Source organism: Stenotrophomonas sp. 1337 (genome assembly GCF_031455455.1).
In the GTDB taxonomy this organism is placed as follows: Bacteria; Pseudomonadota; Gammaproteobacteria; order Xanthomonadales; family Xanthomonadaceae; genus Stenotrophomonas; species Stenotrophomonas indicatrix.
Genome location: NZ_JAVDSR010000008.1, coordinates 1 through 54114, shown reverse-complemented (window position 1 = coordinate 54114; position 54114 = coordinate 1). Strand labels below are relative to the sequence as shown.

Sequence of the window (54114 nt, the reverse complement as noted above, 5' to 3'; positions counted from 1 at the left end):
GGCCAAGCTCAAGCGCAAGGAATACGACGAACTGCTGCAGCCGCTGCAGCTGGAACTGACGGCGATGGCACGCTGGGTGCAGCACAGCGGGCAACGCCTGCTGGTGCTGTTCGAAGGACGCGATACCGCCGGCAAGGGCGGTGCGATCCAGGCCATCAGCCAGCACCTCAACCCACGCCAATGCAGGGTGGTGGCGTTGCCCAAGCCCACCGACCGCGAAGCCACGCAATGGTATTTCCAGCGCTACGCCACGCATCTGCCGGCCGCCGGCGAGATCGTGCTGATGGACCGCAGCTGGTACAACCGCGCGGGCGTGGAACGGGTGATGGGCTACTGCAGCGAGACCGAGTACCAGCAGTTCCTGCATCAGGCACCGGTGTTCGAACAGCTGCTGGTGGATGACGGCATCCTGCTGTTCAAGTACTGGCTGTGCGTGGACCAGGAGCAGCAGGAGAAGCGTTTCGCCGAACGCCATCTTGATCCGTTGAAGGGGTGGAAGCTGTCGCCGGTGGACCTGAAGTCGCGCAGCAAGTACAGCGCATACACCGAAGCGCGCGAGGCGATGCTGCGCGCGACCCATCGCGACGGTGCGCCGTGGACGCTGGTGGATTTCAACGACCAGCGGCTGGGTCGCCTGACTCTGGTCCGCAATCTGCTGGACCGGCTGCCGGACACACGGGTGGATGCGCCCTTGCCGGAGCTGCCGAAACTGAAGGGCAAGCTGCATCGCGAGCACTACGACGTGCTGAAGCCGATCGAGGATTTTCCGGTCGAAGAATAGGGTGGGTCGGCAGGGCTGCGCCCTGCACCTGCAGAGGCTTCAAGCAACGGCCGAAGCAACAGCAAAAGCGGCATTGCGTGGGATGGCGGGGCGGTGTCGGAGTGCGGGGACGCCGCAAGTACGTCCTTGTAGGCTTGGCAGCCGCATCCATGCGGCTGACACCCCGCAATCCGACACCGCCCCACCTTCGACAGATTTCCGGTGGCTGATGGATTCACGCCATGCGTGAATGTATGTCCATCGAAATCGAATATTTCGACAATTGAACGAAGAGCATCCACGCATGGCGTGGATCTACGTGTCGACCAAGGTCGACACCCACCAAGAGCAGGCCATGTCATTCCGGCAGGTCGCCAGAAACTGTCGAAGGCGGGGTGGGTCCGGTTGCGGGGGCGTGAGCCGCATGGATGCGGCGACCGAGCCTACAGGGACGTATTTACGGCGTCCCCCGCAACCGGACCCACCCCGCCTCCCCACAGGAAACCCGCTTTGGCCTTGGCTGTTGCTGTCGAGGTTGCCGGCCAGCGGCCGGCACTACCGCTTCGGTGGGTGCAGGGCGCAGCCCTGCCCCTCCCCTTATTTGGCAGCAGCAATCTGCTTTTCGATGTCCGCCGCGGTGACCGGGCCCAGGAAGCTGTGGGCCAGCTTGCCCTGCGGGTCGATCAGATGGGTCAGCGGCAGGCCACGCGGGGTGGCGAAGTCGACCGGCGGGTCGAACGGATCGACGACCACGATCGGGTAGGTCACCGGATGCTTGGTCAGGAACGCCTGCATCTCCGGCGTCTCGATGTCCTCGTAGGCCAGGCCAACCACTTCGATGTTGCTGCGCATGGCATGCAACGCCGACAGCTCGGGCATTTCCTTGCGGCAGGGCGCGCACCAGGTCGCCCAGAAATTCACCACCACCCACTTGCCACGATGCGCGGCCAGGTCGTAATCGCTGCCATCGACCGCCTTCATCTTCAGCGTCGGGAACTCGGCAGTAACGCGCTCGGCGGGCGTGTCCTCCACCGGCGCCGGCGCGGCCGGGGTCGGTGCCTGTGCCGGCGGCTGGCTGCTGGCCGGGGTCGGCTCCTGCGCGGGTTTGCAGGCGGCCAGGGCCAGCAGCGCAGCCAGCAGCAACGGGGTCTTGCAGGTCATGGGGTGTCTCCAGAATCAGGGTAGATGTCGCTGACGCGACGCTTGAGGCGTTCACGCAGCGGCAGGCGCAGTTCATCCAGTGCGGCCAAGGCGGCCCGGCCGAGGCTGTCATCGCGGTAAGGCAGGTGTTGTTCGGCCACCGGAATGCGCAGCTGCGTGCATTCGTACAGATCGCCCAGGCTGACCTGGTCCAGGTCGCGGGCCAGCAGCCACTCGCCGCGCTCATCGCGGCGCAGCAGGCCGATGCCCTCCAGGTGGCAGGCCAGGTCCTGCAGCAGCGAGTCGGTCAGCATCGGTTCCAGCCGCAGGATCTCGTCGTCGGCCAGGCCCCTGCCCTTGGCGCGTGCGTGCTGGAAGCGCCCGAGCAGGCGCAGCAGGCCATAGAACTCGTAGCCCTGCGGCAGGCGCAGTTCCACCGGCTGGTAGCGGAAAGCCGCCATCGACGACGCCAACGACGCGCCCAGCAGCACGGCCACCCAGCAGAGGTAGATCCACAGCAGCAGGATCGGCACGAAGGCCACCGTGCCATACAGCTTCTGGTAGGACTGGAAGCTGCCCAGGTAGGCGCCGATGCCCCACTTCACCAGCTCCAGGATCACTGCGGCGAGAATCGCGCCCGGAACCGCATGGCGCCACTTCACGGTGTGGTGTGGCACCACCCGGAACATCAGGGTGATGCAGACGAATTCGATCAGGATCGGCGCCAGCCGCAAGGCGAGATCGGCCAGCCAGCGCCCCTCCTGCGTGCCGAACAACGGCATCGCGAACACCCGCGCCGACACCGCCAGCGATGCAGCGGCGAGCATCGCGCCCAGGGTCAGCACCGTCCAGTAGACCAGGAAGCGGGTCAGCCGCGGCCGACTGCTGCCGACGCGCCAGATCTGGTTGAAGGTCTCTTCAACACTGTTGAGGGTGATCAGCAGCGAGATGACCAGGGCGATGAAACCGGCGGCAGTGAGCTGGCCGGCGCTGGCCGAGAACTGCCGCAGGTAGCCTTCGGCAGCGCGCGCGGCATTGGGCACGAAGTTGGAGAAGACGTAGTCGCTGAGCTGGTCGCTCCAGCGATCGAACACCGGGAAGGCCGAGAGCACGCCAAATACCACGATCGCCAACGGCACCAGCGCGAACACCGTGGTGTAGGCCAGCGCGGCGGCGGCCTGGAACAGGCGGTCGTCGAGGAAGCGGCGCCACAGGAAGCGGCCGAAGCTGGCGGCGCGTGCGCGATCCCGCGCGCGTTCCATCCACAAATTGAGCGTATCCAAAGGTTCCATCGGCGCAAGGGTACCCGATGCGGAATCGGTGCAGGATAGCCATACTGGCGTCCACACGATGAGGAGAGCTGGGCGCGATGGGCGAAATCCTGGTGCTGTACTACAGCCGCGGCGGTTCGGTGGCACGGCTGGCGCGCCAGATCGCGCGGGGCATCGGCGAGGTTCCGGGCATGGCAGCGCGGCTGCGCACGGTGCCGCCGGTGGCTGCCGTTACCCAGACCGCGCAGCCGCCGGTACCCGACGATGGCGCGCCCTATGTAAGCGTGCAGGACCTGGCGGAGTGCCAGGGACTGCTGCTGGGCAGCCCTACCCGTTTCGGCAACATGGCCGCGCCGGTCAAGCATTTCCTTGACGGCCTCGGCGCCGAATGGGTGAACGGCACGCTGGCCGGCAAGCCGGCCGGGGTGTTCACGTCCACCGCGTCGATGCATGGCGGCCAGGAGTCGACCCTGCTGTCGATGCAGGTACCTCTGCTGCACCACGGCTGCCTGATCGTCGGCATTCCGTTCACCGAGCCGGCGCTGAGCCACACCACCAGTGGCGGCACGCCGTATGGCGCCAGCCACGTGGCCGGCGCCGCCGACGACCCGCAACCCACCGACGATGAGGCGGTACTGGCGCGGGCGCTGGGCCGGCGCGTGGCCGACATCGCGCAGCGGCTGGCGCGATGAGCACCGCGCCGCGCACCGTGCTGCTGCTGGCCCTGATGGGGCTGGCGGCGCTGTTTGCCGGCTGGTTCATCAACGACAGGCACTGGCTGGCCACCCAGCTGGTGTTCACTGCGCCGCCGCTGGCGCTGGCCATCGCCCTGCGGCTGGGCTGGCGCAAGGCCGGGTTCTGGGCGGCGGTGCTGGCCCTGGGCTGGTTCAGCCACGGCGTGATGAGCGCCTGGAGCCATCCCGAGACCCGCTGGCTGGCACTGATCGAAATCGTGCTGGCGCTGCTGGTGATCTTTTCGGCCAGCCTGCCCGGCCTGCGCGCCCGTTTCGGGCGGCGGCGCTGACGCTGCGCCCGGTGGGCCGTATCATCTGCGTTCCCGGCCCCGCGCCGCTGTACCTGCCTTGGTTTCGCGCATGCACATGATGGAAGAGCTCCTGGTCGTCACCACCGGTGGCACGATCGACAAGATCTATTTCGACGACAAGTCGGACTACCAGATCGGCGACCCGCAGATCGGCATGATCCTGCGCGAACTGGGGGTCACGTTCCGTTTCAACGTGATTCCGATCCTGCGCAAGGATTCGCTGCACATCAACGACGACGATCGTGAGCTGATCCGCGCGACGATCGCCGCGCAGCCCACCCGCCACGTGCTGGTGACCCACGGCACCGATTCGATGGTGCAGACCGGCAAGGTGCTGGCGACGATCCCGGACAAGACCATCGTGATGACCGGTGCGCTGAGCCCAGCACGGTTCCGTGGTTCGGATGCGGAGTTCAACATCGGCTGTGCGATCGGTGCGGTGCAGTCGCTGCCGGCGGGGGTGTTCATCGCGATGAACGGCCGGATCTTCGACCCGCAGCATGTGCGCAAGAACGTGGCGGCGAACCGGTTCGAGTCGGTTTGAGGGATTAAGGCGCGCTGTCGCGCGGATGGGTTCAGCGTTTTGGTTGCTGCTGGGTTGAGGGGGTGATCCCCCCCTCCTGACAGATCATCGCGCGGCCAGCAAGGTCAAGGGCAGAGCAAGGGCAAATGCAAATGCACTGCTGCACATTGCTTTCTCCGCTTCGCCGCCCCTAAAAAAAACACCCCGGCCGAGGCCGGGGCGTGCCCATGGAGAGGGGCTTGGGCTCAGTACTGGGCGTTGACGGTCACGCCCGAGAAGGTGCTGTAGGCCTTCACCCGCACGTACCAGGTACCGGCGGTGGGGCTGTTGACGGTGCAGGTCTCGTTGTTGCCGCTCAGGTACGGGCGGCAGGTGTAGACGGTGTCGGTCGGGGCACTGCCCTGGCGCAGGTACAGGTCGGCATCACCGCTGCCGCCGCTGATCGCCACGCGCAGCTGCGTGCTGCCAGCCGGGACGTTGACGGTATAGCTGAGCGATGCGCCGCTGGCTGCGCCGAGGCCGGTAACCGGCACGTTGTTCTGCAGCACGGTGCCACCCGGGTTGGGCGTGGTGCCGTTGATCGCGGCAGTCACCGCGGCATCGGCGTCGATGATACCGGCGCCGCAACCACCCGAGCACGCACCCGGCAGCGGACGCGCGGTGCTCTTGATGATGCTTTCCACCTGCGCCGGGCTGAGCGGGCTCGGTGCCACCGACTGCATCAGTGCAACCACGCCCGCCACGTGCGGTGCCGCCATCGAGGTGCCGTTGTAGGACGCATAGCTGGCGCTGCCCGGGGTGGTGGTGCCGCTGTTGAGGGTGGACAGGATGCTCTGGCCCGGTGCGGAGATGTCGATGCCGGTGCCGTAGTTGGAGAAGCTGGCACGCGCACCCGCCGAGGTGGTGGCCGCCACGGCGATCACGTTCGGGCAGTTCGCCGGTACCGCGCTGGAGACGTTGGTGTTGCTGTTGCCGGCAGCGACCACCACGGTGGTGCCGCGGCCGACCGCGCCGTTGATCGCGTTCTGGTAAGTGGTCGAGCAGCTGCCGCCGCCGCCCAGCGACATGTTGATGACCTCGGCCGGATTGGCATTGGCCGGCACACCGCTGACCGTGCCACCGGAGGCCCAGACGATCGCGTCGGCGATGTCGGAGGTGTAGCCGCCGCACTTGCCGAGCACGCGCACCGGCACGACCTTGGCGTTGAAGGCGGTACCGGCCACGCCGGTACTGTTGTTGGTCACTGCGGCGACCGTGCCGGCCACGTGGGTGCCGTGCCAGCTGGAGTTGGAGGCCGGAATGCCCGAGCCACACTCGTTGGCGCCGTACCAGTCGCCCTCGTCGTTGGGATTGCTGTCACGGCCACCGCCATCGCGCGCCATCGCCGCGTCGCTGATGAAGTCATAGCCGGGCAGGATGTTGGCGTTGAGGTCGGCATGGTTGGTGATGCCGGTATCGATCACGGCCACGACCACACCGGTGCCGGTGGCCTTGTCCCAGGCCGGGCGCACGTTGATCGAGGCGTTGGACGTACCGAAGCCCCATTGCTCGCTGAAGCGGGTGTCGTTGGGGGTCAGCGTCGCGCGCATGATCTGGTCGACTTCGACGTATTCCACGTTCGGGTCGGCGGCGAGCTTGCGCATCAGCAGCTCGGATTCGGCCTGGTCCAGCGCACGGTCGGTCCTGACCACGGTGGAGCCGACGGCAAGCCTGCGGACCTGCTGCAGGCCCAGCGCGCGGCCCTGGCTGCTGGCGATGCCGGCAGCGGCCGTCTTCAGCGAAGAGGCCAGCGCGGTGGTGTTGGCCACCGGCGCACTGCCGTCGCGGTACTTCACGATGAAGCGCTGGTGGGTCGGCGCGGACTGCAGGCCGCTGAGCTGGACATCACCGGCCAGCGCAGGCGTGGCCAGCAGCAGCGATGACAGGACGGACGCACCAAGGACCACCCACACACGACGCACACGCGGTTGCGTTACCTGGGACATCGGATTTCCCTTCTAATGGTAGGAATGCCGGAATCGGCAGAAGCACCGGCCTGAACCGTGGGCTGGCTTGCGATGGCGAGGTTCGGGTCCGGCGAGCCAGCGGATTCCCCTGACCATCCGCTGTGTTGATGACGCTAGTGGCTCAAACCGGACACCACAAGATTTTCAGCGTCTTTTCAGCAAGATGAAATGTTGGATCTGAGACTTTCCGGGTCGAGGGTTTGTGAAGGTGAAGGAACTTTCGCGTCAGCTGCACGTACCTGACTGCGGAATGTCCTGTCCCACCATGTCTTTGCCGACATCGGCGAACAGCCGCCGGGCATGGCCCGGCGCTACCGTCGTACGCGTACATTCGCCGGGCATCGCCGCGCGCAGGGGGAGCCGTTGATCCTGGTAGCGCCGGGCCATGCCCGGCGGACGTACGCCTGAAACGCAGAAAGCCCGTCGCGGGGACGGGCTTTCCGGGGATGCGGCCGGGCGTAACCCGGCGCCAGCGTTCAGCGCAGGCGATCAGCCCAGCTTGACCAGCCAGCCGTGGCGGTCCGGCAGGCGACCGTACTGGATGTCGGTCAGTTCCTTGCGCAGTGACATGGTCACTTCGCCAGCCGGCGCATTGATGTCGCCCACCGAGAAGCCTTCGCCCTTGAGCTGGCCGATCGGGGTGACCACCGCAGCGGTACCGCAGGCGAACACTTCGGCGATCTCGCCGGAGGTCACGCCCTGCTTCCACTCATCGATGGTGACCTTGCGCTCTTCGACCTTCATGCCGCGGTCGCGGGCCAGCTGCAGGATGCTCTCGCGGGTGATGCCCTCGAGGATGCTGCCGGACAGTTCCGGCGTGACCAGGGTGCCGTCCTTGTAGATCAGGAACACGTTCATGCCGCCCAGTTCTTCCAGGTACTTGCCTTCGACCGGGTCCAGGAACAGCACCTGCGAGCAGCCCTGTGCCTGCGCCTTCTGCTGCGGCAACAGCGACGCGGCGTAGTTGCCACCGCACTTGGCCGCACCGGTACCGCCCTTGGCCGCACGCGCGTACTCGGTGGACAGCCAGATCGACACCGGGGCGACGCCCTTGGCGAAGTACGGGCCAGCCGGGCTGGCGATGACGTAGTAGCCAGCCTTGTGCGCGCCGCGCACGCCAAGGAACGCTTCATCGCCGATCATGAACGGACGGAAATACAGGCTCGACTCATCGGCCGACGGCACCCAGGCGCTGTCGACGGCGATCATCTGCTTCAGCGATTCGACGAAGATCTCCACCGGCAGTTCCGGCAGCGCCAGGCGCTGCGCCGAACGCTGCAGGCGACGGCCGTTGGCATCGGGGCGGAAGGTCCAGATCGAACCATCGGCATGGCGGTAGGCCTTGATGCCTTCGAAGATCTCCTGGCCGTAGTGCAGCACGGCCGCGGCCGGGTCCAGCTGCAGCGGACCATAAGCGCGCACGTTGGCGTTGTGCCAGCCGGCATCCTTGTCCCAGCGCACTTCCACCATGTGGTCGGTGAAGTGCAGGCCGAAGCCCGGCTTCTCCAGGATCTGGGCGCGCTCTTCAGCGCTGCGCGGGTGGTCCGAACGGGTGACGGCGAAGCTGGGAATGGACTGGGACACCGGAGATTTCCTGTTCTGGTTGCGGGTAATGCCGGGCCCGCGTCACTGCGGGCCGTGGGTCAAAGCATGCCGGTTTCGAGACGTGCGGCCTCGGACATCATGTGCTGGTTCCACGGCGGGTCGAAGACCAGCTCGACGTCGGCCTCGGCCACCGTCGGGATCATTTCAAGCTTGCTGCGCACGTCGTCGACCAGGATGTCGCCCATGCCGCACGCTGGCGCGGTCAGGGTCATCTTCACGTCGATCTCGCGCTGCCCTTCGTCGAGGTGCTTGATCTCCACCTCGTAGACCAGGCCCAGTTCGACGATGTTGACCGGAATTTCCGGGTCGAAACAGGTGCGCAGCTGCTGCCAGACCAGTTGTTCGACCTGCTCGTCGCTGGCATCGTCGGGCAGTTCCAGCGGTGCCGGCGCTTCCTTGCCGATGGCATCGCCATCCTTGCCGGCGATTCGGAACAGATTGCCCTCGACGAACACCGAATAGCTGCCGCCCAGCGCCTGGGTGATGTACCCATAGCTGCCGGCGGGCAGGGTCACGGTGTCGCCCTGCGGGACCATCACGGCCTCGCAATCGCGTTCGAAGTGGACAGGTTCGCTGCTACGGGAATACATGGGGACCGATATGGGGCTGCGGCATAAGCCACGCAAGCGGTCATTCTAGCGTAGGCGCCCCGCCCTCGCCGGTGCACTGCGGCAAACCACAGTATCCTGTGGGCGACCTTCAGGAGCTTCGATGTCCTCCAATGCCGCACGCGCCAGGACCGTTACCTGGCTCTGGCCCTTCATGTTGTTGCTGGCGCTGGCCACCGCCCCCCTCGCCTGGATGCTGATCGCCCTGTTCACCGGCCGTCCGGTCGGCTGGATGGCGGTACTGACCGCCCTGGAACTGGTGTTCATGCTGCGTCTGGGCACGCTCGGTCCCGGCAAGCTGCGCATCGCCCTGGTCGTGCTGGGCACGCTGCTGGTGGCCGCGATCTCGAACTGGGCGATCGCCAGTGCCTGGATGGGCGGTTCGATGGGCCTGAACCCCTGGGACGCCTCGCTGCGGATGGGCCCGCACCTGGCCTGGACGCTGATCACCCTGGCCAATGGCGTGGTCGAGTGGCTGTGGCTGGCGGTGGGCGTCGCCGTAGGCGCCTGGCTGGCGCGTTGATCGCGCCGGTGATGCCCTGGTAGATCCACGCCATGCGTGGATGGGGTGGTTGGATCCGGGGTCAGAGTCCTTTCCTGCGGAAAGGGATCCGACCCCAACCCTCAATGCCCGCCGTCGAGCGCCTTCAGCTCGCTGACCAGCGACGCCGCTGCCTCGGCACCATCGCCGTACAGCATGCGGGTGTTGTCGGCATAGAACAGCGCATTCTCGATACCGGCAAAGCCGGTACCCTTGCCGCGCTTGATCACCACCACGTTGCGGGCATTGACCACGTCCAGTACCGGCATGCCGTAGATCGGACTGGCCGGATCGGTGCGCGCCACCGGGTTGACCACGTCGTTGGCGCCGATCACCAGCACCACGTCGGTAGTGGCGAACTCGGGATTGATGTCGTCCATGTCCGCGATCAGGTCGTACGGCACCCCCGCTTCGGCCAGCAGCACGTTCATGTGCCCGGGCATGCGCCCGGCCACCGGGTGGATGGCGAACTTGACCTTCACCCCGCGCGTGATCAGCCGCTGCGCCAGCTCCCAGATCTTGTGCTGGGCCTGGGCCACGGCCATGCCATAGCCGGGCACGATCACCACGCGTTCGGCAAAGCCCATCATCGCCGCCACGTCGGCCGCCTCGATGGGCTTCTGCGAACCGGAAATCGCCTGCGCCTCACCACCGGCGCCACCACCGAAGTTGGAGAACAGCACGTTGCGGATCGGCCGGTTCATCGCCTTGGCCATCAACCGGGTCAGCAGGATGCCGGCCGCACCGACCATCATGCCGGCGATGATCAGCGCCTCGTTGCCCAGCACGTAGCCTTCGAACGACACCGCCAGGCCGGTGAACGCGTTGTACAGCGAAATCACCACCGGCATGTCGGCGCCACCGATCGGCAGCGTCATCAACACGCCCAGCGCCAGGGCCAGCACGAAGAAGGCAACGATGGCCCAGGTGCTGAGCGTGCTGGCGGCGATGATGCCCAGCACCACCACGGCCAGCGCCACCAGCAGGTTCATCACCTGCTGGCCCGGCCAGGTCACGCGCTTGTCGAGGCGGCCATCGAGTTTGGCCCAGGCGATCACCGAGCCGGACAGCGACACCGCACCGATCGCCGCGCCCACCACCGCCAGCACCAGCACCGTGCCGGACGGCTGCCGCGCGGCCAGATCGGCCAGCGCCTGCGCACTCCAGTGGGTGGTATCGCGATTGGCCAGGAAGGCATAGCGCAGCAGTTCCACCGCACCGATGGCGGCCGCCGAGCCGCCGCCCATGCCGTTGTACAGCGCGACCATCTGCGGCATGTCGGTGACGGCGACCTTGCCCGCCGACCACCAGGCCAGGCCGGCCCCCAGCAGCAGTGCCACCAGGATCAGCGGCACGTTGTGCAGTTCGGGCAGGAAGAAGGTCGCCACCGTGGCCAGCAGCATGCCCAGCCCCGCCCAGCGGATACCGCTGCTTGCGGTCATCGGCGAGGCCATGCGCTGCAGGCCGAGCAGGAACAGGGTGGCGGCGACCAGGTAGCTGGCCTTGACCAGCCAATCGAGCAGTTCGACGGTGCTGATGTTCAAGCCTGCGGCTCCTTCGGTTCATCGTTGCCGGCCTTGCGCACGCTCGGCTTGAACATTTCCAGCATGCGCGCGGTGACCACATAGCCGCCGGCGGCGTTGCCGGCGCCGAGCACCACGGCGAGGAACCCCAGCACCTTCTCCAACGGCGTCTGTGCGTGCCCCAGCACCACCATCGCGCCGATCAGCACGATGCCATGGATGAAGTTGGAGCCCGACATCAACGGGGTATGCAGGATCACCGGGACCCGGGAAATGATCACGTGGCCGGCAATGGCGGCCAGCATGAAGATGTACAGCGCCACGAACCCGTCACTCACCGGCAACGCTCCTGCTCTGTCTTCGTCGCCCCATCATAACCATGGGCTGAACCCTGCGCGCGTCCCGGTCAACCACGGCCGCGCTCACGCGTTGTCGATGGTGACCCCTGCCGAGGAACCGTACCCTGTGCTGGTGAGCAGCCCTGTCCCCTCAACCACCGATGCCGACGCCGTTCCGGCCTCGCTGGAAGCGTTCCTGGCCAGCGTCGGGCCGCGCGCCTTCCGCTTCGCCGAGGCCGGCCTGCGCCAGCGTGATGACGCGCTGGATGCGGTGCAGGACGCGCTGCTGCGCATGCTGGACTATGCCGACAAGCCGGCCGCCGAGTGGGCGCCGTTGTTCTGGAGCATCCTGCGCCGGCGCGTGATCGACCTGCAGCGCCGCCGCCGTTTCCGCCTGCCGTTCTGGCGCGACAACCAGGATGCCGATGGCGGCGAGATCGACTGGGCCGACCCCGCACCGGACCCTTCGCAGGCGCACGAGCAGCGCCAGCAGTACCAGCAGCTGGTGCAGGCACTGCGCGACCTGCCCGCCCGCCAGCGCGAGGCATTCACCCTGCGCGTGCTGCAGGACCTGGACGGGGCCACCACCGCCCGCGCCATGGGCTGCAGCGAAGGCGCGGTAAAGACCCATCTGGCGCGCGCCCGACAGGCGCTGCAGAATCAACTGGAGATGCACCCGTGAACCGCCCCCTGCCTTCCGATGACGCCCTGCGCAGCCTGCACACGCAGTCGCTGCAGGCGCTGTCGCCGGCCACCCTGGCACGCCTGCGCAGTGCCCGTCACAGCGCCGGTGCGGCGCACGCCGGTCGCTGGCGCTGGTGGCTGGCCAGCGCCTGTTCGCTGGTGATCGCGCTGGGCATCGGCGTCCAGTTCGTCGGCCCGGGCGATCACCAGGGCCCGATCAGCACGCCGATCGTCGCTGCGGAAGAAGACAATGGCGTGCTGTACGACGAGAATCCCGATCTGTACCTGTGGCTGGGCGACAACGACCTGGCGATGGAGTGAACCATGCTGCGATACCCCTCCCTGCCCCTGCTGATCGCCCTGACCCTGCTGCCCGCTGCATCGGCACTGGCGCAGGCCACCGCGCCGGTGCCTGCCGCGCGGCCGGCACCGGCTGCCGCGCCGCTGCCGAACTGGGAACAGCTGAGCCCGGCCCAGCGCGAAGCGCTGTTGGCCCCACTGCGTGACCGCTGGAACGGCGCCGATTCCGCGCAGCGCCAGCGCATGCTGTCGCACGGCCAGCGCTGGCAGTCGATGAGCCCGGAAGAACGCGACAAGGCCCGCCGCGGCCTGCGCCGCTTCGAGCACATGAGCCCGGAACAGCGCGAGCAGGCCCGGGCGTTGTTCGGCCAGATGCGTGACCTCAGTCCGGCCCAGCGCGATGCCATGCGCGAGCGCTGGTCGCAGATGACCGCAGACGAACGCAGGGAATGGGTGCGGGACAACCCGCCGCCGGCGAAGCCGCGGTAACCCGCCATCGAAGGCGGACCGCCGGGCCATGCCCGCGGGTTCACCGGATGTCGCTGCACCCGCCGGGCATGGCCCGGCGCTACCGGCTTACGCCTGCCAGCGCGTTTTCGCCAGCAGTTCGTCTTCCCAGTCGAAGCCCAGCTGGCCGTCGCGCACGAACAGGGCGACGAAGTTCATCAGGTTGCGCGCATACATCTCGCTGGCCTGGGTGGCACCCCGGCTGGCCAGGCCCAGCGGGCCATCGATGGTCACGCCCTGGTGCTCGATGCATTGGCCGGGCTCGGTCAACGCGCAGTTGCCACCGCTCTCGGCGGCCAGATCGACGATCACGCTGCCGGCGGCCATGCCTTCTACCATCGCGGCGGTGACGATCGTCGGCGCCTGACGTCCCGGCACCGCGGCAGTGCAGATCACCACGTCCACGCTGCGCAGGTGGTCGCCAAGACGGCGCTGCTGTTCACCACGCTCTTCCTCGGTCAGCGCCCGCGCATAACCGCCCTCGCCTACCGCGCTCACCCCCAGGTCGAGGAAGCGCGCACCGAGCGACTGGATCTGTTCGCGGGTTTCCGGGCGCACGTCGAAGCCCTCCACCTGCGCACCCAGGCGGCGTGAGGTGGCAATGGCCTGCAGGCCGGCGACACCGGCGCCGATCACCAGCACCTTGGCTGGACGCACGGTACCGGCCGCCGTGGTCAGCATCGGGAAGAAGCGCGGCGCGCGTTCGGCAGCAATCAATGCCGCCTTGTAGCCGGCCATGCCGGCCTGCGAACTGAGTACGTCCATCGCCTGTGCGCGCGTGGTGCGCGGCAACTGCTGCAGCGGGAACAGGTGCAGGCGGTCATCCGAGGCCAATGCGGCCAACGCAGGGTCGGCCGCCGGGGTCAGCAGGCCGACCACACTGGCGCCCGGCTTGAGCTGGGCCAGTACCTCGGCCGGTGGCGCCTGCACGCACAGCAGGATGTCGATCTCGGCCCAACGGGCGGCGTCGAAGGCGCGGGCACCTGCGTCGTCGTAGGCGGCATCGGTAAAGCCGGCGGCCTGGCCCGCACCGGGCTGGTACCACACGGTGATGCCCAGCGCACCGAGCTTGCGCGCCGTTTCCGGCGTGAGCGCAACGCGTCGTTCGCCCGGCGCGGTCTCCTTGATCCCCAGCAACGCCACGGCCATGCAGATTCCCGCTGATCGGTGAGTGGGTCCGATCCTAGCAGGCGTACGTGGCTCAGTGCAGCGTCGCACCACCCGGGTCGAGGCGGTCGAGCACGCCCTGCATGGCGCTGTCGAAGGCGCCATCGTCGATGTGGGGACGCAGGCGACCCAGCCGCACCATCACCGCCAGTTCTTCGGGTGAGGCCACGCAGAAGCGCACGCCACGCCGGTTGACGAACAGCAGGCGCGAGGAAATCGGGCTGATCCAGGACAGTTTGCCCGCCTGCACCTTGCCATCCTTGTCGACGAAGTCCAGCCAGTTGCCGATCTCCATCCGGCGGAAGCGGTCGGCATCGGCATTGTCGAAATCGTCGGTATTGAAGGTACCGCCCAGTTCCACTGCCGGCGTTTCCGGTGCCGGCGGCGCGGGCAATACCACCTGCGGCAGCTCCGGCAACGCGCGCTGCAGCTCCGGTCGCGATTCGGCGATGCCCTGCAATGTGTCGTGCAGCGCATCGATGGCTGCGGTGGCTGCGTCGCCATGCACGCCGACGCTGGCAAACACCTTGGCCAGCATCGGTTGCCAGGCCTGCAGCCACGGCTTGCCGACGATCTGCCGGCGGGCCTCGGCCACTTCCTCAAGCAGTCCATCAGCCAGGGTCAGCGCCTCGGCCACCGAGGCACCCTCCTCGCCCTCGCGCAGCAGCGCCAGGGTCAGGTGGTGCTGCCAGGGCTGGCGCAGGAACTCGGCGATGGCCGGCGGCAGGGTGGCATCGCCGATGCGGCGATCCAGTTCGGCGCCGGCACGGGTGCGGGCCATTTCCAGCTTTTCCTGGCCGCGCTGGGTCTCGGCGGCCCGGCGCTCGGCGATTTCCACGCGACGGCGGTGCTGCACCAGGAAATCGCGGAATTCTTCTTCCAAGGTCAGGAAGATCGCCAGGTTCTCGTTGAACTCGGCGACCAGCCGCTCGATGATCTCCTCCACCTTGGCCATCAGCATGCGTTCGGCCTGGCTTTCGCCGGTGTTGCCCTCGCAGGCTTCGGCCAGCGAGTTGAGCAGCTTGCGCGCCGGATGGGTCTTCTGCACGAACATGCGGCGGTCCAGCATCGCCACCTTCACGAACGGAACCACCAAGCGGCCGATCAGCTCACGCGAGCGGCCTTCCAGTTCGCGCTCATCGAGCATCACGTCGAACAGCATGCCGACCAGGTCGATCGCATCCTCGTCCTGCGCGTCCAGCCGGGTCTGGCCCGGGTCGACGCCCAGCCGGGTAGCGCTGGACAGCACTTCGCTCTTCAGCCGCTGCGCCAACGATTCGCCGTCCTCGCCGATCGCCGCACGCAGGGTCGCACTGGGCGTCGCCTGCAGCAGCGACAGCACCGACATCATTTCGCGCTGGCTCAACGGGCGATGCTGGCCGACCGCGACCTGCGCCGCAGAGGTTGCGTCGTCGCGCACGTGGCGGGTCTGCTGCAGCAGTTCGTGCAGGGCTTCCAGCAGCATGCCCTGCTGGCCGGAATAGGCTTCACCGGACGGGTTCTCCTCGCCACCAGCATGTTGCTGCATGTGGCCACGACGCTCCGACCAGCGCGCGGCAAATCGCTGCGCCCAGGCCGGTGCGGCCTGTTCGTCGTCATTGAATTCGTTGTCAACGCCCGGCGCCGTGCGCTGCTCGACCAGATCATCCAGGCCATGCGGAACGTGCTGCGCCGGGGCCGGCGACAGTGGTCGGCGCGGGGCACCCATCTGCGACATCACCCCGGCCGCGGCCAGGTGCTCGTCCAGCTTCTCGTAGATGCGGCCCACCGGCGCGCGCAGGTCGCGCTCGCACAGCTTGATCAGCACCAGGTGTACTTCCGGGGCCAGCTCGCAGCCGGCGAAGGCTTCGTGGATGGCCACGCCCAGATGCTCGGGGCTGATCGGGTTGCGGTCGGCGTCGAGTTCGATACCACCGCCCAGCCAGCCCAGGCGGCGGTCGAGCCGCGCCAGCACCGGCTTGAAGTCGCGCAGCAGCACGGTGGCGAAGTTGCGCACCGCCAACCGCGATTCCAGTACATGTTCCGGCACCAGGCTCAGGCCATCCTGGGCCTGCCCGGCCAGGGTCAGCTCGGCAGAGACGGGCTCGCCCGCCGCCAGGCCGGCCCAGGCATGGCCGAGATGGGCGGCAAAAGCACCGGCGATCTCTTCACGGCGGCGGCGGAGCTCGCGCATCGCGTCCAGGAACAGCAACTGCGACGAGCCGGCATTGCCGGCACGGTCGAACAGGGCATCGTCGAAGCGGGCCAGTGCCGCGCCAAAGGCCTGGCACAACGCCGGCAGGACGATGTCCCGGGCAAGCTGGAGCTGGGCCGGGTCACGGCCCGGCGATCCCATCGGAGTGGGCGCGCTCATCATTCGGGAAGGCTCCCCACCTTCTCTGGTGCGACAGACATCATGGACATCGCGACGGCCGGTACACCCCATGCACCGGTCCCTCGATGGTAGGCCGCCCAGCCCATCGCGGACAGTGAAACAGTCCTCACTTCAAACCTCATGAACGGCGGCCCGGCAATATTACGTATCGTAAGCCGTGCGGGGCCTGCGAGGCGAGGGGAAGCGGGGCTCCGTGATCCGCCAGTGGCATGATGTTCATCACAGTTTGCTATTCAGGGGTCTGACGCGACACAAACGGCGTCATCTACCTCCCCGACTATAATCAGCGACCCGTGATGACCGGTTCAGACTCCATGCCCGACCCTGCTGCCCTGCTCGCCCTGGATGCCCGCCGCTCGGTGCCCTCGCGGCAATTGGGCGAGCCCGGACCGGACCCGGCCACCCTGCAGCGGATGCTGACCTCGGCGGTCCGCGTGCCCGACCACGGCAAGCGCGTACCGTTCCGCTTCCTGAAGATCGCCGGCGATGCGCGTCACACTCTGGGCGACTTCCTGGCCGCGCGCAGCCGTGAGCGCGACCCGCATGCCGGCGACGCCGTGTTCGAGAAGGACCGCCAGCGCTTCAGCCATGCACCGCTGGTGATCGTGGTGGTGGCCAGCCCCCGCCCGGACCCGAAGGTACCGGCACAGGAACAGCTGATGACCGCCGGCTGTGTGTGCTTTGCTCTGTTGCAGGCGGCACAGGCGCTGGGCTTCGGCGCGCAGTGGCTGACCGCATGGATGGCCTTCGATCCTGCCGTGCACGCCCACCTGGGGCTGGCCGAGGGCGAAGGCATTGCCGGCTTCATCCACATCGGCACGCCCAAGGCCGAAGTCCCCGAGCGCGAGCGCCCCGATGCCGCGGCCCTGCTGCAGGACTGGACCGGCCAGTGAACGCCGTGATTCCCGTGGCGATACCGCCGCCGCTGTACCTGGTCGACGCCAGCATCTACGTGTTCCGCGCTTGGCATTCGCTGCCGGACGAATTCCAGGACAGCCAGGGCTGGCCGACCAACGCCGTGCACGGCTTCGCCCGTTTCCTGCTGGACCTGCTGGAGCGCGAACGCCCCCGGCACATCGCCATCGCCTTCGACGAAGCACTGGACAGCGGCTTCCGCCACCGCCTGTACCCGGCCTACAAGGCCAATCGGGACCCGGCGCCGGAAGCGCTCAAGCGCCAGTTCGTGCACTGCAAGGCGTTGTGCGCAGCGCTCGGCCTGGCGGTGCTTGCCCACCATGATTACGAAGCCGACGACCTGATCGGCAGCGCCCTGCATGGCCACCGCAGCAGCCATCGCGGCGTGATCATTTCCGCCGACAAGGACCTGTCTCAGCTGCTGCTCGACCATGACGAGCAATGGGATTACGCACGCAACCAGCGCTGGGACGTGGCCGGGGTCAAGGCCCGGCACGGCGTACACGCGCACCAGATCGCCGATTACCTGGCGCTGTGTGGCGATGCGGTCGACAACATTCCGGGCATCAGCGGTGTCGGTGCCAAGTCGGCGGCCGTGCTGCTGGCCCATTTCGGCAGCATGGACGTGCTGTTCGAACGCCTGGACGAAGTGCCGTTCCTGCGCCTGCGCGGCGCGGCCCAGATGGCCGTGCGCCTGCGCGAGCAGCGCGAGCACGCCCAGCTCTGGCGCCAGCTGACCACCATCGCACTGGACGCACCGTTGGAAGGTTGCCAGCCCGGCATGCCGCGCCAGGCGGCCGATCCAGAGCTGCTCGGCGGCCTGTGCCAGACCCTGCGCTTCGGCCCCATGACCCGCCGCCGGCTGTTCAGTGCCGCCGGCATTTCCGACCCCGTCCCTACTTCCAGCGAGCCCGCATGAGCCAGCGCAACACCGAAGCACCGCGTGTCGTCTACGAAGGCAAGTACCAGCGCATGGTCGTGCGTGGCAGCTGGGAATACAGCGAACGCACCCACGCCGGCGGCCTGGCCGCGATCATCATTGCCGTCACCCCCGAGGACAAGGTGCTGTTCGTCGAACAGTTCCGCGTGCCGCTGCAGGCGTCGACCATCGAGATGCCGGCCGGGCTGGTCGGCGACATCGATGCGGGCGAGTCCATCGAAGTTTCCGCTGTACGCGAGCTGGAAGAGGAAACCGGCTGGACCGCCGAGCACGCCGAAGTGCTGATGATCGGCCCCACCTCCTCCGGTGCCAGCAGCGAGAAGATCGCCTTCGTGCGTGCCACCGGCCTGCGTCGCATCGGCGAAGGCGGCGGCGACGAGAGCGAGGACATCACCGTGCATGAAGTGCCGCGCACGCAGGCGGCCGCCTGGCTGGTGCAGAAAATGGCCGAAGGCTATGAAGCCGATGCCAAGCTGTGGGCCGGCCTGTGGATGATCGAGCACCACCTGGACGGCCGGCCCCGTGGCTGACGCCGACCTGCGCGCGCTGCCGGCACTGCTGGGCGCCGACGATCCGGCGATCTTCAGCGTGCACCGTGCGCAGGGCGCCTCACCGTTCCTGCTGCTGGCCGACCATGCCGGCCAACAGGTGCCGCGTGCACTGGCCGACCTTGGATTGCCGCAGGCCGAACTGGACCGGCATATCGGCTGGGACATCGGCATCGGCGGCACCACCCGTGCATTGGCCGAGCGGCTGGATGCGTGGGCGATCGAGCAGACCTATTCGCGGCTGCTGATCGACTGCAACCGGCCGTTGGTTTCGCCCACGCTGATTCCCGAGGTCAGCGACCACACCCTGGTGCCGGGCAATGCCGGGCTGTCGCCCGCACAGCGGCAGCAGCGCATCGATGCGATCCACGCGCCCTACCATGCACGCATCGATGCCGAACTGGAGGCGCGCCGCGTTGCGGGACGGCCGACGCTGCTGGTGATGATGCACAGCTTCACCCCGGTGATGAACGGCATGCAGCGCCCCTGGCACGCCGGCGTGCTGTACCACCAGGACACACGCTTTGCCCACGCGTTGCTGCAGGCACTGCGCGATGAAGGCGACCTGGTGGTGGGCGACAACGAACCGTATTCGGTCAACAGCAGCAGCGACTACGCGGTGCCGGTGCATGGCGAAGGTCGCGGCCTGGTGCATGTGGAACTGGAAATCCGCCAGGACCTGATCGCCGATGCCGCCGGGCAGCAGGCATGGGCGGAGCGGCTGGCGCGTATTTTCAGCGCCTTGCAGCCGCAGTTGTTGGCGTTCGGATGACCGCATCCACGCATGGCGTGGATCTACCCGGAATCGGTACATCCACGCATGATGTAGATCTGCCCGGGATCGGTAGTGCCGGCCGCTGGCCGGCAACCTCAGGATAGCTGGATCATTGCAGTTGCCGGCCAGCGGCCGGCACTACCGCAGCATCAGCGCATCCATCGACCGGAACGGTTGCACGGCCTCGGGCACTTCACCGTCATCATCGAACGCGGCGTCTTCATCTGCCGGCAACCAGAAACGCGCAGCCAGCAGATCGCCCTCGCTGGCATGCACCCAGCCGAACGACGCCCATACGTCGTGGTCGTCATTGCAGGCGGCAAACGCGTCCAGCGTCTGGCGAAGATCAAGCAGTGCAATCATGCGTCGTTGGGCAGCGCGTCGGGAGAGCTGCAGTCTACCCGTGCCGGACGCAGGCCCAGCGCGATGAGCACGCCGAGCGCGGCGAACAGCGCTGCGCCGTACTGTGCATTGATCATGCCCTGCAGGGCATCAGGACTGGTTGCCGCCTGCGTGCCGCGTGCGGCGTTGGCCACCATTACCAGTACTGCCAGTCCCAACGCGCCGCCGATCTGCTGTGCGGTAGCGGCCATGCCCGACGCTACACCCTGCTGCGGCCCCGGAACGCCCTGCCCGGCCACGATCCACATCGCCGTCCAGCTCATGCCCTGGCCCACGCTGAGCACCACGATGCCCGGCAGCAGCGGCCAGTAGCTGGCGCCGTGCGGCATCGCCAGCGCCACCGCGGTGATGCCGATGGCACCGGCAGCAAAGCCCCAGGCCAGCACCTGCCGTGGCGAACGGCGCTGCAGCATGCGCTCGGCAATGCGGATGCCGAAGGTGCACACCAGCGTCGGCAGCAGGAAGGCCATGCCGGCCTGCAGCGGACTCCAGCCATAGCCATCCTGGAAGTACAGCGCCAGGAAGTAGTACTGCACGCCATAGCTGCTCATGAACGCGAAGGTCAGGCCGAGTGCTGCACGCAGGCCGGGCAGGCGCAGCAGCGCGAACTGCATCAGCGGGTCGCGGCTGCGCTTTTCGATCTGTACGAACACCGTCAGCAGCACGGCTGACAGCAACAGGCAGATGAGCGTGGCCGGCGCGGTCCAGCCCCATTCCGGCCCCTGCACCAGGGTGGTGACCAGCAGGCTGCCGCCGGCGGTGACGGTGAGGCAACCAGCCAGATCGAAGGAACGGCCGCGCACGCGCGGGCCATCGGCCGGCAGCCACGCGCCCGCGGCGACCGCACAGGCCGTGGCCAACGGCACGATCACCGCCAGCACCGCCGGCCAGCCGAACGCCTGGGTCAGCACGCCGCCCAGCAGCGTCCCCAGCGCGAGGCCCGCCGCACTGGCCATGCTCCAGATTGCCAGCGCGCGGTTGCGCACCGGGCCTTCTGCATACAGCGTATTGATCAGGGCCAGGGTGGCCGGAAACAGCAGCGCCGCACCGATGCCCTGCGCCGCACGTGCCACGATCAGCAGCGTGGCATTGGGCGCCAGCGCACCCAGCAGCGAGGCCAGCGCGAACAGCAGCATGCCCAGCCGGTAGAAGCGGCGGCGGCCCAGCAGATCGGCCGCACGCCCGCCCAGCAGCAGGCTGCCGCCAAAGGCCACCGTATAGGCGCTGACCACCCACTGCAGCTGCTGCGCATTGATCTGCAGCGCGCGGCCCATGTCGTGCAGGGCGACGAAGATGATGGTGGCGTCCAGAGCGATGATCAGCTGCGCGGTGGCCAGCAGGGTCAGCGCCCAGCGCGGGTATTTCAGGGGAGGCATGCGGCGCCCGGTTCGGAGGGGGGACGGCAGTCTCATTGATGCAGCTGAATCAATAAACCCCCTCAGCGCGATTTCTGTCATGATTTTCCGCATGAATGGATCCTCGATGGACCTCAACGCGGTGCGCATGCTGGTGCAGGTGGCTGAGGCGCGCAGCTTCACCGTCGCCGCCGGCCAGCTCGGCTTGAGCCAGTCCGGGCTGTCACGCGCGATCGGCCGGCTGGAAGCCTCGCTGGGGGTAAAGCTGCTGCAGCGGAATACGCGCAATGTCGCGCTGACCCCGGATGGCCAGCAGTTCGTCGAGCAGGTGGGACCGTTGCTGTGCGGGATGGAAGACGCCGAGCGGCTGCTGGCCGACCGCCCCTGCACGCCCTCGGGCACGTTGAAGATCAGCGCTCCGTCGATGTTCGGGCGCAAGGTGTTGGTGCCGTTGCTGGGACCGTTGCTGCAGCAGCATCCGCAGCTTCAGGTCGAGGCGGTGCTCAGCGACCGTCTGGTGGATCTGGTGGAGGAAGGCTTCGACGCCGCCCTGCGCACCGGCACCATCGCCGACCAGCGCATGGTGGCGCGTCCGTTGAAGCCACTGCGCTGGGTGACCGTGGCCAGCCCGGCCTACCTGGCCGCGCAGGGTGAGCCGGCCGATGTGGCGGCATTGCAGAACCATGCCTGCCTGGCGGTGCGCAACCTGCGCAGCGGCCGGCTGGTGGACTGGCAGTTCCTGCAGGACGGGCAGCTGCGCGAGGTCACGCCGCCGACGCGGATGGTGTTCGACTGCGGCGACCCGTTGGTGGAGGCAGCGATTACGGGCATCGGCATCGTGCAGGTGATGGATTTCGCGGTGGCCGACGCGTTGGCCGATGGCCGCCTGCAGCGCGTGCTGCAGCCGTTTGAAGGCCGCAGCCGCGCGCTGTCGTTGATCTACCCGCCCTCGCGCCAGCACTCACCCAAACTGCAGGTGCTGGCCGAAGCGTTGTTGGCCGGGGATTGGTAGATCCACGCCATGCGTGGATGAGCGTTTCAACGCAAAAGCCGCCGGGCATGGCCCGGCGCTACCGGGCCGTAGTAGATCCACGCCATGCGTGGATGAACGTTTCAACGCAAAAGCCGCCGGGCATGGCCTGGCTCTACTGGGCCGTAGTAGATCCACGCCTTGCGTGGATGAACGTTTCAACGCAAAAGCAGCCAGGCATGGCCTGGCTCTACTGGGCCGTGGTAGATCCACGCCGCGCGTGGATGAGCGTTTCAACGCAAAAGCCGCCGGGCATGGCCCGGCGCTACCGGGCCGTGGTAGATCCACGCTATGCGTGGATGAACGTTTCAACGCAAAAGCCGCCGGGCATGGCCCGGCGCTACCGGGCCGTGGTAGATCCACGCCATGCGTGGATGAACGTTTCAACGCAAAAGCCGCCGGGCATGGCCCGGCGCTACCGGGCCGTGGTAGATCCACGCCATGCGTGGATGAACGTTTCAACGCAAAAGCCGCCGGGCATGGCCCGGCGCTACCGGTAAGGCGTTGCCGGCCAGCGGCCGGCACCACCACCACCCGATCAGGCGAAACTATCGGTGGCACGCACCAGCGCGTCGACGTTCTCTGCTTCGAACGCCGAATGCCCCGAGGCCGGGGTGATCTCCAGCTTCGCCTTCGGCCACACCTTGGTCAGGTCCCAGGCATTGGCCAGCGGGCAGACCACGTCGTAGCGGCCGTGCACGATCACGCCGGGGATATCGGCGATGCGGTGCGCGTCGCGCAGCAGCTGGTCTTCCACCTCGAAGAAACCGCCGTTGACGAAGTAGTGGTTCTCGATGCGGGCGAACGCCAGCGCGAAGTGCGGGTCTTCATGGCTGTTGATGAAGTCGTCGTCCACGTGCAGGAAGCTGGTCGCGCCTTCCCACACCGCCCAGGCCTTGGCCGCGTCCAGGCGCGTTGCTTCGTCTTCGCTGGTCAGGCGGCGATGGAAGGCCGAAATCAGGTCGTGGCGTTCCACCGCCGGAATCGGCTTGAGGTAGTGCTCCCACGCATCCGGGAACAGGCGGTTGGCGCCTTCCTGGTAGAACCATTCCAGCTCCCAGCGGCGCAGCATGAAGATGCCGCGCAGCACCAGTTCGGTCACGCGCTGCGGATGGGTCTGCGCATAGGCCAACGCCAGGGTCGAGCCCCAGCTGCCACCGAACACCTGCCAGCGATCGACCTTGAGGTGCTCGCGCAGCTTCTCGATGTCGGCCACCAGGTCCCAGGTGGTGTTGTCCACCAGATCGGCGTGCGGGGTGGAACGACCGGCACCGCGCTGGTCGAACAGGATGATGCGGTACTTGGCCGGGTCGTGGAACTGGCGCATCTTGTCGCTGCAGCCGCCGCCGGGCCCACCATGCAGCATCACCACCGGCTTGCCGTCCGGGTTGCCGCACTGTTCGAAGTACAGCGTGTGGCGGTCGTCGACCTTCAGGGTGCCGACGTCGTAAGGGGTGATGGCGGGGTACAGCGTACGCATGCTCGCAGCTCCGTGGTGGTGCCCTGCCCTTGGCAGGAGAACCCCCATTCTAGGCCGGTCGCCGGCCCAGGGTGACCCGGTCGCGCTGCTCCAGGTCCTGCACGGTCTGCACGTCGATGTAGCCGGCCTGCTCGAACAGCGCGCCGATGGCATCGCCCTGGTCCCAGCCGTGCTCGATCAGCAGCCAGCCGCCGGGCTGCAGGTGGTCGCCGCCGCCGACGATGATGCGACGGATGTCGTCCAGCCCATCGACGCCCGAGGCCAGCGCCGTGGCCGGCTCGAAGCGCAGGTCGCCCTGCTGCAGGTGCGGGTCGTCGCTGGCGATATAGGGAGGATTGCTGGCGATCAGGTCGAAGCGTTCACCGTGCAGCGGCGCGTACCAGTCGTGACCACCTTCAGCAAAACGCACGTTGCCCAGCTCATGGCGCGCGGCGTTGCGGGCCGCCACCGCCAGCGCAGCGGAACTGGCGTCGGTGGCCAGCACCTGCGCCTGCGGTCGTTCGCTGGCCAGGGCCAAGGCAATCGCGCCGCTGCCGGTGCCAAGATCGGCCAACCGCAGTGCACGGTCCGGCGGCAGGCGATCCAGCGCCAGTTCCACCAGCAGTTCGGTTTCCGGGCGCGGAATCAGGGTGGCGGGGTCGACCTCCAGATCGAGGGTCCAGAAACCACGGCGGCCGGTCAGGTAGGCCACCGGTTCGCCAGCCAGGCGCCGGCCCAGCAAGGCCTCGAACGCGGCCTGCTCGGCGGCGGGCAGTGGATCGGTGGCGTGCGCGAACAACCAGCTGCGCGGTCGCTGCAGCACATGCAGCAGCAGCAGCTCCGCTTCATGACGGGCCTCTACGCCCCCCAGGCGGCCGCTGGCGTCGGCCACGACCTGGCGCAGGGACGGTTCGGAATCGGCGGGCATGGCAGGCACTGGCGCGGGCGGTGGGCCCGCAATTGTAGAGTCTGGATACCGTTCAGGTTCGCTGGAGCGCGATTCGCTGCGGTGGGATATGAGAGACCTATCGACCGGTTTCCGCAGCCGCTGATGATTTCCCTTGTCATACAGCGGGTTGCAGGATGCAGGTGCCTTGATTCATTGCCGGCTCAGCGCACATCAATAGACTGTATCTATCAAATAGATGTAATCAATGCATTGTCCTTATCGAAATGGAACCAGTAACCTAGGTCCTGTCGATTCACCCACTCCCCTTCACCCAGAGGAAAAACGATGTCCCTGATCAACACCCAGATCCAGCCGTTCGAAGCCAACGCTTACCTGAATGGCGAGTTCATCAAGGTCTCCGACAGCACCCTGAAGGGCCAGTGGTCGGTCCTGATCTTCATGCCGGCAGCCTTCACCTTCAACTGCCCGACCGAGATCGAAGACGCCGCTGACCATTACGCCGAGTTCAAGAAGGCCGGCGCCGAGGTCTACATCGTCACCACCGACACCCACTTCTCGCACAAGGTCTGGCACGAAACCTCGCCGGCCGTGGGCAAGGCCCAGTTCCCGCTGGTTGGCGACCCGACCCACCAGCTGACCCGCGCCTTCGGCGTGCACATCGAAGAAGAAGGCCTGGCCCTGCGCGGCACCTTCATCATCAACCCGGAAGGCGTGATCAAGACCCTGGAGATCCACTCGAACGAGATCGCCCGTGACGTCTCCGAGACCCTGCGCAAGCTGAAGGCTGCCCAGTTCACCGCCGCCAACCCGAACCAGGTCTGCCCGGCCAAGTGGAAGGAAGGCGAGAAGACCCTGACCCCGTCGCTGGACCTGGTCGGCAAGATCTAAAGCAGCACCGGCCTGCCGCAGCCCCACGCTGCGGCGCGCCCATCCCCGTGCCGGCCACATCGCCGGCGTGGGGGTGAACCCAAGACGGCCGCGCCCGCATCGCCCCTTCCACAGGTCCGCGCTGCCCTCTTGGGTTCACCCCTACCCCCTCGCTGGTCCGCTACCTTCTACAGCGGTGCCACGCCCCCGTTTTGCCTGAAGCCAGGAGAAGACCATGTTGGACGCCAACCTGCAGTCGCAGCTGAAGACCTATCTGGAGCGCGTGACCCGCCCGATCCAGATCACCGCGCATGCCGACGACGGTGCCAAGTCGCAGGAGATGCTGGAACTGCTGCAGACCCTGGAAAGCCTGTCGGACAAGATCTCGCTGCAGGTGCTGCGCGACGGCCAGGGCCGCGTGCCGTCCTTCGACCTGGGCACGCCGGGCCAGGACATCCACCTGACCTTCGCCGGCCTGCCGATGGGCCACGAGTTCACTTCGCTGGTGCTGGCCCTGCTGCAGGTCGGCGGGCATCCGTCCAAGGCCACTGCCGAGCTGATCGAGCAGGTGCAGAACCTGGAAGGCGACTACCGCTTTGAAACCTATTTCTCGCTGTCCTGCCAGAACTGCCCGGACGTGGTGCAGGCACTGAACCTGGCCGCGGTGCTCAACCCGCGCATCCAGCACGTGGCCATCGACGGCGCGCTGTTCCAGGAGGAAGTCGAGCAGCGCGAGATCATGTCGGTGCCGACCGTCTACCTCAACGGCGCGGTGTTCGACCAGGGCCGCATGACCCTGGAGCAGATCGTGGCCAAGCTGGACACCAACGCCAGCAAGCGCGATGCCGAGAAGATCGCCGCCAAGGACGCCTTCGACGTGCTGGTGGTCGGTGGTGGCCCGGCCGGCGCCGCTGCGGCGATCTATGCCGCGCGCAAGGGCATCCGTACCGGCATCGCCGCCGAGCGTTTCGGTGGCCAGGTGCTGGACACCATGGCGATCGAGAACTTCATTTCGGTGAAGGAGACCGAAGGCCCGAAGCTGGCCACGGCGCTGGAACAGCACGTGCGCGAGTACGAAGTCGACATCATGGACCTGCAGCGCGCCAGTGCGCTGGTGCCCGCCGGCGAAGACGGCCTGGTGCAGGTGCAGCTGGAAAACGGCGCGGTGTTGAAGTCGCGCTCGGTGATCCTGTCCACCGGCGCGCGCTGGCGGCAGATGAACGTGCCCGGCGAAGACCAGTACCGCAACAAGGGCGTGGCGTACTGCCCGCACTGCGATGGCCCGCTGTTCAAGGGCAAGCGCGTGGCGGTGATCGGTGGCGGCAATTCCGGCGTTGAAGCGGCCATCGATCTGGCCGGCATCGTGTCGCATGTGACCCTGCTGGAGTTCGATTCCAGCCTGCGTGCCGACGAAGTGCTGCAGAAGAAGCTGCGCAGCCTGGCCAATGTCACCGTGCTGACCAGCGCGCAGACCACCGAAGTGCTGGGCGACGGCAGCCGCGTCACCGGCCTGGTCTACAAGGACCGTGTCGGCGGCGACTCCCATCGCGTCGAACTGGAAGGCATCTTCGTGCAGATCGGCCTGCTGCCGAACACCGAATGGCTGAAGGACACCGTGGCCCTTTCGCCGCGTGGCGAGATCGTCATCGATGACCGCGGGCAGACCAATCTGCCGGGTGTGTTCGCCGCGGGCGATTGCACGACGGTACCCTACAAGCAGATCATCATCGCGATGGGCGCCGGTTCGACCGCCGCACTGAGCGCTTTCGATCACCTGATCCGCTCCTCGGTTCCCAAGAGCAGCGGTGCGGTGGCCGAAGCGGCCTGATCCAACGTTCCCAGGCCATCGGGAGCACCATCAACCGGCTGGGCACGCCCTGCCGGTGCAGTACCCCGAGAGGTCTGAGGATGAACCTGCGTGACCTGAAATACCTGGTGGCCCTGGCCGATCACAAGCACTTCGGCCGGGCCGCCGCCTCCTGCTTCGTCAGCCAGCCAACGCTGTCGACCCAGATCCGCAAGCTGGAAGAGGAACTGGGCCTGCCGCTGGTGGAACGCGCACCGCGCAAGGTGATGTTGACCCCCGCCGGCCACGAAGCGGCCGCGCGGGCACGGGTGATCGTGGCCGAAGTGGAGCAGCTGAAGGAAGCGGCGCGACGCAGCCGCGATCCCGAAGCGGGCACGGTGCGCCTGGGGATCTTCCCCACCTTGGGCCCGTATCTGTTGCCGCACGTGATTCCGCGCATCCGCACGCGCTTCCCCGAGCTGGAACTGCTGCTGGTGGAGGAAAAGAGCGACGTGCTGCTGGAGCGCCTGCGCGAAGGCAGGCTCGACGCCGCGCTGTTGGCACTGCCGGTGATCGACGACCAGCTGCACGCCGAATTCCTGTTCGAGGAACCGTTCCTGCTGGCCGTATCCGGCCGCCACCCGCTGGCCACGCGCGAGCATCTGGACGTACAGGAACTGGCCACGCAGAAGCTGCTGCTGCTGGAAGACGGCCACTGCCTGCGTGACCAGGCGCTGGAAGTCTGTCGCCTGTTCGGCGCCAACGAAAAATCCGAATTCCGCGCTACCAGCCTGGAAACGCTGCGACAGATGGTCGCCGCCGACGTGGGCATCACCCTGCTACCCAGCCTGTCGGTACAGCCGCCGGTGCCGCGCTCGAACAACATCCGCCTGCTCGACTTCGTCGGCGAGGGCCGTCCCAGCCGTCGCATCGCCATGATCTGGCGGCGCAGCTCGGCAATGAACGAGTTCCTGATGGAGCTGGCCGAGCAGTTCAAGCGCCTGCCCGATGCGCTGTTCACGCTGGAGGCGCTGGCCCCGCCAAGCGGCGATGCTGCCACCCCGCCCACGCCGGTGCTGAACGGCTGAGACACCGCCGCCGGGCATCGAAACCGGCGGGAGTCGATTCCGGCCGCATTTGTCCCCACAATACAGTCAGGCGGCGCCAGCAGGTGCCGCCTTTTGCATGGCTTTCAACCAAGGAGCGTCACCATGAACACCGCCAGCGGCCTTCCGCCGTCGATCACTGTTTCCACCCTCGACATGGACCGCCTGGACGCCATGCTCGAATCCCCGGCACACAGCCAGACGCCGGCCGCGCGTACGCTTGCCGACGAGCTCAACCGCGCAACCGTGTTGCCGCCAGACCAGATTCCCGAAGGCATCGTCATGATGCATTCGCGCGTGGAGTGCGAAGATGAAGTGTCGGGCGAGAAGCATGTCCTGACCCTGGTCTTCCCCCGCGAAGCCAATGTCGATGAAGGCAAGGTGTCCGTGCTGGCGCCCGTCGGCAGCGCCCTGCTTGGCCTGGCCGTTGGCCAGAGCATCGACTGGACCGCCCCGGGCGGCCGCAAGCTGCGGCTGCGCGTGAGCGCGGTCCACAACGACCGTCCCTGACCTGCGCTGCGAACCGCGCGCGATCAGTTTCCCTGCAATCCCCGCACCAGGAGCCGTAATGAGTACCCCGTCCAAACTGTCCCAGCTGCGCGAACTGTCCGTGGTCGTTGCCGATACCGGTGACTACGAGGCGATCAAGCGCCTGCAGCCGGTGGACTGCACCACCAATCCGACCCTGGTGAAGAAGGCGCTGGACCTGCCGGTCTATGCGGAACTGATCGAACGCGAACTGGCTTGGGGCCGCCAGCAGGGCGGCGACCGCGAGGCCGTGGTGCACGCCGTGGCCGACCGCCTGACCATCGGCGTCGGTGCGCTGCTGAGCACGCTGGTGCCGGGCCGCGTCTCCACCGAAGTGGATGCCGACCAGGCCCACGACACCGCCGCGACCGTGGCCAAGGCCCGTCAATTCATCCAGATGTATGCCGATGCCGGCGTGCCGCGCGAGAAGATCCTGATCAAGATCGCTGCGACCTGGGAAGGCGTGGAAGCCGCGCGCGTGCTGCAGGCCGAAGGCATCGACTGCAACCTGACCCTGATCTTCAACCCCACCCAGGCGCTGGCCTGCAGCGAAGCCGGTGCGTTCCTGATCTCGCCGTTCGTCGGCCGCATCCTGGACTGGTACGTGGCCAACGGCCAGACCCCGGCGAACATCGACGAGGACCCGGGCGTGGTGTTCGTGCGTGGGGTGTATGCCGAATTCAAGCGCCGCGGTTCGCCGACCGTGGTGATGGGCGCCTCGTTCCGTTCGACCGCGCAGATCGAAGCGCTGGCCGGCTGCGACCGCCTGACCATTTCGCCGGACCTGCTTGAGAAGCTCGACGCCGACCACGGCGCGCTGCCGCGCAAGCTGGTGGCCGGTGCCGCTGAAACGGTGCAGGTGACGCCGATCGACGCGGCGAAGTTCGCAGCCGACCTGGCCGCCGATCCGATGGCGACCGAGAAGCTGGCGACCGGTATCGATGCGTTTGCCAAGGATCTGCAGGCGCTGCGCGAGCGCATTCGCTCGGAACTGTGATTCCAGCCAACGGCTGAGCCCCTCGTGGCGGGGGGCTGGGTCGCGAAGAGCGGGTCATGCGTTTGGCAGGGTGGGTAGGCCGTGCAGGGGACGCTGCAAGTACGTCCATGTAAGCTCGGTCGCCGCATCCATGCGGCTCACGCCCCTGCACGGCCTACCCACCCTGCCTTCGACAGTTTCCTGCGGCGGTCCGCCACGGAAGAAAGAAAAGAAGAGCAGAAGCGGGTCGCGCGCTGCGCTTGCTCGCAAGCAAACAAACAAAAAGGACGCGGCGAACGCCGCGTCCTTTTTGTTTTCCATCAGTTCGTCAGTAACCCATGCTCTTGCCCACCGTCACCGGGAAACGGTCGGGGGCGGGGCGGTGTGGGTTGGCAGGACCGTTGGCGCCATGGATGGCGCCATCGAGCCCCCAGGGACGGGTTTACGGCGTGTCCTGCCAACCCACACCGCCCCGCCCAACCCACAGAAACCCAGAGCCGCTTTGGCTTTGGCTTCTGCCCGCCGCAGGCGGACCACCGCGCGTCAGCGCGGCACCTCCACATCCAACCCGATCGGGCAGCTCACGCCGGTACCGCCAATGCCGCAGTAGCCGTTCGGGTTCTTGGCCAGGTACTGCTGGTGATAGTCCTCGGCGTAGTAGTACGTCGGTGCCGGATACACGATCTCGGTGGTGATCGGGCCATACCCCGCTGCAGCCAGCTGCGCCTGGTAGGCCTCGCCACTGGCCAGCGCCGCGGCGTACTGGGCCTCGTCGGCGGCGTGGATCGCCGAACGGTACTGGGTGCCGGTGTCGTTGCCCTGGCGCATGCCCTGGGTCGGGTCGTGGCTTTCCCAGAACAGCTGCAGCAGCCGCTCCAGGCTGACAACCGCCGGGTCGAACACCACCTGCACCACCTCGGTGTGGCCGGTCAGGCCCGAGCAGACCTCTTCATAGGTGGGGTTCGGGGTGATTCCACCGGCATAGCCCACCGAGGTGCTGTACACGCCCGGCTCGTTCCAGAATTTGCGCTCGGCGCCCCAGAAGCAGCCCAGCGCGAAGCGGATCTGCTGCAGGCCGGCGAAACGGTCCTTCAACGGATGGCTGTTCACGAAGTGCTGGTTGCTGTGCAGCGGCAGCGGCTGGTCGCGGCCCGGCAAAGCCTCTTCCGGGCGCGGCAGGCGCTGCTTGAAGGCCCCGATGCCGAGGATGCCCTGTCCGATTCCCAACATGATGCGCTCCTACGCCGGAAGCCCGGCAATGTCGTCGGCATCTGAAATGGGGGCGTCTGCGGCGTGGCCCAAGTCCAGCGCCGCCACGATCTCTTCGGCCTGTGGCCGCGCGGCGTCGGGGATACCGACCCGCAGCACGCCGAACAGCGGCAGCTCGCCCATGCCGCCCAGCAGCGACTCGCCGAACACGAACGCCGGGATGCCGGCGTCTTCCAGCGCGTGCTTGACCAGGTGGGCGTCGAACAGATTGTCGGCCTTGTACACGATGTGCATGCGGCAGCTCCGTGGGACAGGATTCCAGCATACGCCCGGGGGCTGAATGGTGCCGCTGCGCTCGCCGGGCAGCCCTTCCCGGTAAGCGTTAGACTGGCAATCTTTCTGCCTTTCTTTCGCCGACTCATGTCAGAGCACACCCCCGCCAGCCCCGAGACCCCCGCCGACAGCCACGAGAAGCGCGATTTCATCCGCCAGATCGTGCGCGAGGACCTGGCCAGCGGTAAGCACCAGGCGATCAAGACCCGCTTCCCGCCCGAGCCGAACGGCTACCTGCACATCGGCCATGCCAAGTCGATCTGCCTGAACTTCGGCGTCGCCGGCGAGTTCGGCGGCGTCTGCAACCTGCGTTTCGACGACACCAACCCGGCCAAGGAAGACCCGGAGTACGTGGCCGCGATCCAGGACGACGTGCGCTGGCTGGGCTTTGAGTGGAACGAGCTGCGCCATGCGTCGGATTACTTCGACGCCTACTACCTGGCCGCCGAGAAGCTGATCGCCGACGGCAAGGCCTACGTCTGTGACCTGTCGGCCGAGGAAGTGCGCGCCTACCGCGGCACCCTGACCGAACCGGGCCGGCCCTCGCCGTGGCGCGACCGCAGCGTCGAGGAAAACCTGGACCTGTTCCGCCGCATGCGCGCCGGTGAATTCCCCGATGGCGCGCGCACCGTGCGCGCCAAGATCGACATGGCCAGCGGCAACATCAACCTGCGCGATCCGGCCCTGTACCGCATCAAGCACGTCGAACACCAGAACACCGGCAACGCCTGGCCGATCTACCCGATGTATGACTTCGCCCATGCACTGGGCGATTCGATCGAAGGCATCACCCACTCGCTGTGCACGCTGGAGTTCGAAGACCACCGCCCGCTGTACGACTGGTGCGTGGATAACGTCGACTTCGCCCACGATGACGCGCTGACCCAGCCGCTGGTCGACGCCGGCCTGCCGCGCGAAGCGGCCAAGCCGCGCCAGATCGAGTTCTCGCGCTTGAACATCAACTACACGGTGATGAGCAAGCGCAAGCTGATGGCGCTGGTCACCGAACAGCTGGTGGACGGCTGGGAAGACCCGCGCATGCCGACCCTGCAGGGCCTGCGTCGCCGTGGCTACACGCCGGCGGCGATGCGCCTGTTCGCCGAGCGCGTGGGCATCAGCAAGCAGAATTCGCTGATCGATTTCAGCGTGCTGGAAGGCGCGTTGCGCGAAGACCTGGACAGCGCCGCGCCGCGCCGCATGGCCGTGGTCGACCCGGTCAAGCTGGTGCTGACCAACCTGGCCGACGGCCACGAAGAGCAGTTGACCTTCAGCAACCACCCGAAGGACGAAAGCTTCGGTACCCGCGAAGTGCCGTTCGCACGTGAAGTGTGGATCGACCGCGAGGACTTTGCCGAAGTGCCGCCGAAGGGCTGGAAGCGCCTGGTTCCCGGTGGCGAAGTGCGCCTGCGCGGCGCCGGCATCATCCGCTGCGATGAAGTGATCAAGGATGCCGACGGTACCATCACCGAACTGCGCGGCTGGCTGGATCCGGAGTCGCGTCCGGGCATGGAAGGCGCCAACCGCAAGGTCAAGGGCACCATCCACTGGGTCAGCGCGGTGCACGGTGTGCCGGCCGAGATCCGCCTGTATGACCGCCTGTTCTCGGTGCCGAACCCGGACGATGAATCGGAAGGCAAGACCTACCGCGATTACCTCAATCCGGAATCACGTCGCACCGTCATCGGCTATGTCGAGCCGGCAGCTGCCACCGCGGCGCCGGAACAGTCGTTCCAGTTCGAGCGCACCGGCTACTTCGTTGCCGACCGCCGCGACCACACCGCAGCCAAGCCGGTGTTCAACCGCAGCGTGACCCTGCGCGACACCTGGTCGGCCTGAGTACCTGCGCGGGCGCCGCACAGGCGCCCGCGTCATCCCGGCGCATGCCCCATCCCGTGAAGCCGCAGCGCCGACCAGCGGACGCGGCCCGGCCGTGCTGCGCACGTGGCACGCACTGCCGCTGTGCAGCGGATACCGCCATCATCGTCCGTTCTTTCCTACCCATCAGGCCCTGCCATGTCCGCTGCCCCGAGTGCACTTCTGCCGCTGCTGCAACAGGTCCTGCTGGGCCGTGACATCGCCTGCACCGTCGAGGACGACGGACTGCTGCTCGACAGTGGCCTGCACCTGACCCCACACGGTGTCGCCAGCAACGAACGAGACAACGGCGGCTGGCAGACCTCCACCGTCATCGAGACCCGTCACGCGGGCTTGTTCGCCGATGGCCTGTTCGAATACCAGCACGCCAATGGCGCAACCGAACAGGAATCCCTGCTGTCCGGCTTCGAGACCTGGGTGCGGGTGGATCTGGCGACCCTGCAGGCCGCCATCGGCGCTGAAGACGCACCGGATCTGCCGATGATGGGACTGACCTACCCGACCAACGAAGACGGCCGGGAACACGAGCGCACCGTGGTGCTGGGACCGCTGGCCCATTACCGCGCCCGCGAACTGGACGACGCTGCTGCGTGCAGCGAAGACGACCACGGCTCCTGCCCCTGCTGCCTGTTCACCAGGAGCATCGACGCCTTCGACGATCTGCTGAAGGCCCATCACTTCCTGGCCATCCGCCTGTTCGCTTCGCGCGACGAGCAGGGCCAGTGCGAAGCCGACTGCCGGGTCAACGGCCATGACTTCGCCCCTGCCCTGCCGCTGCTGCGCGCCTATGCTGCGCGCTGGCCGCAGGCGGGGCTGGAATTCCGCAAGCAGTACGTGGTGATCCGCACCGGCTCACCCTCACCGGCCTGAATCCAGCGCGCACGCCCGGTACATGCCACTGCCGCTACACTGCGCGCCGACATCTGTTGCACCTGTTCCTTTCACTCCCAACGAGGCACCCCCGCGATGCTGTACGCGCAAGTCCACCTGACCCTTCCCGCCTGGATCCACGACCAGATCGACCTGGATCGTCGATATCCGGGCGACGAGGCCAAGGTCGCGCTGGCGATCGAGCTGTCGCGGCTGAACGTCGACCACGCCAGTGGCGGCCCGTTCGGCGCCGTGGTGTTCGGGCCGGATGACAAGGTGATCGCTGCCGGCGTGAACCGGGTGATGCCGCATTCGACCTCGCTGGCGCACGCCGAGAACATGGCCTACATGCTGGCCCAGCAGCGCCTGCAGACCCCGCGCCTGAACGCGGTGCTGTCGCCGATCACCCTGGCCACCAGCTCGCAGCCGTGCTGCCAGTGCTACGGCGCCACCGTGTGGGCCGGCATCGACCGCCTGCTGATCGGCGCCAGTTCGGCCGACGTGGAAGAACTGACCCCGTTCGATGAAGGCCCGCTGCCGGCCGACTGGGTGGGCGAGCTCAACAAGCGCGGCATCGAAGTGGTGCAGGGCCTGAACCGCGATGCGGCGCGCAGCGTGCTGCGTGCCTATGGGGAAAGCGATGGCGCCCGTTACTGAGGCCGGCATCGGCCTGCTGTGCCTATGCCGGCAGGGCTTCGAGCCCGAGCTGGCCGGCGAACTGCAGTTCCGCGCAGGCGCCGCCGGTTTTGCCGGTTACGCCCGTACCCAGCGCAACGACGGCTACGTGCTCTTCATGTGCGATGAAGCCGTAGCGCTTGCACCGCGACTGCCGTGGCGCGAGCTGATCTTCGCCCGCCAGAAGCTGGTGGTGCTGGCCGAACTGCCGCAGCTGGACCCGGCCGACCGCATCACGCCGATGCTGGACGTGCTGGCCGATGCGCCGCGCTTCGGTGATCTGTGGGTGGAGCATCCCGATTCGGATGCCGGCAAACCGCTGTCCGGGCTCGCGCGTGCCTTCGGCAATGCGCTGCGCCCGGCGCTGCGCAAGGCCGGCAAACTCAGCGACAAACCCAACGCACGCCTGCCGCGCCTGCACGTGGTGTTCGTCGATGGCACGCATGCCTTCATCTGCGTGGCCAACCCGGACGACAGCGCACCCTGGGCGTTGGGCATTCCGCGCCTGAAGCTGTTGCCCGACGCACCCTCGCGCTCGGCATTGAAGCTGGACGAGGCACTGCTGACCCTGCTTGCCCCGGAAGAACGCGAAGCGCTGGTGCGTCCGGGCATGCGTGCGGCCGACCTGGGCGCGGCACCCGGCGGCTGGACCTGGGTACTGACCCGCCAGCACGTGCATGTGCTGAGCATCGACAACGGCCCGCTGCGCCAGCACGTACTGGACACCGGCCTGGTCGAACACCTGCGCGCCGATGGCTTCCATTGGCACCCGGAGCAGCCGCTGGACTGGATGGTCTGCGATATGGTCGAGCAGCCGCGTCGCGTCGCCGAACGCATGGCCACCTGGTTCCGCGAGGGCTGGTGCAGGCACGCGATCTTCAACCTGAAGCTGCCGATGAAGAAGCGCTGGGATGAAACCCGCCTGTGCCTGGACCTGTTCCAGGAGCAGGCCGGCAAGCCGCTGGTGGTACGTGCCAAGCAGCTGTACCACGACCGTGAGGAAATCACGGTGCTGGCGTCGCCGCTGCGCTGATGAACACCCTGCGCATATCCCTGCTGCTGTGTACCGCGGTGCTGGCGTCGCCGGCACTGGCACAACCGGCGCGCCCGCAGCCGGCACAAAGTGCTCCGCTGCGCGATGACAGTGGCGTGGTCCGCCAGCAGTCACTGTCGGCCGGCCGCGTGACCGGCAGCGTCGACATCGTGGTGCCGCTGGGCGAAACCCCGGTAACGGTGCGCTCGCTGGCGCCGGCCAGCGTGGTCGGCCAGTACCGCATCCATTTCGCCGAGCTGGACGTGAACGCTGATGGTTTCATCAGCCGTGACGAAGCACTGGCCAATCCGGCGCTTTCCGATGAGTTCAACGCATTGGACAGCAAGCGTCGCGGCAAGCTGGACCGCGCTGACCTTGCCGGCTGGCTGATCAATTGAACCGATTCCGGTAGCGCCGGGCCATGCCCGGCGGGATCGGTGAACCGCGCTGCGCGCTCGCCGGGCAGGGCCCGGCGCTACCGGCGGATGATCCGGGGCTCGCGCGCCAACCAAGGTTGGCGTCTACAGAAGCGATTCGCTGCAGACCGGCATGACCCGCTTTTGGTAGGTGCCAACCTTGGTTGGCACAAGGCCGGAAGGCTCTCACTCCAGCTGGGCCGAGGGTGCCCGATCGACGCGCCAACCAAGGTTGGCATGTACCAGAGCCTCGCCGTCACACCCCTGCGGCGCGCTTCCAGAAGGCCTGCACAAGCGGCGGCCACTTGCCTACGCAGCCCAGCGCGCGGCCACGCGCCAGGGTCAGGTGCATCTCGTCGTTGGAGAACAGCCGGTTGATCGCGTCGAAGCTGTAGGCGGCGATCTGGTTGTCGCTGCGACGCTCACGCGCCCAGCGCTGCACGCGCTGCGGCGACAACCGGGGTTGTCCACGCCGTTCGGCCGACGGCGCCAGCCAGTGCTGCAGGGCGGCGACATCGCGCAGGCCAAGATTGACGCCCTGCCCGGCCAGCGGATGCACCACGTGGGCGGCATCGCCCAGCGCCAGCACGCGACCGGCCACGTAGTGGCGGGCCAGCTGCCGGCGCAGCGGGAAGGCCGCGCGCGGCGAGGCCAGCCGCAGTTCACCCAGGCGCGCGGCGAAAGCGCGGGTCAGTTCACGATTGAATGCGTCTTCGTCCAGGGCCAGTACGCGTGCGGCCTCGTCGTCGGGCAATGTCCAGACGATGGAACTGCGGCGCTCGGCCACCGGCAACAGCGCCAGCGGACCGGTCGGCAGGAAGCGCTGCCAGGCCGTGGCCTGGTTGGGCAGCTCGCTGTCCACATAGGCGACTACACCGCGCTGCTGGTAATCGTGGCGCTCGACCTCGATCCCGGCCAGTCCGCGCAGGGTCGATTCAGCGCCGTCGGCAGCCACCGCCAGTGCGGCTTCGATGCGACGGCCATCATCCAGGCGCAGGCGCACAGCGTGCTCGTCCTGCTCAAGCGCTTCCACGCGCGCCGGGCAATGCAGCTCCACGCCAGCTGCCGGCAGCGCCGCCCACAGGCGATCCTGCAGCAAGCCGTTCTCGACGATGAAACCCAGCTCGCGACGGCCGAAGCGATCGGCGTCGAACAGCAGGTCGTCGCCACCGGCCGCGTCCCACACCTGCATGCGCCGGTATGGCCAGGCGCGTGCCTGCGCGATCGTCGGCCACACGCCGAGACGCTCAAGCAACTGCACGTTGTCGGCGGCGAAGGCGAACACCCGCAGATCCGGCTGTGCGGCCTGCCATGGTGCCGGTTCACGCCCTTCCACCAGCGTTACGGCAAGGCCGGCATCGGCCAGCGCCAGCGCACAGGCGGCGCCGACCACACCGCCGCCCACAATGGCCACGTCCAGGCGTGCGCGCCGGTTCATGCGGCTTCTCCACGGCACAGGCGCGGCACATCGCCACGGAAGCCCATCGCACCACCAACCAGCATCGACTGCACCGAGGCGCGCTGTGCGGCCACCAGGCCAAGGCTGCGCAGGGGGCGCAGCAGCGGCGCCGGATTGCTGGTCAGCCGGGCAAGGCCGCCGGAGAACGCCACCGTCTGCCGTCGATCTTCTTCGCGGCGGTCCACGTAGGATCGCAACAGTGCATCGCTGCCGGCATCACCCTCCACTTCCAGCAGCTCGGCCAACGTCAATGCGTCGCGCAGGCCGAGGTTGAAACCCTGCGCACCCAGCGGGTGGATGGTCTGCGCGGCATTGCCCAGCAGCACCGTGCGCTCCCCCACCAGCGCGCGCGCCAGTACCTGGATCAGCGGATAGGCACTGCGCGGGCCGGAGTCGAGCAGGCGGCCCGCCCGCCAGCCGATGGCCTGCTGCAGGCGCTGCAGCCAGGCAGCGTCGTCCAGCGCCATCACCGCCTCGGCCTGGTCACGGGCAACCCCGTGCACGGTACCGAAATGGCGGTCGCCACGCGGCAGCAACGCCGTCGGGCCGGTATCGGTGAAACGCTCCCAGGCGGTGCCATCGGGCGCGCGCTGGCTGCGCACGCGGGCCACGAACAGCGTCTGCTGGAAGTCGTGGCGATCAACGTCGATGCCCAACGCATCGCGCACGCCGCTGCTGGTGCCGTCGGCACCGACCACCAGCCGCGCCAGCAGCACCCGCTCGCCACTGTCATCGGCCACCCGCACCTGGCGGTAGCCGTCAATCACCTCGCCCAGGCCAAGGAAACGCATCGGCCGGTAGCGGCGCAGCCGTGACAACTCCTGCAGCCGGCTTTCCAGCGCCTGGCCGAAATCACGCGCCACCACCACCTGGCCGAACCATGGCCGGTCGTACTCTGCGGCATCGAGCTGCACCCGGCCGAAATCGCCGGCGCGGCTGACATGGATGCGGCGGATCGGACCGGGCGCCATCGACAGCTTCTGCATGACCCCCAGCGCGGTCAGCGCGTTGATCGTGGCGGCGGCAAAACTGAGGTTGCGCTGGTCGAACACCGCCGGCAGTTCCCCGGCCGGGCTGGCTTCGAGCAGGCCCACGTCGCGGCCCAGGCGGTCCAGGGCGATGGCCAGGCTGGCACCCACCAGACCGCCACCGACGATCAGCACGTCATGTCGTTCACTCATGGGCGCATGATACGCGCTCGCCGCGCCGGCATGCCCCACGCCGCCCCGCCTGCGCCAAGCGCCGCGCCGGGCTAGAATGAAACCTGAATCCGCTCCGGCCCACCGCCATGTCCGACTCCGCCCCCCGCGCCTTCGTCCTGTCAGTGCTCGTGCTGTTGCTGGCTGCGACCCGCGTCAATCACTTCGCGGCAATCCCGGACGCCTCCTGGGCGGTGTTCTTCATCGGCGGCTTCTATCTCGCCCGCTGGACCCGCTGGGCGTTCCCGCTGCTGATGGTGTTCGCGGTGCTGGTCGACTGGATCGTGATCCGCAGCAGCGGCCTCGACTTCTGGCAGCACTACTGCGTATCGCCGGGCTACTGGCTGCTGTTGCCGGCGTACTTCGCGATGTGGGCCGGTGGCATGTTGCTGGGTCGCAACTACCGCAGCGCACAGTGGTCGGTGCTGGGCAAGGGTGCCTTGCTGCTGGTGGCGTCGGTGGCGCTGTGCCATCTGCTGGCGCAGGGCGGTTTCTACTGGACCAGCCAGAACGTGGCCGAGCCGACCGTGGCCGGATGGGCACAGAACTACGCCCAATGGTTCGGCCCTTACCTGCGCACCACCGCGATCTACGTGGCCTTGGCCGCCGCACTGCAGCTGGCCGTGGAGCAGGTGCTCAAGCTCCTGCAGGCCCGCCGCGACATCCACCACTGAGCCACGCCATGGGTCATCGCCTCTCGCGCATCTACACCCGCACCGGCGACGACGGCAGCACCGGCCTGGGTGACGGCAGCCGGGTCGGCAAGGATGACCTGCGTGTTGCGTCCTATGGCACCGTCGATGAAGCCAACGCCACGCTCGGCCTGTTGTTGGCCGTGCCGCTGCCGGAGGACGTCCGCGCACTGGTGGTGCACCTGCAGCACCAGCTGTTCGATCTGGGCGCCGAACTGTGCATTCCCGGCCATGCCGCGATCCACGCCGCTGATGTGTCGGCGCTGGAACAGCAGCTGGACCACTACAACGCCGACCTGCCGATGCTGAAGGAGTTCATCCTGCCGGCCGGTGGCGAGGCCGCCGCGCGCTGCCACCTGGCGCGCACCGTGGTCCGCCGCGCCGAGCGCGACACGGTCGCCCTGGCCCGCGTGGAACCGGTACGCAACGAGGCGCTGCAGTACCTCAACCGGCTGTCAGACCTGCTGTTCGTGCTGGCCCGGGTGCTGGCACGGGCCGATGGCCACGGCGAAGCGCTGTGGCAACCACAGCATCGCCAGCGCTGAGCCGCCGTGCTGGTCTTCACCCATCCCGCCTGCCTGCTGCACGATCCGGGCCCTGGCCATCCTGAATGCCCGCAACGCCTGCAGGTGGTGCTCGACGCGCTGCACGAGGCCTTCCCCGGCCAACTGGATTGGCGCGAAGCGCCGCCGGCCAAGTTCGGTGAACTGACCCGGGTCCACGACAGTGCGCTGCTGGATCTGGTACTGCAACCGCAGAGCGCACCGCTGCGCCAGCTGGACATGGACACCTGGACCTCGCCGGGCTCGGCCAGCGCCGCGGTGCACGCCGCCGGCGCAGGTGTCGCGGCCGTCGATGCGGTGATGCTGGGCGAGGATCCGCTGGCCTTCTGCGCGGTGCGCCCGCCCGGCCACCATGCCACCAGCAGCACCGCGATGGGCTTCTGCCTGCTCAACAACATCGCCATCGCCGCCGCCTACGCCCGCGACCGCCACGGTCTGGAGCGGATCGCAGTGGTCGACTTCGACGTCCACCACGGCAACGGCACCCAGGACATCTTCCAGCACGACGCACGGGTGTCCTACTACAGCACCCACCAGGCCGGGCTGTTCCCCGAGTCCGGCCTGCGCCGTGACCGCGGCGCCGGCAACCTGATGAACATCCTGCTGCCGCCCGGCAGTGGTGGCTTCCGCTTCCGCAACGTCTGGGCCGACGAGATGCTGCCGGCGATCGACGACTTCCGCCCCCAGCTGCTGCTGATCTCGGCAGGCTTCGACGCCCACCTGCGCGACCCGCAGGCCGACCTGATGCTGGAGACCGACGATTTCGCCTGGATCACCCGCGAACTGCACGCGCTGGCACGCCGCCATGCCGCCGGCCGGGTGGTGTCGATGCTGGAGGGAGGATACGACCTGCAGGCCTTGGCCGAGTGCAGCGTGGCCCACCTGCAGGCACTGATGGCGACGCCTTCCGGCAGCGGGCCTGGATGAACCCGAACCGGCAACCCGGGGAGGCCTTCATTGCCCCTATGCAAGGGATGGGGCAAGCTACCGTCCGTTTTCGCCCGAATCCGAACCGCGTGCGCCGAGCCCTCCGCCTGCTTCCCCTGCCCCTGAGCATCGCCGTCTGCCTTCCGGCATGGGCTGATGACAAGCCGCTCAACTGGGGCCTTTGCCCGGCCACCGACGTGATCCCTGCGTTCACCGACGCACCGACCCCGGTGCCCGGCCAGGACAAGGCTGCCGCCAGCGCTGCGCGCGAACAGCAGCCCACCGACATCGAGGGCGACCAGCTGCTGGGCACCACCACCGTGCCGCAGTACCAGGGCAACGTGGCGCTGCGCCGGGGCGACCAGTTCGTGGGCACCGACAAGCTCAGCTTCGATACCGAAAGCGGCAACTATGTCGCCGACGGCAACGTCCGTTACCAGGATGCCTCGATCCGGATGGTCGCCAAGCGCGCCGAGGGCAACCAGGAAAGCGACACCCACAAGATCACCGACATCCAGTACCAGCTGGTGTCCCGCCGCGGCAACGGTGAAGCCGAATCGGTCGACCTGCAGGGCGCGGTCGGGCAGATGCACCGCTCCACCTACACCACCTGCGACCCGTCGCAGCCGGTGTGGAAGCTGACCGCCCCGGAAATCGAAGTCGACAACGACGAAGGCTTCGGCACCGCCCGCAACGCGGTGCTGCGGATCGGCAAGGTGCCGGTGCTGTGGGCGCCCTACTTCAAGTTCCCGATCGATGACCGGCGCAAGACCGGCCTGCTGTTCCCGCAGCTGGGCATGTCCGGCCGCAACGGTTTCGATTACGCACAGCCGATCTACTTCAACCTGGCGCCGAACTACGACGACACGTTGACCCCGCGTTACATGAGCCAACGCGGCCTGATGCTCGACAACGAGTTCCGCTACCTCTACAACGGCGGCCGCGGCGAACTGCTGACCGCGTTCATGCCCAACGACAAACTGCGCGACCGCGACCGCGGCCGGGTGATGTTCGGCGGCTACCACAACCTCGACGACCACTGGCAGGCCCGCGCCAACCTGGCCTGGGTCAGCGACGAACGCTACGTGGAAGACTTCGCCAACCGCCTGGTGGGCGTCACCGCGTCAAACCTGCAGAGCACCGTCGGCCTGTACGGCACCGGCAAGAACTGGACGGCCGGCATCATGGCCGACCGCTGGCAGCTGACCGACTACACCCTCAACGAGAGTGCGCTGGCCTACAACCGCCAGCCGCGCCTGTACTTCAACTGGGACAAGCCGCTGCTGCCGTGGCTGGAGACCGGTGTCTACGCCGAGGCCGTGCGCTTCACCCACGACGACATCAACTTCAAGTACGGCGCCGATGCGGGACCGGACCTGCAGTACACCCGCAACGGCAGCCGGCAGACCGAGGGCATCGGTGTCAGCGGCGGCTCGCGACTGGACCTGAAACCGTACGTGTCGTTCCCGATCAGCGGCGCGGCCTGGTATGTCACGCCCACGCTTGCCTACCGCTATACCGGTTACCAGCTGGACCGTGGACTGGTTGATGGCGTGAACGGCATCCGCGGCCAGATCCTGCGCTCGCAGGGCATCGACCCGGCCACCGCTACCCCCGAACAGCTGCGCGGCAACACCTCGCCCAGCCGCAGCCTGCCGATCGCCAGCCTCGATGCCGGCCTGTTCTTCGACCGTGAGACGAAGATCGGTGGCAAGTCGTTCCTGCAGACCCTGGAACCGCGCCTGTTCTACCTGCGCACGCCCTACCGCGACCAGGACGAGCTGCCGATCTTCGATACCCGCGACTTCACCTTCAGCTGGGGCCAGCTGTTCCGCGATTCGCGCTATACCGGCGCCGATCGCCAGAACGACGCCAACCAGCTGACCGTGGCCCTGAGCACCCGCTTCATCGACCAGACCACCGGCAAGGAGCGTTTCTCGGCCTCCATCGGCCAGATCCAGTACTTCGACGAGTCGCGGGTGAGCGTGGTCCCCGGTGGCGCGCCGGTTGAAAAGGGCAAGTCGGCCTGGATCGCCGACGGCAACTACATGATCAACGACCGCTGGACCCTGGGCGCCACCTATCAGTGGGACCCCAAGTACAAGCGCGAGGATCTGGCCAGCGTGCGCGCCCGCTACCTGATGTCCAACGACGGCGTGGTCAACCTGACCTACCGTTACCGCATCAATTCCGGCGCCCCCGCCACCGCCAACAAGCATGACCGCACCCTGCTGGAACAGGCCGACCTGTCGTTCCTGTACCCGCTGAACGAGCGCTGGAGCCTGGTCGGCCGCTACTACTACTCGATCCAGGACAAGGAACCGCTGGAGATCATCGGTGGCGTACAGTGGGACAGCTGCTGCCTGGCCGTGCGCGCCGTGGCCCGCCGCTACGTACGCAACCGCGAAGGCGAAATGAACAACTCCATCCAGCTCGAGTTCGTGCTCAAGGGCTTGAGCTCCCTCGGCCAGGACACGGACCGCACTTTGCGCCGTGCTATCCTCGGCTACAACCGCGACGACCTCTATCTCGTGCCGCCCAGCAACACCGGAGCGACCCGCGATGACTACGATCCGAATCAGATCCCATGACCAAGAGCTTCCCCGTTCTCCTCGCATCGCTTCTGGCGGTGTCCAGCGTGTCCGCCCCCCTGCAGGTTCTTGCGCAGGAGGCCCAGCCGTTGGATCGCATCGCTGCTGTCGTCGATGAGGACGTGATCCTGCAGAGCGAGCTCCAGCGTGCGATCGCCAACATCAAGGCGCAGTACGCCGGCCGCGAGGCCCAGCTGCCGCCCGATGACGTGCTCAGCCGCCAGGTGCTCGAGCGCCTGGTGCTGGTCAAGCTGCAGGTGGCCCGTGCCCAGGGCAGCGGCATCCGTGTCAGCGACCAGGAACTGACCCAGGCGATGAATGCCATCGCCCAGCAGAACGGCTCGACCCTGGATGCCCTGCGCCAGCGCCTGGCCAGTGACGGTATCGATTTCAACGATTTCCGCGCCTCGGTGCGTGACGAGATCACCGTGCAGCGCCTGCGCCAGAGCTTCGCGCAGAGCCGCATCAGCGTCAGCGAAGGCGAGGTCGATGCTGCCCTGAAGCAGCAGGCCGATGCCGGCAACCAGTTCCACCTCGCACACATCCTGGTCGCCCTGCCCGATGGTGCCAGCGCCGAGCAGATCGCCACCGGCCAGAAGAAGGCTGATGGCGTGAAGGCCCTGCTGGACAAGGGCGAACTGGACTTCAATGCGGCGGCCGTGCGCTATTCCGACAGCCCCAATGCGCTGGAAGGCGGCGACCTCGGCTGGCGCACCCTGGATGAAATCCCGGCCGCGTTCGCACAGACGATGCAGCAGATGAAGCCCGGCGAAGTGGTCGGCCCGATCCGTGGCCCGAGCGGCTTCCAGCTGCTGAAGCTGGTGGAAGTGCGTGACGCCAGCGCGGCGGCAGGCACCCACACGGTCACCGAGTACCACGGCCGCCATATCCTGGTGCGCGTGGACGATGCCCAGTCCGACGCGGCCGCCAAGGCCAAGATCGACACCCTGCGTGCGCGTATTGCCGGCGGTGCCGACTTCCAGCAGGTGGCCAAGGAATCGTCCGAGGACACCAACAGCAAGGGCCAGGGCGGCGATCTGGGCTGGTTCCCGGCCGACGCGTTCGGCCCGGCCTTCGGCCAGCAGGTGGCAGGCATCCAGGACGGCGGCGTAAGCCAGCCGTTCCGCACCGATGCGGGCTGGCACATCGTGCAGCGCGTGGGCACCCGCCAGACCGACGTCGGCAGTGACAACCAGCGCGCCCAGGTCCGCGAGACCATCGGTCGCCGCAAGCTGGAAGACGAGTACAACCGCTTCCTGCAGGAGCTGCGTGGCGAAGCCTACGTCAGCTTCCGCAGCGGTGACCGGGCGGAAAATACCGCCACGCCTCCGCAGTCCTGAGCCATGCTCCCCGAGCTCGCTCTGGTACCGGGCGAGCCCGCCGGGATCGGCCCGGAACTGTGTGTCCGACTGGTCCAGCAGCCGCGCGATGATTGCCGGCTGCTGGCATTCGCCGATCCGGACACCCTGCGCGCGGCCGCAGCCGCGCTGGATCTGCCCCTGCAACTGCTGCCCGAGGACGCACACGCACGTGTCCCCGGCGATCTGCGCCTGCGCGCCGTCGCCAACAGCGCCCCCAGCCGTTTCGGCCATACCGACCCTGCCAACGCAGGTGCGGTGATCGGCGCCCTGCTCGGTGCGGGCCAGGCCTGCCTGTCCGGTGAACTGCACGGCGTGGTGACCGGCCCGGTGCACAAGGCGGTGATCAACCAGGGCGGCATCGCCTACAGCGGCACCACCGAACTGCTGGCCGACCAGGCCGGGGTGAAGGTGGTGATGATGCTGGCCAACGACATCGTCCGCGTTGCCCTGGCCACGACCCACCTGCCGCTGCGTGAGGTTGCCGATGCGATCACCGCGCCCGGCCTGGAACACACCCTGCGCACCGTGCATGCCGCGCTGCGCCGCGAGTTCGGCCTGGCCGCACCGCGCATCGCCGTGCTTGGCCTGAACCCGCATGCCGGCGAAGACGGCCACCTCGGCCGCGAGGAACTGGATCTGGTCATCCCGCTGCTGCAGCGCCTGCGCAGCGAGGGCATGGACCTGATCGGTCCGCTGCCGGCCGATACCGCGTTCCTGCCGGCCAAGCTGGCCGGCTTCGACACCGTGCTGGCCATGTACCACGACCAGGGCCTGCCGGTGCTGAAGTACTCCGGCTTCGAGCAGGCGGTGAACCTGACCCTGGGCCTGCCCTATCCGCGCGTGGCGGTCGACCACGGCACCGCGCTGGATCTTGCCGGCCGCGGCATTGCCGATCCTTCCAGCCTGCGGGCCGCCACAACGCTGTGTGCGCGGCTGGCGCGGCAACGTACACTGAGCACATGACTTCCCCGCATTCCCCCTCCGGCCCGGTGTTTTCCGCCCCGGCCAAGAAGCAGCTCGGCCAGCACTTCCTTGCCGACCGCTACTACATCGACAAGATCGTGATGGCGGTCAATCCCAAGGACGGCGACCGCCTGGTCGAGATCGGCCCGGGCCAGGGTGCGATCACCCTGCCGCTGCTGCGCGTGCACCCGAAGATGACGGTGATCGAGTTCGACCGCGACCTGATCGCGCCGTTGACCGCCGCCGCCGAGCCCCTGGGTGAACTGACCATCGTCAACCGCGACGTGCTGCGGGTCGATTTCACCGAGCTGGCCGACGGACAGCCGATCCGCCTGGTCGGCAACCTGCCCTACAACATCTCCTCGCCCATCCTGTTCCATGCACTGGAACATGCTGCGGTGGTCTCGGACATGCACTTCATGCTGCAGAAGGAAGTGGTCGACCGCATGGCTGCCGGTCCCGGCAGCAAGGTGTTCGGCCGCCTCAGCGTGATGCTGCAGGCCTACTGCGAGGTGACCTCGCTGTTCGTGGTGCCGCCGGGTGCGTTCAGGCCGCCGCCGAAGGTCGATTCGGCCGTGGTGCGCCTGGTACCGCGCGACCCGGCCAGCATCGACATCAAGGACCACAAGCGCTTCGCCGAGGTGGTCAAGGCCGCCTTCGGCCAACGCCGCAAGACCCTGCGCAATGCCCTGAACAACGTGGTCAGCGCCGAGCAGTTCGTGGCCGCCGGCGTGCGCCCCGATGCCCGCGCCGAACAGCTGGACGTGGCTGAATTCATCGCTTTGGCCAATGCCACCTGATTACACTGCCGGTATGGAAGACGCTGACGTTTATGCCATCTCCGTCGAAGTCGCCCCGCGCTTCCTCGACGACCAATCCGCGCCGGAAGACGGTCGTTATGCGTTCGCCTATACGATCCGCATCCACAACCAGGGCCGCGTTGCCGCGCGCCTGGTCGCACGCCACTGGCGCATCACCGATGCCAATGGCCGCGTCGAGCATGTCGATGGCGATGGCGTGATCGGCGAACAGCCGCGACTGCGTCCGGGTGAAGACTTCCATTACACCTCGGGTGTCATGCTCGGCACCGAGCACGGCACGATGCAGGGCCATTACGACATGGTGGCCGACGACGGCACCGAATTCGCCGCGCCGGTCGCACCCTTCGTGCTGGCCATCCCGCGCACCCTGCACTGACACGGAGGCCGAACGATGAGTGTATGGGCGATCGGCGACCTGCAAGGCTGCTATGACGTAACCCAGCGCCTGCTGGAGAAGATCCGGTTCGATCCGGCGCAGGACACCCTGTGGTTCTGCGGCGACCTGGTCAACCGCGGTGGACAGTCACTGGAAACCCTGCGGCTGGTGCATTCGCTGCGCGAACACAGCGTGGTGGTGCTCGGCAACCACGACCTTTCCCTGCTGGCCGTCGGTGCGCGAACCGAGGAAGAGCAGCGCAAGGTCAACCCGGACCTGCTGCGCATCGTCCAGGCCGAAGACCGCGATGTGCTGCTGGACTGGCTGCGCCTGCAGAAGCTGGTGCACGTGGACCGCGAGCTTGGCTGGATGATGGTGCATGCCGGCCTTGCGCCGAAGTGGACCACGCAGATGGCCGAGAAGCATGCGGCCGAAGTGGAAGTGCAGCTGCACGGCGCCGGCTACCGCAAGCTGTTCCGCAACATGTACGGCGACAAGCCCAGCTGGGCGCCGAACCTGACCGGCTACGAGCGCTCGCGGGCGATCATCAACGTGCTCACGCGCATGCGCTACTGCACCTCGCGCGGCCGCATCGGCATCGAGGACAAGGGCACGCCGGGCACCCAGGAGCAGGGGCTGTATCCCTGGTTCGAAGTGCCGGGCCGGGTCGAGCGCGACCTGAAGGTGGTCTGCGGCCACTGGTCCGCGCTCGGCCTGACCATCACCCAGGGCATCCACGCGATCGACACCGGTGCCGTGTGGGGTGGCAAGCTCACCGCGATCCAGCTCGACACCGATGAGCTGCGCGTGGTGCAGGTACCGGGACGCGACGTACCGGCACCGGTCGCCAACGCGCGGCCGCCCGCGCGACCGGCACACGAGCGCACGGCAGGCAAGGACAACAGCCAGGGCAACGGCAACGCTGCAACGGCTGGCGCCCCGGGCAACCGTGGTCCGCGCCGCCGCCGCCGCCGTGGTGGTGGCGGTGGTGGCAACAACAACGGAACGCCTCCTTCGGCATGACGCCCGGCAACCGCGCACCATGGACGGTGCTGCTGCTAACGCTGGCCCTGGCCAGCGGCTGCCAGCCCTCATCGTCGCCAGCGACTGCCGGCGCCGACGCTACCGCCGCCCCTGCATCAGCTCCTGCACCTTCGCCGCCGCTGGTCGCTGCCGCACGCGCACAGGTCGGCGTCACCACCCGCTACGACCCTGCCTATCAGGTACTGGCCTACCCCGGTGGCGACGTGCCCGCTGATCGCGGCGTATGCACCGACGTGGTGGTCCGCGCCCTGCGTACGCAGGGGCTGGACCTGCAGGTCCGCGTGAATGAAGACATGCGCGCTGATTTCAGCGCCTATCCGCCCCTCTGGGGCCTGTCCCGACCGGATCGGAACATCGACCACCGGCGCGTGCCCAACCTGATGCGCTGGTTCGACCGCCACGGCTGGCAGCAACCGATCAGTGCCCTTCCCAGCGACTTCGCTGCCGGCGACATCGTGGCCTGGAAGCTCAATGGCAACGGCCTGCTGCACGTGGGCATCGTTTCCGACCGGCGCCTGGCCGACGGTACGCCGCTGGTACTGCACAACATCGCGCGCGGTACGCGGGAAGAGAACCTGCTGTTCCAGCACACCATCATCGGCCACTACCGGATGCCGTAGAACGATCCTGTAGAGCCGAGCACGGCCAGGCTCTACAGGACGCCGCGCTCAGCGGCGGACGTAATGCACGAAGCGGAACGCGTAGGCGTGACGCTCATCGGCCGGGTGCGGCTCACTGGCCACCTCCTGCCAGAGGCGCTCATCCACCTCCGGGAAATGGGTATCGGCCGGTACTTCGGCATACACCCAGGTCAGGTACAGATCACTGGCCTGGTCCAGCAGCTGGCGGAAGATCTCGCCGCCACCAATGATGCACAGCTCGCTGGCGCCCTCGCCCTCTGCAATCGCTTTCGCCTCGTCCAGCGAGGCCACCGCGCGCATGCCCTCGAACGGCACCTGGCCGCTGCGGGTCAGCACCAGGTTCGTTCGGCCGGGCAGCACGCGGCCAATCGATTCGGCGGTCCTGCGCCCCATCAGGATCGGCTTGCCCAGGGTCAACGCCTTGAAGTGCCTGAAATCGTCCGGCAGGTGCCAGGGCATGGCGTTGCCCTGGCCGATGCCACGATTGCGATCCAGTGCAACGATCATCGAAAGTTTCATGGTGCGGCCTCCTCAGCTGGCGTCGATCTGCAGGCGTGTACAGGCCTCGTTGGCGGCACTGGCCGCGCGCAGCGCCGCAGCCAGCGCCGGGTTCGACGTGGAATTCTCGTCCAGGCCTTCGAGGATCCTGTCCATCTGCGCGTCCTCGATCTCCTTCAGGCCCGGTCCCGACAGGATGTCCCTGGACAGCGTGGCAACGTCGGTGCTGCCGCTGCGCGCCAGGAATCCCTGCAGATCCTTGCTGGAATAGACCACCGCCAGGCGCTGCTCAAGCTCATGCTGGTAGGCGGGTTCTTCGATGCCAGCCTTCAGGTGTTCGGCCATCGCCGCGTACATGCCGGTCACCGCTTCGCGCACCTGTGCCTGGCAGCCGGCCGGCATGTCGCTGGGCAGTGGCGCGCTGCCATCGAGCGTCCGGACGAAGCGCTGCAATTCCCCGCGCATGTGCTTGTGCACGATCTGCTCGTTGACCTGCCGGGCCAATGCGAGGGTGTCTGCAGGCGCCGCCTGCACCAGGCTCAACGGCGCCAGGCCAGCCAACGCCAGCAGTGCCGCAACGCGTGGGCGCGCGCTCATACCGCCACCGGCGCCTTGATCGCCGGATGCGGATCGTAGCCATCAATGCGGACGTCATCGAACTGGAAGCCGAACAGATCGGTCACCTCCGGGTTCAACCACAGCGTCGGCAGCGCGCGCGGTTCACGCGACAGCTGCTCGCGGGCCTGCTCGAAGTGGTTCGAATACAGGTGCGCGTCGCCCAGCGTGTGCACGAAATCGCCGACGCCCAGGCCGGTGGCCTGCGCCACCATGTGGGTCAGCAATGCGTAGCTGGCGATATTGAACGGTACGCCGAGGAAGATGTCACCACTGCGCTGGTACAGCTGGCAGCTGAGCTTGCCGTCGACCACGTAGAACTGGAACAGGTTGTGGCACGGCATCAACGCCATCTGCGAGAGCTCGCCCACGTTCCAGGCACTGACCACCAGCCGCCGCGAATCCGGATTACGCTTGATCTCGTCCACCAGCCACTGCATCTGGTCGATCTCGCCGCCGTCGGCCGTGGCCCAGCTGCGCCATTGCTTGCCGTACACCGGGCCGAGGTCGCCGTTCTCGTCGGCCCACTCGTCCCAGATGCGCACCTGGTTGTCCTTGAGGTAACCGATGTTGGTATCGCCCTTCAGGAACCACAGCAGCTCGTGGATGATCGAGCGCAGGTGCAGCTTCTTGGTGGTGACCAGCGGGAAGCCGTCGTTGAGGTTGAAGCGCATCTGCCAGCCGAACACGCTGCGGGTGCCCGTACCGGTGCGGTCGCTCTTCTCCGCGCCGTGTTCGAGCACGTGCGAGAGCAGGTCCAGGTAGGCCTTCATGCCTTGCCCTCCGCCGTCACCAGCGGCTGCGGCTGCAGCACCGGCGCGCGGCGCGACATCACCAGCAGCACCAGGCCGAAGGCGATCAGCGGCACGCACAGGATCTGGCCCTTGGTCAGCCAGCCGAAGGCCACGTAGACGCCGTTGTCGGGCATGCGCACGAACTCGACGGCGAAGCGGAAGATGCCATACAGCAGCGCGAACAGGCCGCCGATGAGATAGCGATGGCGCGGCTTGGCCGACACCGTCCACAACACCGCGAACATCACCAGCCCTTCCAGCAGCGCTTCATACAGCTGCGACGGATGGCGCGCGAACTGGTTGAGCGCACCGCTGGCGAACTGCGACTGCAGGGTGGCGTGATCGAGCTGGTTCAACGGTGCCGGCAGGCCGGAAGGGAACACCACGCCCCAGCGGCCGTCGGTGTACTTGCCCCACAGCTCGGCGCCGATGAAGTTGCCGATGCGGCCAAAGCCCAGGCCCAGCGGCACCAGTGGCGCCATGAAATCCATGGTGTCGAAGAAGTGCAGCGCATGCTTGCGCGACCACCACCAGCAGGCCGCGATCACGCCGAGCAGGCCACCGTGGAAGCTCATGCCGCCATCCCACACCTTGAACAGCAGCAGCGGGTTGTGCAGGAAATCGCCCAGCGCGTAGAACAGCATGTAGCCGATGCGCCCGCCCAGCACTACGCCGAGCATGGCGTAGAACAGCAGGTCGGAGAAGCCGTTGGCGTCGACGCCCGGCAGGCGCCCGTCGGCGATCCGCTTGCGCCCCAGCAGCCAGGCGGCGGTGAAGCCGAGCAGGTACATGATGCCGTACCAGTGCACCTTGATCGGTCCCAACGAGAGGGCGATGGGGTCGATGTCGTGGAAATAGATCATGAAGGACGCCTTGCAGGGATGCCGATATTCTAGCGCCGCCCGGGAGCGGCCTCGTCGTGGCCGCCGTCGCCCGATTGCCGGGCTTCAGCCCAGGATCTGCGGCGCGTCCGGCAGGCCGTCCTGATCGGACCGCGCCGAGGCCGGAAAGTGCCCTTCCACCAGGGAGGAAACCTCGTCGATGGCATCGCGCAGCGCCGCCACCGGCTGCGCGCCGCGCAGGCCTTCGCGCAGATGCGTGCAGACCCGCTGCCACTGCTCGGGCGCGACCCGCCCCTGCAGTCCACGGTCGGCCACGATCTCGATGGCGTGGTCGGCCAGCAGCAGGTAGATCAGCACGCCGTTGTTGTGCGCGGTATCCCAGGTGCGCAGGCGCGCGAAGGCATGCTCGGCCGCCTGCCGCGGGGTGACCTTGTGCCACAGCGCATGCAGTGGCAGATCGGCCTCCACGGCAAACATCACCTGGCCGCCATGGCGCTGCTCGCCCGCGGCGATCGCCTCGGTGATCGCCTGCAGCGTGGCCGGCGGGAACGCCCGCCGTACCGATGGCGAAAACAGATGCCTGCACAGACGTTGGATCATCACCAGCCTCCCGACGCGCCGCCGCCGCCGGAACGGCCACCACCGCCGCCCCAGCCGCCGCCACCGCCAAACCCACCCCCGCCGCCGAAGCCGCCGCCGCCCCAGCTACCTCCGCCCCAACCGCCACCACCGGCGAAACGCCCCGGATGGCCGGACAACATCGCCACCACCAGGCCCACCACGCCGGCCAGGCCACTGGCCAGCAAGGTGGAAGTGAACAGGAAGGCGGCTACCGCCGCTCCAGCACCACCCAGCAGGCCGCGCAGCGGACGCGGTACCCGCGAGAACACGCCGCGCAGGATGCTGCCGGCGAACACGCCGATGAACAACGCCAAGATCCAGGTATCACCGCCCCCGTCCGGGGCGCGTCCCTGCTGGCTGCTGACCGGCGCCGGCAGGGCTTCGCCGTCGATGATCCTCACCAGCACCGCCGTGGCCTCGGTGATGCCACCGGCATAGTCATTGGCGCGGAAGCGTGGCACCAGGTATTCCTGGATCACCCGGTTGGCGATCGCGTCGGGAATCGCACCTTCCAGGCCATAGCCCGGTTCGATACGCACCCGCCGATCGTCCTTGGCCACCACCAGCAGCACGCCGTCATCCACGCCCTTGCGACCGATCTGCCACTGATCGAACACCCGGGTGGTGTACTGGGCGATGTCTTCCGGCTGCGTGGTCGGCACCACCAGCACCTGCATCTGGCTGCCCTTGCGCTGCTGCAGGTCCAGCGCCTGCTGCACCAGCGCCTGCTTCTGCGCGGCATCCAGGGTGCCGGTGGTATCGACCACCGGCGAATCCAGCGCCGGAATCGGCGCCAGCGTCTGCGCCTGCACGGTCATCGGCAGCCACAGCAGCAGGGCCAGCAGTGTGGCGGCCAGGCGCATCGGTCAGTGGCCCGGAGCCGGGGCCGGCTGCTGCTGCGGCGCGTTGCCGAAATCAACCGCCGGCGCGTTGGAAATCTGCGCTTCGTTTTCCACGGTGAAGTTCGGCTTGGGCTGGTAGCCGAAGATCTTGGCGGTGATCAGCTGCGGGAACGAGCGGATGTAGGTGTTGTAGTCCTGGACCTGCTGGATGTAGCGGCCACGGGCAACGGTGATGCGGTTCTCGGTGCCTTCCAGCTGCGCCTGCAGGTCGCGGAAGTTCTGGTCGGACTTCAGCACCGGGTAGTTCTCGGTAACCACCAGCAGGCGCGACAGCGCACTGCCCAGTTCGCCCTGGGCCTGCTGGAACTGCTTGAGCGAGGCTTCATCGTCGGCGTTGACGTTGATCTGGCCAACGCGCGAACGGGCGTTGGTGACTTCGGTCAGCACGCGTTCTTCCTGGCTGGCGAAACCTTTCACGGTCTGCACCAGGTTGGGCACCAGGTCGGCGCGGCGCTTGTACTGGTTGAGCACTTCGGACCAGCTGGCCTTGACCGCTTCGTCCTTCTGCTGGATGGCGTTGTAGCCGCAGCCGGACAGCAGGGAGGCCAGCAGCAACAATGGGATGAGGCGGGTCAACAGGCGCATGGCCAAGGCTCCGGGTGGACTGAGCGCCGAGCATGCCATGGTCGGTGTTAACGGACGTGTGGAGAGTGCCGGGCATCGGGCGCCGCCCCCTCCGCGGTGGTCATGTCTGCTGGATATCGGGGGGGGGCCGGGGGGGGGGGGGTTGGCTGGGGAGGGGGTGGGGCGGGCGAGGATGGCAGGGGGGCCCCCGACAAGGGGGGCAAGCCCCACCCCCACCCAC

The 54114-nt window shown here is 67.5% G+C and carries 58 protein-coding genes (1 of these 58 only partly in view); 34 read left to right on the top strand and 24 right to left on the bottom strand.

Going from position 1 to position 54114, the window contains the following annotated elements; translation table 11 throughout:
• Positions 1–781, top strand: partial view of a polyphosphate kinase 2 gene (ppk2, locus tag J2X70_RS12575; RefSeq protein WP_025879140.1) — the 3' portion only. It extends 2 nt beyond the left edge of the window; 781 of the gene's 783 nt are visible here — the last part of the coding sequence; its start codon straddles the left edge of the window (only 1 of its three bases is visible, at position 1); the stop codon is at positions 779–781.
• A gap of 576 nt (positions 782–1357) precedes the next feature.
• Here the strand turns inward: ppk2 and J2X70_RS12570 are convergent.
• Together J2X70_RS12570 and J2X70_RS12565 are read right to left on the bottom strand one after the other, a co-directional pair.
• Positions 1358–1921 (bottom strand): TlpA disulfide reductase family protein, encoded by a 564-nt coding sequence (locus tag J2X70_RS12570; RefSeq protein WP_059066085.1) that lies wholly within the window; start codon positions 1919–1921, stop codon positions 1358–1360.
• The gene (locus tag J2X70_RS12565; RefSeq protein ID WP_025879138.1) at positions 1918–3192 is read right to left on the bottom strand and encodes a YihY family inner membrane protein; all 1275 of its coding nucleotides are present in this window, start codon (positions 3190–3192) and stop codon (positions 1918–1920) included. Before J2X70_RS12565 ends, J2X70_RS12570 begins: the two co-directional genes overlap by 4 nt.
• A gap of 77 nt (positions 3193–3269) precedes the next feature.
• Here J2X70_RS12565 and wrbA point away from each other — a divergent pair, with 77 nt between their 5' ends.
• The 3 genes from wrbA (at position 3270) to J2X70_RS12550 (ending at position 4760) form a co-directional block, all read left to right on the top strand.
• Positions 3270–3863, top strand: a complete 594-nt coding sequence (wrbA, locus tag J2X70_RS12560; protein WP_025879137.1) for an NAD(P)H:quinone oxidoreductase — start codon at positions 3270–3272, stop codon at positions 3861–3863.
• Positions 3860–4195, top strand: coding sequence for a DUF2069 domain-containing protein (locus J2X70_RS12555; RefSeq protein ID WP_025879136.1), 336 nt, complete (start codon positions 3860–3862; stop codon positions 4193–4195). The genes wrbA and J2X70_RS12555 overlap by 4 nt, the downstream gene beginning before the upstream one ends.
• 79 nt (positions 4196–4274) lie before the next feature.
• Positions 4275–4760, top strand: a complete 486-nt coding sequence (locus tag J2X70_RS12550; RefSeq protein ID WP_033830416.1) for an asparaginase domain-containing protein — start codon at positions 4275–4277, stop codon at positions 4758–4760.
• A gap of 224 nt (positions 4761–4984) precedes the next feature.
• Here the strand turns inward: J2X70_RS12550 and J2X70_RS12545 are convergent, their stop codons facing one another.
• The 3 genes from J2X70_RS12545 to sufT form a co-directional block, all read right to left on the bottom strand.
• On the bottom strand, positions 4985–6724 hold the full coding sequence (locus J2X70_RS12545; RefSeq protein ID WP_032977471.1) for a S8 family peptidase: 1740 nt from the start codon (positions 6722–6724) through the stop codon (positions 4985–4987).
• Positions 6725–7234: 510 nt separating this feature from the next.
• Positions 7235–8329 carry a branched-chain amino acid aminotransferase gene (locus J2X70_RS12540; RefSeq protein ID WP_280884563.1) on the bottom strand — a complete coding sequence of 365 codons (1095 nt, stop codon included), beginning with the start codon at positions 8327–8329 and terminating at the stop codon, positions 7235–7237.
• Between the two features lie 59 nt (positions 8330–8388).
• Complete coding sequence (gene sufT, locus J2X70_RS12535; RefSeq protein ID WP_025877975.1) at positions 8389–8940, bottom strand: putative Fe-S cluster assembly protein SufT; 552 nt, start codon at positions 8938–8940, stop codon at positions 8389–8391.
• Between the two features lie 121 nt (positions 8941–9061).
• On the opposite strand from sufT, the gene J2X70_RS12530 reads away from it, so the two are divergent.
• Positions 9062–9481 carry a hypothetical protein gene (locus tag J2X70_RS12530; RefSeq protein ID WP_025877973.1) on the top strand — a complete coding sequence of 140 codons (420 nt, stop codon included), beginning with the start codon at positions 9062–9064 and terminating at the stop codon, positions 9479–9481.
• Positions 9482–9582: 101 nt separating this feature from the next.
• Here the strand turns inward: J2X70_RS12530 and J2X70_RS12525 are convergent, their stop codons facing one another.
• Positions 9583–11043: an NAD(P)(+) transhydrogenase (Re/Si-specific) subunit beta gene (locus tag J2X70_RS12525; protein WP_025877971.1), complete on the bottom strand. Its 1461-nt coding sequence runs from the start codon at positions 11041–11043 to the stop codon at positions 9583–9585.
• Positions 11040–11360: an NAD(P) transhydrogenase subunit alpha gene (locus J2X70_RS12520; RefSeq protein WP_025877970.1), complete on the bottom strand. Its 321-nt coding sequence runs from the start codon at positions 11358–11360 to the stop codon at positions 11040–11042. Before J2X70_RS12520 ends, J2X70_RS12525 begins: the two co-directional genes overlap by 4 nt.
• Positions 11361–11457: 97 nt before the next feature.
• Between J2X70_RS12520 and J2X70_RS12515 the strand changes: the two genes are divergently transcribed.
• From J2X70_RS12515 to J2X70_RS12505, 3 genes are read left to right on the top strand one after another with little or no spacing between them, the layout of a single operon-like run.
• A complete protein-coding gene (locus J2X70_RS12515) occupies positions 11458–12042 on the top strand; it encodes an RNA polymerase sigma factor (RefSeq protein ID WP_080149966.1) in 585 nt (194 codons plus the stop codon).
• Positions 12039–12365, top strand: coding sequence for a hypothetical protein (locus J2X70_RS12510; protein WP_105163485.1), 327 nt, complete (start codon positions 12039–12041; stop codon positions 12363–12365). The genes J2X70_RS12515 and J2X70_RS12510 overlap by 4 nt, the downstream gene beginning before the upstream one ends.
• 3 nt (positions 12366–12368) lie before the next feature.
• On the top strand, positions 12369–12833 hold the full coding sequence (locus J2X70_RS12505) for a DUF3106 domain-containing protein (protein ID WP_279208900.1): 465 nt from the start codon (positions 12369–12371) through the stop codon (positions 12831–12833).
• 87 nt (positions 12834–12920) lie between these two features.
• On the opposite strand, the gene J2X70_RS12500 is transcribed toward J2X70_RS12505, so the two are convergent.
• Together J2X70_RS12500 and J2X70_RS12495 are read right to left on the bottom strand one after the other, a co-directional pair.
• Positions 12921–14000 (bottom strand): NAD(P) transhydrogenase subunit alpha, encoded by a 1080-nt coding sequence (locus J2X70_RS12500; protein ID WP_059066079.1) that lies wholly within the window; start codon positions 13998–14000, stop codon positions 12921–12923.
• A 52-nt stretch (positions 14001–14052) separates the two neighbouring features.
• Positions 14053–16374, bottom strand: a complete 2322-nt coding sequence (locus J2X70_RS12495; protein ID WP_309910583.1) for a DUF1631 domain-containing protein — start codon at positions 16372–16374, stop codon at positions 14053–14055.
• A 332-nt stretch (positions 16375–16706) separates the two neighbouring features.
• Here J2X70_RS12495 and J2X70_RS12490 point away from each other — a divergent pair, with 332 nt between their 5' ends.
• The 4 genes from J2X70_RS12490 to J2X70_RS12475 are packed head-to-tail and all read left to right on the top strand — an operon-like array spanning position 16707 to position 19567.
• Entirely contained in the window at positions 16707–17285 is a 579-nt protein-coding gene (locus J2X70_RS12490; RefSeq protein WP_025877963.1) for a nitroreductase, read from the top strand.
• On the top strand, positions 17282–18226 hold the full coding sequence (locus tag J2X70_RS12485) for a 5'-3' exonuclease H3TH domain-containing protein (RefSeq protein WP_223481988.1): 945 nt from the start codon (positions 17282–17284) through the stop codon (positions 18224–18226). The genes J2X70_RS12490 and J2X70_RS12485 overlap by 4 nt, the downstream gene beginning before the upstream one ends.
• Positions 18223–18777: an NUDIX hydrolase gene (locus tag J2X70_RS12480; RefSeq protein ID WP_025877960.1), complete on the top strand. Its 555-nt coding sequence runs from the start codon at positions 18223–18225 to the stop codon at positions 18775–18777. The genes J2X70_RS12485 and J2X70_RS12480 overlap by 4 nt, the downstream gene beginning before the upstream one ends.
• Positions 18770–19567, top strand: coding sequence for an N-formylglutamate amidohydrolase (locus J2X70_RS12475; protein WP_309910580.1), 798 nt, complete (start codon positions 18770–18772; stop codon positions 19565–19567). Before J2X70_RS12480 ends, J2X70_RS12475 begins: the two co-directional genes overlap by 8 nt.
• A 141-nt stretch (positions 19568–19708) precedes the next feature.
• Here J2X70_RS12475 and J2X70_RS12470 read toward each other — a convergent pair whose 3' ends face one another.
• Entirely contained in the window at positions 19709–19933 is a 225-nt protein-coding gene (locus tag J2X70_RS12470; protein ID WP_140228208.1) for a hypothetical protein, read from the bottom strand.
• Positions 19930–21348, bottom strand: coding sequence for an MFS transporter (locus J2X70_RS12465; RefSeq protein ID WP_025877957.1), 1419 nt, complete (start codon positions 21346–21348; stop codon positions 19930–19932). The genes J2X70_RS12470 and J2X70_RS12465 overlap by 4 nt, the downstream gene beginning before the upstream one ends.
• 106 nt (positions 21349–21454) lie before the next feature.
• On the opposite strand from J2X70_RS12465, the gene J2X70_RS12460 reads away from it, so the two are divergent.
• A complete protein-coding gene (locus J2X70_RS12460; protein ID WP_223482662.1) occupies positions 21455–22339 on the top strand; it encodes a LysR family transcriptional regulator in 885 nt (294 codons plus the stop codon).
• A gap of 197 nt (positions 22340–22536) precedes the next feature.
• Positions 22537–22857: a hypothetical protein gene (locus J2X70_RS12455; protein WP_309910574.1), complete on the top strand. Its 321-nt coding sequence runs from the start codon at positions 22537–22539 to the stop codon at positions 22855–22857.
• A 38-nt stretch (positions 22858–22895) separates the two neighbouring features.
• On the opposite strand, the gene pip is transcribed toward J2X70_RS12455, so the two are convergent.
• The gene (gene pip / locus J2X70_RS12450; RefSeq protein ID WP_032977488.1) at positions 22896–23837 is read right to left on the bottom strand and encodes a prolyl aminopeptidase; all 942 of its coding nucleotides are present in this window, start codon (positions 23835–23837) and stop codon (positions 22896–22898) included.
• Positions 23838–23886: 49 nt separating this feature from the next.
• On the bottom strand, positions 23887–24744 hold the full coding sequence (prmC, locus tag J2X70_RS12445; RefSeq protein WP_140228211.1) for a peptide chain release factor N(5)-glutamine methyltransferase: 858 nt from the start codon (positions 24742–24744) through the stop codon (positions 23887–23889).
• A 306-nt stretch (positions 24745–25050) separates the two neighbouring features.
• On the opposite strand from prmC, the gene ahpC reads away from it, so the two are divergent.
• From ahpC to J2X70_RS12420, 5 genes are all read left to right on the top strand, one after another.
• Positions 25051–25614: an alkyl hydroperoxide reductase subunit C gene (gene ahpC, locus J2X70_RS12440; protein WP_025877950.1), complete on the top strand. Its 564-nt coding sequence runs from the start codon at positions 25051–25053 to the stop codon at positions 25612–25614.
• Between the two features lie 214 nt (positions 25615–25828).
• Positions 25829–27421 carry an alkyl hydroperoxide reductase subunit F gene (gene ahpF, locus J2X70_RS12435; protein WP_033830402.1) on the top strand — a complete coding sequence of 531 codons (1593 nt, stop codon included), beginning with the start codon at positions 25829–25831 and terminating at the stop codon, positions 27419–27421.
• An 80-nt stretch (positions 27422–27501) separates the two neighbouring features.
• Positions 27502–28467, top strand: a complete 966-nt coding sequence (locus tag J2X70_RS12430) for a LysR substrate-binding domain-containing protein (RefSeq protein WP_025877947.1) — start codon at positions 27502–27504, stop codon at positions 28465–28467.
• Between the two features lie 123 nt (positions 28468–28590).
• Positions 28591–28995 carry a nucleoside diphosphate kinase regulator gene (gene rnk / locus J2X70_RS12425; RefSeq protein WP_025877946.1) on the top strand — a complete coding sequence of 135 codons (405 nt, stop codon included), beginning with the start codon at positions 28591–28593 and terminating at the stop codon, positions 28993–28995.
• Positions 28996–29053: 58 nt separating this feature from the next.
• Positions 29054–30010, top strand: a complete 957-nt coding sequence (locus tag J2X70_RS12420) for a transaldolase (RefSeq protein ID WP_025877945.1) — start codon at positions 29054–29056, stop codon at positions 30008–30010.
• Positions 30011–30532: 522 nt separating this feature from the next.
• Here J2X70_RS12420 and msrA read toward each other — a convergent pair.
• Positions 30533–31198, bottom strand: coding sequence for a peptide-methionine (S)-S-oxide reductase MsrA (msrA, locus tag J2X70_RS12415; RefSeq protein ID WP_309910708.1), 666 nt, complete (start codon positions 31196–31198; stop codon positions 30533–30535).
• A gap of 30 nt (positions 31199–31228) precedes the next feature.
• Positions 31229–31492, bottom strand: a complete 264-nt coding sequence (locus J2X70_RS12410) for a DUF2007 domain-containing protein (protein ID WP_025877942.1) — start codon at positions 31490–31492, stop codon at positions 31229–31231.
• Positions 31493–31618: 126 nt separating this feature from the next.
• Between J2X70_RS12410 and J2X70_RS12405 the strand changes: the two genes are divergently transcribed.
• The 5 genes from J2X70_RS12405 to J2X70_RS12385 all read left to right on the top strand — a co-directional run bounded on the left by J2X70_RS12405 (position 31619) and on the right by J2X70_RS12385 (position 36382).
• Positions 31619–33367 (top strand): glutamine--tRNA ligase/YqeY domain fusion protein, encoded by a 1749-nt coding sequence (locus tag J2X70_RS12405; RefSeq protein ID WP_025877940.1) that lies wholly within the window; start codon positions 31619–31621, stop codon positions 33365–33367.
• A 177-nt stretch (positions 33368–33544) separates the two neighbouring features.
• Positions 33545–34276, top strand: a complete 732-nt coding sequence (locus J2X70_RS12400) for a DUF6348 family protein (protein WP_309910568.1) — start codon at positions 33545–33547, stop codon at positions 34274–34276.
• Positions 34277–34372: 96 nt separating this feature from the next.
• Positions 34373–34933: a nucleoside deaminase gene (locus J2X70_RS12395; protein ID WP_033830398.1), complete on the top strand. Its 561-nt coding sequence runs from the start codon at positions 34373–34375 to the stop codon at positions 34931–34933.
• A complete protein-coding gene (gene rlmM, locus J2X70_RS12390; RefSeq protein ID WP_309910566.1) occupies positions 34917–35984 on the top strand; it encodes a 23S rRNA (cytidine(2498)-2'-O)-methyltransferase RlmM in 1068 nt (355 codons plus the stop codon). The genes J2X70_RS12395 and rlmM overlap by 17 nt, the downstream gene beginning before the upstream one ends.
• On the top strand, positions 35984–36382 hold the full coding sequence (locus J2X70_RS12385; RefSeq protein ID WP_140227960.1) for an EF-hand domain-containing protein: 399 nt from the start codon (positions 35984–35986) through the stop codon (positions 36380–36382). Before rlmM ends, J2X70_RS12385 begins: the two co-directional genes overlap by 1 nt.
• Positions 36383–36656: 274 nt before the next feature.
• On the opposite strand, the gene J2X70_RS12380 is transcribed toward J2X70_RS12385, so the two are convergent.
• On the bottom strand, positions 36657–37838 hold the full coding sequence (locus tag J2X70_RS12380; protein ID WP_059066055.1) for a UbiH/UbiF family hydroxylase: 1182 nt from the start codon (positions 37836–37838) through the stop codon (positions 36657–36659).
• Positions 37835–39040, bottom strand: a complete 1206-nt coding sequence (gene ubiH / locus J2X70_RS12375; RefSeq protein ID WP_099782905.1) for a 2-octaprenyl-6-methoxyphenyl hydroxylase — start codon at positions 39038–39040, stop codon at positions 37835–37837. Before ubiH ends, J2X70_RS12380 begins: the two co-directional genes overlap by 4 nt.
• A gap of 107 nt (positions 39041–39147) precedes the next feature.
• On the opposite strand from ubiH, the gene J2X70_RS12370 reads away from it, so the two are divergent.
• The 10 genes from J2X70_RS12370 to J2X70_RS12325 all read left to right on the top strand — a co-directional run bounded on the left by J2X70_RS12370 (position 39148) and on the right by J2X70_RS12325 (position 49016).
• A complete protein-coding gene (locus tag J2X70_RS12370; RefSeq protein WP_025877927.1) occupies positions 39148–39732 on the top strand; it encodes a hypothetical protein in 585 nt (194 codons plus the stop codon).
• Between the two features lie 8 nt (positions 39733–39740).
• On the top strand, positions 39741–40295 hold the full coding sequence (locus tag J2X70_RS12365) for a cob(I)yrinic acid a,c-diamide adenosyltransferase (RefSeq protein ID WP_223483368.1): 555 nt from the start codon (positions 39741–39743) through the stop codon (positions 40293–40295).
• Positions 40296–40301: 6 nt separating this feature from the next.
• Entirely contained in the window at positions 40302–41240 is a 939-nt protein-coding gene (locus J2X70_RS12360; RefSeq protein WP_223483369.1) for a histone deacetylase family protein, read from the top strand.
• 89 nt (positions 41241–41329) lie between these two features.
• Complete coding sequence (gene lptD / locus J2X70_RS12355; protein WP_223483370.1) at positions 41330–43831, top strand: LPS-assembly protein LptD; 2502 nt, start codon at positions 41330–41332, stop codon at positions 43829–43831.
• Positions 43828–45171, top strand: coding sequence for a peptidylprolyl isomerase (locus J2X70_RS12350; protein ID WP_032974943.1), 1344 nt, complete (start codon positions 43828–43830; stop codon positions 45169–45171). The genes lptD and J2X70_RS12350 overlap by 4 nt, the downstream gene beginning before the upstream one ends.
• A gap of 3 nt (positions 45172–45174) precedes the next feature.
• Positions 45175–46155 carry a 4-hydroxythreonine-4-phosphate dehydrogenase PdxA gene (gene pdxA / locus J2X70_RS12345; RefSeq protein ID WP_059066050.1) on the top strand — a complete coding sequence of 327 codons (981 nt, stop codon included), beginning with the start codon at positions 45175–45177 and terminating at the stop codon, positions 46153–46155.
• Positions 46152–46955 carry a 16S rRNA (adenine(1518)-N(6)/adenine(1519)-N(6))-dimethyltransferase RsmA gene (gene rsmA, locus J2X70_RS12340; protein ID WP_025877916.1) on the top strand — a complete coding sequence of 268 codons (804 nt, stop codon included), beginning with the start codon at positions 46152–46154 and terminating at the stop codon, positions 46953–46955. Before pdxA ends, rsmA begins: the two co-directional genes overlap by 4 nt.
• 13 nt (positions 46956–46968) lie before the next feature.
• The gene (gene apaG / locus J2X70_RS12335) at positions 46969–47352 is read left to right on the top strand and encodes a Co2+/Mg2+ efflux protein ApaG (protein WP_025877914.1); all 384 of its coding nucleotides are present in this window, start codon (positions 46969–46971) and stop codon (positions 47350–47352) included.
• Positions 47353–47367: 15 nt separating this feature from the next.
• A complete protein-coding gene (locus J2X70_RS12330) occupies positions 47368–48375 on the top strand; it encodes a symmetrical bis(5'-nucleosyl)-tetraphosphatase (RefSeq protein ID WP_059066049.1) in 1008 nt (335 codons plus the stop codon).
• Positions 48372–49016, top strand: a complete 645-nt coding sequence (locus J2X70_RS12325; RefSeq protein WP_025877912.1) for a DUF1287 domain-containing protein — start codon at positions 48372–48374, stop codon at positions 49014–49016. Before J2X70_RS12330 ends, J2X70_RS12325 begins: the two co-directional genes overlap by 4 nt.
• Before the next feature lie 48 nt (positions 49017–49064).
• On the opposite strand, the gene J2X70_RS12320 is transcribed toward J2X70_RS12325, so the two are convergent.
• From J2X70_RS12320 to J2X70_RS12290, 7 genes are all read right to left on the bottom strand, one after another.
• The gene (locus J2X70_RS12320) at positions 49065–49556 is read right to left on the bottom strand and encodes a dihydrofolate reductase (RefSeq protein ID WP_059066048.1); all 492 of its coding nucleotides are present in this window, start codon (positions 49554–49556) and stop codon (positions 49065–49067) included.
• 12 nt (positions 49557–49568) lie between these two features.
• Positions 49569–50132, bottom strand: a complete 564-nt coding sequence (locus J2X70_RS12315; RefSeq protein ID WP_309910556.1) for a hypothetical protein — start codon at positions 50130–50132, stop codon at positions 49569–49571.
• Positions 50129–50923 carry a thymidylate synthase gene (locus tag J2X70_RS12310; RefSeq protein ID WP_223483371.1) on the bottom strand — a complete coding sequence of 265 codons (795 nt, stop codon included), beginning with the start codon at positions 50921–50923 and terminating at the stop codon, positions 50129–50131. The genes J2X70_RS12315 and J2X70_RS12310 overlap by 4 nt, the downstream gene beginning before the upstream one ends.
• Entirely contained in the window at positions 50920–51807 is an 888-nt protein-coding gene (lgt, locus tag J2X70_RS12305; RefSeq protein ID WP_059066047.1) for a prolipoprotein diacylglyceryl transferase, read from the bottom strand. The genes J2X70_RS12310 and lgt overlap by 4 nt, the downstream gene beginning before the upstream one ends.
• An 84-nt stretch (positions 51808–51891) precedes the next feature.
• Complete coding sequence (locus tag J2X70_RS12300; protein WP_309910552.1) at positions 51892–52386, bottom strand: TPM domain-containing protein; 495 nt, start codon at positions 52384–52386, stop codon at positions 51892–51894.
• Entirely contained in the window at positions 52386–53270 is an 885-nt protein-coding gene (locus J2X70_RS12295) for a TPM domain-containing protein (RefSeq protein WP_025877904.1), read from the bottom strand. The genes J2X70_RS12300 and J2X70_RS12295 overlap by 1 nt, the downstream gene beginning before the upstream one ends.
• A 3-nt stretch (positions 53271–53273) precedes the next feature.
• Complete coding sequence (locus J2X70_RS12290; RefSeq protein WP_025877902.1) at positions 53274–53894, bottom strand: LemA family protein; 621 nt, start codon at positions 53892–53894, stop codon at positions 53274–53276.
• Between the last annotated feature and the right edge of the window lie 220 nt (positions 53895–54114).

Excerpts from the sequence above, each read along its gene's own strand:
- J2X70_RS12550 (WP_033830416.1), top strand. The coding sequence starts at position 4,275 with ATGGAAGAGCTCCTGGTCGTCACCACCGGTGGCACGATCGACAAGATC.
- J2X70_RS12320 (WP_059066048.1), bottom strand. The coding sequence starts at position 49,556 with ATGAAACTTTCGATGATCGTTGCACTGGATCGCAATCGTGGCATCGGC.
- J2X70_RS12480 (WP_025877960.1), top strand. The coding sequence starts at position 18,223 with ATGAGCCAGCGCAACACCGAAGCACCGCGTGTCGTCTACGAAGGCAAG.
- J2X70_RS12300 (WP_309910552.1), bottom strand. The coding sequence starts at position 52,386 with ATGATCCAACGTCTGTGCAGGCATCTGTTTTCGCCATCGGTACGGCGG.
- J2X70_RS12515 (WP_080149966.1), top strand. The coding sequence starts at position 11,458 with ATGGTGACCCCTGCCGAGGAACCGTACCCTGTGCTGGTGAGCAGCCCT.
- J2X70_RS12545 (WP_032977471.1), bottom strand. The coding sequence starts at position 6,724 with ATGTCCCAGGTAACGCAACCGCGTGTGCGTCGTGTGTGGGTGGTCCTT.
- pdxA (WP_059066050.1), top strand. The coding sequence starts at position 45,175 with ATGCTCCCCGAGCTCGCTCTGGTACCGGGCGAGCCCGCCGGGATCGGC.
- J2X70_RS12395 (WP_033830398.1), top strand. The coding sequence starts at position 34,373 with ATGCTGTACGCGCAAGTCCACCTGACCCTTCCCGCCTGGATCCACGAC.
- J2X70_RS12315 (WP_309910556.1), bottom strand. The coding sequence starts at position 50,132 with ATGAGCGCGCGCCCACGCGTTGCGGCACTGCTGGCGTTGGCTGGCCTG.
- J2X70_RS12490 (WP_025877963.1), top strand. The coding sequence starts at position 16,707 with ATGCCCGACCCTGCTGCCCTGCTCGCCCTGGATGCCCGCCGCTCGGTG.
- rnk (WP_025877946.1), top strand. The coding sequence starts at position 28,591 with ATGAACACCGCCAGCGGCCTTCCGCCGTCGATCACTGTTTCCACCCTC.
- ahpF (WP_033830402.1), top strand. The coding sequence starts at position 25,829 with ATGTTGGACGCCAACCTGCAGTCGCAGCTGAAGACCTATCTGGAGCGC.
- J2X70_RS12420 (WP_025877945.1), top strand. The coding sequence starts at position 29,054 with ATGAGTACCCCGTCCAAACTGTCCCAGCTGCGCGAACTGTCCGTGGTC.
- J2X70_RS12370 (WP_025877927.1), top strand. The coding sequence starts at position 39,148 with ATGTCCGACTCCGCCCCCCGCGCCTTCGTCCTGTCAGTGCTCGTGCTG.
- J2X70_RS12325 (WP_025877912.1), top strand. The coding sequence starts at position 48,372 with ATGACGCCCGGCAACCGCGCACCATGGACGGTGCTGCTGCTAACGCTG.
- J2X70_RS12410 (WP_025877942.1), bottom strand. The coding sequence starts at position 31,492 with ATGCACATCGTGTACAAGGCCGACAATCTGTTCGACGCCCACCTGGTC.
- J2X70_RS12330 (WP_059066049.1), top strand. The coding sequence starts at position 47,368 with ATGAGTGTATGGGCGATCGGCGACCTGCAAGGCTGCTATGACGTAACC.
- J2X70_RS12385 (WP_140227960.1), top strand. The coding sequence starts at position 35,984 with ATGAACACCCTGCGCATATCCCTGCTGCTGTGTACCGCGGTGCTGGCG.
- J2X70_RS12505 (WP_279208900.1), top strand. The coding sequence starts at position 12,369 with ATGCTGCGATACCCCTCCCTGCCCCTGCTGATCGCCCTGACCCTGCTG.
- apaG (WP_025877914.1), top strand. The coding sequence starts at position 46,969 with ATGGAAGACGCTGACGTTTATGCCATCTCCGTCGAAGTCGCCCCGCGC.
- J2X70_RS12555 (WP_025879136.1), top strand. The coding sequence starts at position 3,860 with ATGAGCACCGCGCCGCGCACCGTGCTGCTGCTGGCCCTGATGGGGCTG.
- J2X70_RS12500 (WP_059066079.1), bottom strand. The coding sequence starts at position 14,000 with ATGGCCGTGGCGTTGCTGGGGATCAAGGAGACCGCGCCGGGCGAACGA.
- lgt (WP_059066047.1), bottom strand. The coding sequence starts at position 51,807 with ATGATCTATTTCCACGACATCGACCCCATCGCCCTCTCGTTGGGACCG.
- prmC (WP_140228211.1), bottom strand. The coding sequence starts at position 24,744 with ATGCCCGCCGATTCCGAACCGTCCCTGCGCCAGGTCGTGGCCGACGCC.
- J2X70_RS12495 (WP_309910583.1), bottom strand. The coding sequence starts at position 16,374 with ATGATGAGCGCGCCCACTCCGATGGGATCGCCGGGCCGTGACCCGGCC.
- J2X70_RS12310 (WP_223483371.1), bottom strand. The coding sequence starts at position 50,923 with ATGAAGGCCTACCTGGACCTGCTCTCGCACGTGCTCGAACACGGCGCG.
- J2X70_RS12465 (WP_025877957.1), bottom strand. The coding sequence starts at position 21,348 with ATGCCTCCCCTGAAATACCCGCGCTGGGCGCTGACCCTGCTGGCCACC.
- J2X70_RS12455 (WP_309910574.1), top strand. The coding sequence starts at position 22,537 with ATGGCCTGGCTCTACTGGGCCGTGGTAGATCCACGCCGCGCGTGGATG.
- J2X70_RS12470 (WP_140228208.1), bottom strand. The coding sequence starts at position 19,933 with ATGATTGCACTGCTTGATCTTCGCCAGACGCTGGACGCGTTTGCCGCC.
- ubiH (WP_099782905.1), bottom strand. The coding sequence starts at position 39,040 with ATGAGTGAACGACATGACGTGCTGATCGTCGGTGGCGGTCTGGTGGGT.
- J2X70_RS12350 (WP_032974943.1), top strand. The coding sequence starts at position 43,828 with ATGACCAAGAGCTTCCCCGTTCTCCTCGCATCGCTTCTGGCGGTGTCC.
- J2X70_RS12405 (WP_025877940.1), top strand. The coding sequence starts at position 31,619 with ATGTCAGAGCACACCCCCGCCAGCCCCGAGACCCCCGCCGACAGCCAC.
- J2X70_RS12365 (WP_223483368.1), top strand. The coding sequence starts at position 39,741 with ATGGGTCATCGCCTCTCGCGCATCTACACCCGCACCGGCGACGACGGC.
- J2X70_RS12530 (WP_025877973.1), top strand. The coding sequence starts at position 9,062 with ATGTCCTCCAATGCCGCACGCGCCAGGACCGTTACCTGGCTCTGGCCC.
- J2X70_RS12430 (WP_025877947.1), top strand. The coding sequence starts at position 27,502 with ATGAACCTGCGTGACCTGAAATACCTGGTGGCCCTGGCCGATCACAAG.
- rsmA (WP_025877916.1), top strand. The coding sequence starts at position 46,152 with ATGACTTCCCCGCATTCCCCCTCCGGCCCGGTGTTTTCCGCCCCGGCC.
- wrbA (WP_025879137.1), top strand. The coding sequence starts at position 3,270 with ATGGGCGAAATCCTGGTGCTGTACTACAGCCGCGGCGGTTCGGTGGCA.
- J2X70_RS12380 (WP_059066055.1), bottom strand. The coding sequence starts at position 37,838 with ATGAACCGGCGCGCACGCCTGGACGTGGCCATTGTGGGCGGCGGTGTG.
- J2X70_RS12400 (WP_309910568.1), top strand. The coding sequence starts at position 33,545 with ATGTCCGCTGCCCCGAGTGCACTTCTGCCGCTGCTGCAACAGGTCCTG.
- J2X70_RS12460 (WP_223482662.1), top strand. The coding sequence starts at position 21,455 with ATGGACCTCAACGCGGTGCGCATGCTGGTGCAGGTGGCTGAGGCGCGC.
- J2X70_RS12295 (WP_025877904.1), bottom strand. The coding sequence starts at position 53,270 with ATGCGCCTGGCCGCCACACTGCTGGCCCTGCTGCTGTGGCTGCCGATG.
- ahpC (WP_025877950.1), top strand. The coding sequence starts at position 25,051 with ATGTCCCTGATCAACACCCAGATCCAGCCGTTCGAAGCCAACGCTTAC.
- J2X70_RS12290 (WP_025877902.1), bottom strand. The coding sequence starts at position 53,894 with ATGCGCCTGTTGACCCGCCTCATCCCATTGTTGCTGCTGGCCTCCCTG.
- rlmM (WP_309910566.1), top strand. The coding sequence starts at position 34,917 with ATGGCGCCCGTTACTGAGGCCGGCATCGGCCTGCTGTGCCTATGCCGG.
- J2X70_RS12570 (WP_059066085.1), bottom strand. The coding sequence starts at position 1,921 with ATGACCTGCAAGACCCCGTTGCTGCTGGCTGCGCTGCTGGCCCTGGCC.
- pip (WP_032977488.1), bottom strand. The coding sequence starts at position 23,837 with ATGCGTACGCTGTACCCCGCCATCACCCCTTACGACGTCGGCACCCTG.
- J2X70_RS12565 (WP_025879138.1), bottom strand. The coding sequence starts at position 3,192 with ATGGAACCTTTGGATACGCTCAATTTGTGGATGGAACGCGCGCGGGAT.
- sufT (WP_025877975.1), bottom strand. The coding sequence starts at position 8,940 with ATGTATTCCCGTAGCAGCGAACCTGTCCACTTCGAACGCGATTGCGAG.